Annotated in this window: 60 protein-coding genes, 1 tRNA gene and 2 pseudogenes (1 of these 63 only partly in view); 36 read left to right on the top strand and 27 right to left on the bottom strand. The window is 62.4% G+C overall.

Annotated elements, in window-relative coordinates; genetic code table 11:
* Positions 1 to 114: 114 nt before the first annotated feature.
* Positions 115 to 908: pseudogene (locus NXT3_RS17920) on the bottom strand (DUF899 domain-containing protein).
* A 224-nt stretch (positions 909 to 1132) separates the two neighbouring features.
* Between NXT3_RS17920 and NXT3_RS17915 the strand changes: the two are divergent.
* Positions 1133 to 1723, top strand: a complete 591-nt coding sequence (locus NXT3_RS17915; RefSeq protein ID WP_234828066.1) for a DUF1801 domain-containing protein — start codon at positions 1133 to 1135, stop codon at positions 1721 to 1723.
* 65 nt (positions 1724 to 1788) lie between these two features.
* Positions 1789 to 2199 carry a DUF1801 domain-containing protein gene (locus NXT3_RS17910; protein WP_097539678.1) on the top strand — a complete coding sequence of 137 codons (411 nt, stop codon included), beginning with the start codon at positions 1789 to 1791 and terminating at the stop codon, positions 2197 to 2199.
* 114 nt (positions 2200 to 2313) lie between these two features.
* Here NXT3_RS17910 and NXT3_RS17905 read toward each other — a convergent pair whose 3' ends face one another.
* Positions 2314 to 2565 (bottom strand): YMGG-like glycine zipper-containing protein, encoded by a 252-nt coding sequence (locus tag NXT3_RS17905; protein ID WP_014766143.1) that lies wholly within the window; start codon positions 2563 to 2565, stop codon positions 2314 to 2316.
* 426 nt (positions 2566 to 2991) lie between these two features.
* Here NXT3_RS17905 and NXT3_RS17900 point away from each other — a divergent pair, with 426 nt between their 5' ends.
* The 4 genes from NXT3_RS17900 to hemA all read left to right on the top strand — a co-directional run bounded on the left by NXT3_RS17900 (position 2992) and on the right by hemA (position 8123).
* Positions 2992 to 3480: a (2Fe-2S)-binding protein gene (locus NXT3_RS17900; RefSeq protein WP_097526186.1), complete on the top strand. Its 489-nt coding sequence runs from the start codon at positions 2992 to 2994 to the stop codon at positions 3478 to 3480.
* A 58-nt stretch (positions 3481 to 3538) separates the two neighbouring features.
* On the top strand, positions 3539 to 5884 hold the full coding sequence (locus tag NXT3_RS17895) for a xanthine dehydrogenase family protein molybdopterin-binding subunit (protein ID WP_104839799.1): 2346 nt from the start codon (positions 3539 to 3541) through the stop codon (positions 5882 to 5884).
* Between the two features lie 16 nt (positions 5885 to 5900).
* On the top strand, positions 5901 to 6698 hold the full coding sequence (locus NXT3_RS17890) for an FAD binding domain-containing protein (RefSeq protein WP_104839798.1): 798 nt from the start codon (positions 5901 to 5903) through the stop codon (positions 6696 to 6698).
* A gap of 210 nt (positions 6699 to 6908) precedes the next feature.
* Complete coding sequence (gene hemA / locus NXT3_RS17885; RefSeq protein ID WP_199773308.1) at positions 6909 to 8123, top strand: 5-aminolevulinate synthase; 1215 nt, start codon at positions 6909 to 6911, stop codon at positions 8121 to 8123.
* Positions 8124 to 8140: 17 nt separating this feature from the next.
* Here the strand turns inward: hemA and dxr are convergent, their stop codons facing one another.
* Positions 8141 to 9313 carry a 1-deoxy-D-xylulose-5-phosphate reductoisomerase gene (gene dxr, locus NXT3_RS17880; protein WP_104839797.1) on the bottom strand — a complete coding sequence of 391 codons (1173 nt, stop codon included), beginning with the start codon at positions 9311 to 9313 and terminating at the stop codon, positions 8141 to 8143.
* A gap of 160 nt (positions 9314 to 9473) precedes the next feature.
* Between dxr and NXT3_RS17875 the strand changes: the two genes are divergently transcribed.
* The gene (locus NXT3_RS17875) at positions 9474 to 9896 is read left to right on the top strand and encodes an META domain-containing protein (protein WP_104839796.1); all 423 of its coding nucleotides are present in this window, start codon (positions 9474 to 9476) and stop codon (positions 9894 to 9896) included.
* On the opposite strand, the gene NXT3_RS17870 is transcribed toward NXT3_RS17875, so the two are convergent.
* On the bottom strand, positions 9893 to 10447 hold the full coding sequence (locus NXT3_RS17870; RefSeq protein WP_104839795.1) for a DUF4142 domain-containing protein: 555 nt from the start codon (positions 10445 to 10447) through the stop codon (positions 9893 to 9895). The two genes, NXT3_RS17875 and NXT3_RS17870, sit on opposite strands and share 4 nt — an antisense overlap.
* A 322-nt stretch (positions 10448 to 10769) precedes the next feature.
* On the opposite strand from NXT3_RS17870, the gene NXT3_RS17865 reads away from it, so the two are divergent.
* Entirely contained in the window at positions 10770 to 11045 is a 276-nt protein-coding gene (locus NXT3_RS17865; RefSeq protein ID WP_037417583.1) for a hypothetical protein, read from the top strand.
* Positions 11046 to 11117: 72 nt separating this feature from the next.
* On the opposite strand, the gene NXT3_RS17860 is transcribed toward NXT3_RS17865, so the two are convergent.
* The gene (locus NXT3_RS17860; protein ID WP_037417580.1) at positions 11118 to 11309 is read right to left on the bottom strand and encodes a hypothetical protein; all 192 of its coding nucleotides are present in this window, start codon (positions 11307 to 11309) and stop codon (positions 11118 to 11120) included.
* A gap of 44 nt (positions 11310 to 11353) precedes the next feature.
* Complete coding sequence (locus tag NXT3_RS17855) at positions 11354 to 11701, bottom strand: hypothetical protein (protein ID WP_104839794.1); 348 nt, start codon at positions 11699 to 11701, stop codon at positions 11354 to 11356.
* 148 nt (positions 11702 to 11849) lie between these two features.
* Here NXT3_RS17855 and NXT3_RS17850 point away from each other — a divergent pair, with 148 nt between their 5' ends.
* On the top strand, positions 11850 to 12125 hold the full coding sequence (locus tag NXT3_RS17850) for a hypothetical protein (protein WP_104839793.1): 276 nt from the start codon (positions 11850 to 11852) through the stop codon (positions 12123 to 12125).
* Here NXT3_RS17850 and NXT3_RS32050 read toward each other — a convergent pair.
* The 5 genes and pseudogenes from NXT3_RS32050 to NXT3_RS17835 all read right to left on the bottom strand — a co-directional run bounded on the left by NXT3_RS32050 (position 12122) and on the right by NXT3_RS17835 (position 14843).
* Complete coding sequence (locus tag NXT3_RS32050) at positions 12122 to 12295, bottom strand: hypothetical protein (protein WP_086022744.1); 174 nt, start codon at positions 12293 to 12295, stop codon at positions 12122 to 12124. The genes NXT3_RS17850 and NXT3_RS32050 overlap by 4 nt on opposite strands.
* 37 nt (positions 12296 to 12332) lie before the next feature.
* Positions 12333 to 12587, bottom strand: a complete 255-nt coding sequence (locus tag NXT3_RS17845; RefSeq protein ID WP_104839792.1) for a hypothetical protein — start codon at positions 12585 to 12587, stop codon at positions 12333 to 12335.
* A gap of 87 nt (positions 12588 to 12674) precedes the next feature.
* Entirely contained in the window at positions 12675 to 13181 is a 507-nt protein-coding gene (locus NXT3_RS33280) for a ferritin-like domain-containing protein (RefSeq protein WP_037417568.1), read from the bottom strand.
* 57 nt (positions 13182 to 13238) lie between these two features.
* Positions 13239 to 13862: pseudogene (locus NXT3_RS33275) on the bottom strand (protein-L-isoaspartate(D-aspartate) O-methyltransferase); the annotation flags it as partial.
* Between the two features lie 123 nt (positions 13863 to 13985).
* Positions 13986 to 14843: an SDR family oxidoreductase gene (locus NXT3_RS17835; protein ID WP_037417562.1), complete on the bottom strand. Its 858-nt coding sequence runs from the start codon at positions 14841 to 14843 to the stop codon at positions 13986 to 13988.
* A gap of 170 nt (positions 14844 to 15013) precedes the next feature.
* On the opposite strand from NXT3_RS17835, the gene NXT3_RS17830 reads away from it, so the two are divergent.
* The 3 genes from NXT3_RS17830 (at position 15014) to NXT3_RS17820 (ending at position 16306) form a co-directional block, all read left to right on the top strand.
* Positions 15014 to 15259: a hypothetical protein gene (locus tag NXT3_RS17830; RefSeq protein ID WP_097526196.1), complete on the top strand. Its 246-nt coding sequence runs from the start codon at positions 15014 to 15016 to the stop codon at positions 15257 to 15259.
* A gap of 40 nt (positions 15260 to 15299) precedes the next feature.
* The gene (locus tag NXT3_RS17825) at positions 15300 to 15494 is read left to right on the top strand and encodes a hypothetical protein (protein ID WP_037417555.1); all 195 of its coding nucleotides are present in this window, start codon (positions 15300 to 15302) and stop codon (positions 15492 to 15494) included.
* Between the two features lie 119 nt (positions 15495 to 15613).
* A complete protein-coding gene (locus NXT3_RS17820) occupies positions 15614 to 16306 on the top strand; it encodes a BON domain-containing protein (RefSeq protein WP_104839790.1) in 693 nt (230 codons plus the stop codon).
* Between the two features lie 98 nt (positions 16307 to 16404).
* Here NXT3_RS17820 and NXT3_RS17815 read toward each other — a convergent pair whose 3' ends face one another.
* Complete coding sequence (locus NXT3_RS17815) at positions 16405 to 17529, bottom strand: DNA topoisomerase IB (protein WP_234819777.1); 1125 nt, start codon at positions 17527 to 17529, stop codon at positions 16405 to 16407.
* A 235-nt stretch (positions 17530 to 17764) separates the two neighbouring features.
* On the opposite strand from NXT3_RS17815, the gene NXT3_RS17810 reads away from it, so the two are divergent.
* On the top strand, positions 17765 to 18742 hold the full coding sequence (locus NXT3_RS17810; protein WP_097526197.1) for an SDR family oxidoreductase: 978 nt from the start codon (positions 17765 to 17767) through the stop codon (positions 18740 to 18742).
* 52 nt (positions 18743 to 18794) lie between these two features.
* Positions 18795 to 19964 carry a zinc-dependent alcohol dehydrogenase gene (locus tag NXT3_RS17805; protein ID WP_104839789.1) on the top strand — a complete coding sequence of 390 codons (1170 nt, stop codon included), beginning with the start codon at positions 18795 to 18797 and terminating at the stop codon, positions 19962 to 19964.
* Between the two features lie 14 nt (positions 19965 to 19978).
* On the opposite strand, the gene NXT3_RS17800 is transcribed toward NXT3_RS17805, so the two are convergent.
* The 4 genes from NXT3_RS17800 to NXT3_RS17780 all read right to left on the bottom strand — a co-directional run bounded on the left by NXT3_RS17800 (position 19979) and on the right by NXT3_RS17780 (position 22798).
* Positions 19979 to 20689: a metallophosphoesterase family protein gene (locus NXT3_RS17800; protein ID WP_037417544.1), complete on the bottom strand. Its 711-nt coding sequence runs from the start codon at positions 20687 to 20689 to the stop codon at positions 19979 to 19981.
* A 12-nt stretch (positions 20690 to 20701) separates the two neighbouring features.
* Positions 20702 to 21511 carry a hypothetical protein gene (locus NXT3_RS17795; RefSeq protein WP_037417541.1) on the bottom strand — a complete coding sequence of 270 codons (810 nt, stop codon included), beginning with the start codon at positions 21509 to 21511 and terminating at the stop codon, positions 20702 to 20704.
* Between the two features lie 305 nt (positions 21512 to 21816).
* Positions 21817 to 22422: a general stress protein gene (locus NXT3_RS17785; protein WP_037417538.1), complete on the bottom strand. Its 606-nt coding sequence runs from the start codon at positions 22420 to 22422 to the stop codon at positions 21817 to 21819.
* 64 nt (positions 22423 to 22486) lie between these two features.
* Complete coding sequence (locus NXT3_RS17780) at positions 22487 to 22798, bottom strand: PepSY domain-containing protein (protein WP_037417535.1); 312 nt, start codon at positions 22796 to 22798, stop codon at positions 22487 to 22489.
* A 186-nt stretch (positions 22799 to 22984) separates the two neighbouring features.
* Between NXT3_RS17780 and NXT3_RS17775 the strand changes: the two genes are divergently transcribed.
* Positions 22985 to 23146 (top strand): hypothetical protein, encoded by a 162-nt coding sequence (locus NXT3_RS17775; RefSeq protein WP_083853971.1) that lies wholly within the window; start codon positions 22985 to 22987, stop codon positions 23144 to 23146.
* Positions 23147 to 23556: 410 nt separating this feature from the next.
* On the opposite strand, the gene NXT3_RS17770 is transcribed toward NXT3_RS17775, so the two are convergent.
* Positions 23557 to 23904, bottom strand: a complete 348-nt coding sequence (locus tag NXT3_RS17770) for a hypothetical protein (RefSeq protein ID WP_097526200.1) — start codon at positions 23902 to 23904, stop codon at positions 23557 to 23559.
* A 301-nt stretch (positions 23905 to 24205) separates the two neighbouring features.
* Here NXT3_RS17770 and NXT3_RS17765 point away from each other — a divergent pair, with 301 nt between their 5' ends.
* From NXT3_RS17765 to NXT3_RS31710, 14 genes are all read left to right on the top strand, one after another.
* Entirely contained in the window at positions 24206 to 24877 is a 672-nt protein-coding gene (locus NXT3_RS17765) for a Crp/Fnr family transcriptional regulator (RefSeq protein WP_037389636.1), read from the top strand.
* Between the two features lie 150 nt (positions 24878 to 25027).
* Positions 25028 to 27811 (top strand): ATP-binding protein, encoded by a 2784-nt coding sequence (locus tag NXT3_RS17760; RefSeq protein ID WP_234819768.1) that lies wholly within the window; start codon positions 25028 to 25030, stop codon positions 27809 to 27811.
* Between the two features lie 135 nt (positions 27812 to 27946).
* The gene (locus NXT3_RS17755) at positions 27947 to 28315 is read left to right on the top strand and encodes a hypothetical protein (protein ID WP_234828065.1); all 369 of its coding nucleotides are present in this window, start codon (positions 27947 to 27949) and stop codon (positions 28313 to 28315) included.
* Positions 28316 to 28341: 26 nt separating this feature from the next.
* Complete coding sequence (locus NXT3_RS17750) at positions 28342 to 28890, top strand: c-type cytochrome (protein WP_234819769.1); 549 nt, start codon at positions 28342 to 28344, stop codon at positions 28888 to 28890.
* Between the two features lie 354 nt (positions 28891 to 29244).
* On the top strand, positions 29245 to 30486 hold the full coding sequence (locus NXT3_RS17745; protein ID WP_104839788.1) for a tyrosine-type recombinase/integrase: 1242 nt from the start codon (positions 29245 to 29247) through the stop codon (positions 30484 to 30486).
* Complete coding sequence (locus NXT3_RS17740; protein WP_104839787.1) at positions 30483 to 31085, top strand: hypothetical protein; 603 nt, start codon at positions 30483 to 30485, stop codon at positions 31083 to 31085. Before NXT3_RS17745 ends, NXT3_RS17740 begins: the two co-directional genes overlap by 4 nt.
* Positions 31086 to 31178: 93 nt before the next feature.
* Complete coding sequence (locus NXT3_RS31720) at positions 31179 to 31421, top strand: helix-turn-helix transcriptional regulator (protein WP_158665354.1); 243 nt, start codon at positions 31179 to 31181, stop codon at positions 31419 to 31421.
* 118 nt (positions 31422 to 31539) lie between these two features.
* Positions 31540 to 31713: a hypothetical protein gene (locus NXT3_RS31715; RefSeq protein ID WP_158665353.1), complete on the top strand. Its 174-nt coding sequence runs from the start codon at positions 31540 to 31542 to the stop codon at positions 31711 to 31713.
* Between the two features lie 42 nt (positions 31714 to 31755).
* Positions 31756 to 33684 carry a bifunctional DNA primase/polymerase gene (locus NXT3_RS17735; RefSeq protein ID WP_158665352.1) on the top strand — a complete coding sequence of 643 codons (1929 nt, stop codon included), beginning with the start codon at positions 31756 to 31758 and terminating at the stop codon, positions 33682 to 33684.
* Positions 33685 to 33920: 236 nt separating this feature from the next.
* Positions 33921 to 34223 (top strand): hypothetical protein, encoded by a 303-nt coding sequence (locus NXT3_RS17730; RefSeq protein ID WP_104839785.1) that lies wholly within the window; start codon positions 33921 to 33923, stop codon positions 34221 to 34223.
* Between the two features lie 80 nt (positions 34224 to 34303).
* A complete protein-coding gene (locus NXT3_RS17725; RefSeq protein WP_158665351.1) occupies positions 34304 to 34531 on the top strand; it encodes a hypothetical protein in 228 nt (75 codons plus the stop codon).
* Between the two features lie 54 nt (positions 34532 to 34585).
* Positions 34586 to 35323 (top strand): HK97 family phage prohead protease, encoded by a 738-nt coding sequence (locus tag NXT3_RS17720; protein WP_234828064.1) that lies wholly within the window; start codon positions 34586 to 34588, stop codon positions 35321 to 35323.
* Between the two features lies 1 nt (position 35324).
* Positions 35325 to 36515 carry a phage major capsid protein gene (locus NXT3_RS17715; RefSeq protein ID WP_104839782.1) on the top strand — a complete coding sequence of 397 codons (1191 nt, stop codon included), beginning with the start codon at positions 35325 to 35327 and terminating at the stop codon, positions 36513 to 36515.
* 181 nt (positions 36516 to 36696) lie between these two features.
* Positions 36697 to 37218 (top strand): hypothetical protein, encoded by a 522-nt coding sequence (locus NXT3_RS31710; RefSeq protein ID WP_158665350.1) that lies wholly within the window; start codon positions 36697 to 36699, stop codon positions 37216 to 37218.
* 143 nt (positions 37219 to 37361) lie between these two features.
* Here the strand turns inward: NXT3_RS31710 and NXT3_RS17710 are convergent, their stop codons facing one another.
* Positions 37362 to 37667, bottom strand: a complete 306-nt coding sequence (locus NXT3_RS17710) for a hypothetical protein (protein WP_104839781.1) — start codon at positions 37665 to 37667, stop codon at positions 37362 to 37364.
* Positions 37668 to 37901: 234 nt separating this feature from the next.
* Between NXT3_RS17710 and NXT3_RS17705 the strand changes: the two genes are divergently transcribed.
* Both NXT3_RS17705 and NXT3_RS17700 read left to right on the top strand, forming a co-directional pair.
* A complete protein-coding gene (locus NXT3_RS17705; protein WP_104839780.1) occupies positions 37902 to 38285 on the top strand; it encodes a hypothetical protein in 384 nt (127 codons plus the stop codon).
* Between the two features lies 1 nt (position 38286).
* Positions 38287 to 38604, top strand: coding sequence for an RNA polymerase subunit sigma-70 (locus NXT3_RS17700; RefSeq protein WP_234828063.1), 318 nt, complete (start codon positions 38287 to 38289; stop codon positions 38602 to 38604).
* Between the two features lie 38 nt (positions 38605 to 38642).
* Here NXT3_RS17700 and NXT3_RS17695 read toward each other — a convergent pair whose 3' ends face one another.
* From NXT3_RS17695 to NXT3_RS17685, 3 genes are all read right to left on the bottom strand, one after another.
* Positions 38643 to 39716, bottom strand: coding sequence for a KAP family P-loop NTPase fold protein (locus tag NXT3_RS17695; RefSeq protein ID WP_104839778.1), 1074 nt, complete (start codon positions 39714 to 39716; stop codon positions 38643 to 38645).
* A gap of 39 nt (positions 39717 to 39755) precedes the next feature.
* Complete coding sequence (locus NXT3_RS17690; protein ID WP_104839777.1) at positions 39756 to 40094, bottom strand: P-loop NTPase fold protein; 339 nt, start codon at positions 40092 to 40094, stop codon at positions 39756 to 39758.
* A 264-nt stretch (positions 40095 to 40358) separates the two neighbouring features.
* Positions 40359 to 40435, bottom strand: a tRNA-Arg gene (locus NXT3_RS17685).
* A 211-nt stretch (positions 40436 to 40646) separates the two neighbouring features.
* Here NXT3_RS17685 and NXT3_RS17680 point away from each other — a divergent pair.
* The 4 genes from NXT3_RS17680 (at position 40647) to metH (ending at position 47225) form a co-directional block, all read left to right on the top strand.
* Positions 40647 to 41543: an ROK family protein gene (locus NXT3_RS17680; RefSeq protein ID WP_104840028.1), complete on the top strand. Its 897-nt coding sequence runs from the start codon at positions 40647 to 40649 to the stop codon at positions 41541 to 41543.
* A 75-nt stretch (positions 41544 to 41618) separates the two neighbouring features.
* Positions 41619 to 42113, top strand: a complete 495-nt coding sequence (locus NXT3_RS17675; RefSeq protein WP_104840027.1) for a heme-degrading domain-containing protein — start codon at positions 41619 to 41621, stop codon at positions 42111 to 42113.
* An 11-nt stretch (positions 42114 to 42124) separates the two neighbouring features.
* Positions 42125 to 43282, top strand: a complete 1158-nt coding sequence (gene pmi / locus NXT3_RS17670) for a mannose-6-phosphate isomerase Pmi (protein ID WP_104840026.1) — start codon at positions 42125 to 42127, stop codon at positions 43280 to 43282.
* A 172-nt stretch (positions 43283 to 43454) separates the two neighbouring features.
* Positions 43455 to 47225 carry a methionine synthase gene (metH, locus tag NXT3_RS17665; protein WP_097526201.1) on the top strand — a complete coding sequence of 1257 codons (3771 nt, stop codon included), beginning with the start codon at positions 43455 to 43457 and terminating at the stop codon, positions 47223 to 47225.
* 4 nt (positions 47226 to 47229) lie between these two features.
* On the opposite strand, the gene NXT3_RS17660 is transcribed toward metH, so the two are convergent.
* Genes NXT3_RS17660 through NXT3_RS17635 form a run of 6 tightly spaced genes read right to left on the bottom strand, consistent with a single transcriptional unit; the run spans position 47230 to position 53440 of the window.
* Complete coding sequence (locus tag NXT3_RS17660; protein ID WP_097526202.1) at positions 47230 to 48825, bottom strand: GMC family oxidoreductase; 1596 nt, start codon at positions 48823 to 48825, stop codon at positions 47230 to 47232.
* A gap of 25 nt (positions 48826 to 48850) precedes the next feature.
* The gene (locus NXT3_RS17655) at positions 48851 to 49852 is read right to left on the bottom strand and encodes a branched-chain amino acid ABC transporter permease (protein WP_179864765.1); all 1002 of its coding nucleotides are present in this window, start codon (positions 49850 to 49852) and stop codon (positions 48851 to 48853) included.
* Positions 49845 to 50732 carry a branched-chain amino acid ABC transporter permease gene (locus NXT3_RS17650; protein WP_097526203.1) on the bottom strand — a complete coding sequence of 296 codons (888 nt, stop codon included), beginning with the start codon at positions 50730 to 50732 and terminating at the stop codon, positions 49845 to 49847. Before NXT3_RS17650 ends, NXT3_RS17655 begins: the two co-directional genes overlap by 8 nt.
* A gap of 3 nt (positions 50733 to 50735) precedes the next feature.
* Positions 50736 to 51437 carry an ABC transporter ATP-binding protein gene (locus tag NXT3_RS17645; RefSeq protein ID WP_037417375.1) on the bottom strand — a complete coding sequence of 234 codons (702 nt, stop codon included), beginning with the start codon at positions 51435 to 51437 and terminating at the stop codon, positions 50736 to 50738.
* A gap of 1 nt (position 51438) precedes the next feature.
* Positions 51439 to 52221: an ABC transporter ATP-binding protein gene (locus NXT3_RS17640; RefSeq protein WP_097526204.1), complete on the bottom strand. Its 783-nt coding sequence runs from the start codon at positions 52219 to 52221 to the stop codon at positions 51439 to 51441.
* A gap of 13 nt (positions 52222 to 52234) precedes the next feature.
* Positions 52235 to 53440 (bottom strand): beta-hydroxybutyrate-binding protein, encoded by a 1206-nt coding sequence (locus tag NXT3_RS17635; RefSeq protein WP_097526205.1) that lies wholly within the window; start codon positions 53438 to 53440, stop codon positions 52235 to 52237.
* A 241-nt stretch (positions 53441 to 53681) separates the two neighbouring features.
* On the opposite strand from NXT3_RS17635, the gene NXT3_RS17630 reads away from it, so the two are divergent.
* A protein-coding gene (locus NXT3_RS17630; protein ID WP_104839776.1) for a LysR family transcriptional regulator crosses the window boundary here: on the top strand, positions 53682 to 54556 show its 5' portion. The gene runs 70 nt beyond the window's last position; the window shows 875 of its 945 coding nt (coding positions 1-875); its start codon is at positions 53682 to 53684; the stop codon falls past the right edge of the window.

Below are 54556 nucleotides of genomic sequence, written 5' to 3'. Positions count from 1 at the left end.
TAGGCGGCTGGGGAGGATCGGGGCCGCAAGCGGCCGTCGCAGCGATCCTGACGACCTGAATGAACGGTGTGCGTTCGCTTCGCCGCCCGTCGTATCCGCCGGAACCGGCCCGCCTCATGGCTTCCTGCTCGCCTCCTGCTTCCGGAATGCCGCCTCTCCGTCGCTCGATGCTCGGTCTACTTCTTGTCTGGAGCCTCGCTTTCGACGTAGCTGTCGTGCCAGTTCCACCACTTGTAGGGCGGGGTCTGGGGATAGCCCTCGGGTGAATCCTCCCAGACCTCCTGCCGGCCGAGGGGCGTTAAGTCGAGATAGTTCCAGGTGCTCCCCATCTGCTCGTCGCCGCGGTTGTTGATGAAATAGGTGCGGAACAGGCGGTCTCCGTCACGATAGAACACGTTCGTGCCGTGCCATTCGTCAACGCCGAAACCGGCGTCGAAGCCGTCCGTAATCGTAAACCATGGGATCTCCCAGCCCATCCGCGCCTTCAGCCGCACGATGTCCGCCTGCGGCGCCCGTGATATAAAGACGAGGGTGGTGTTACGAGCATTGAGGTGGGCGAGGTGGGCGACCTGGTCGGCCACCATGGAACAGCCTACGCAGGCGTGGTTGGGCCAGCCTTCCACGCCGGGCTCGAAGAAGGCGCGGTAGACGATCAATTGGCGCCGGCCGTCGAACAGGTCGAGCAGGCTCACTTTGCCTGCTGGCCCCTCGAAGACATAGTCCTTCGTCACAGCCATCCAGGGCATCCGCCGGCGCTCGGCGGCGAGCCGGTCACGGGCGCGTGTCAGGGCCTTTTCTTTCACGAGCAGATCTTCGCGGGCCGCCTCCCAAGCCTCCGGCGCAACGACCGGTGGTGTGGGCATGGCAGGCTGTCCGCCCGTCGGTTGCTTCTCGGCTGATGTGGTCATGGCTTCCTCCTCGGTTGCCGCGCCTCATGGCTGAGCGCGCGTTCCGTTCGGTTCATCACAATTGCTTGTTACACAGTCTTGCACACAAGTGTGGCGGCAACCCGATGCAAGGCTGATTGGAGCCCGCGTCGTTCGGCGCCAATTGATCGGTATCCTCGCCAGTCGAGTTGACTGGAAGTTGAGGTATTCGTGACTATGTATTCGTCTTTCACGGGAGTGAGCGGATGGCCGACAAGGCGAGAATGGAGAAGAAGGCCGACACCAAGCGCATGTCTGCGAAAGCCAAGTCGCCCGAGCCGGCTGCCAAGTCACCCGCCCGCAAGCCTACTAAAGCCGCGGCGAAGGCATCTCCGGCGCGCTCCGCAATGCCTGAATCCACCGCAGAAAACAGCGAAAGCGCGGAAGCGGCGACGAAGCCGAAGCTTCTCTCAGGCGGCAATCCGCAGATCGCCAAGGGCTACGGCGACGCGCCGGTGCAGGCCTATATCGCCGCAATGCCCGGCTGGAAAAGCGATCTCGGACGCCGCCTCGACGCGCTGATCGAGCGGACCGTCCCCGATGTCCGCAAGGCGGTCAAATGGAACTCGCCGCTCTATGGAATGGAGGAGCAGAGCTGGTTCCTCGGCATTCACTGTTTCACGAAATACATCAAGGTGGCGTTCTTTCGCGGCACCTCGCTGCATCCGGTGCCGCCAGGCGAGTCCAAACAGAGGGAAGTGCGGTACCTGAACATCCATGAGGACGAGGAGCTGGACGAGGCTCAGTTTGCCGCCTGGGTGAAGAAAGCCAGCCAATTGCCCGGCGAACGCATGTGAGCGGAGAGGGCAAGGGCGTGCGCGACGGCAATCATGAAGAGAGTGAAACAACCATGGAGAAGAGGATGGAAGGGGAAAACTCTCCCTCGCAGCTGATCGATGCGAGGATAGAAGAGCTGGGCGACTGGCGGGGCGAGACGCTCGCCCGCGTGCGAAAGCTTATCAAGGATGCCGACCCGGACGTGGTCGAGGAGTGGAAGTGGCGGGGCGTTCCGGTTTGGTCGCATGCCGGAATCATCTGTACCGGCGAGACCTACAAGAGCGTCGTCAAGCTGACCTTCGCCAAGGGTGCTTCGTTGGAGGATCCTGCGAGCCTGTTCAACTCCAGCCTCGAAGGCAATACCAGGCGCGCCATCGATATCCATGAGGGCGAAAAGATCGACGAAGAGGCGTTGAAGGCGCTCATTCGGGCGGCCGTGGCACTGAACCTATCGTCAAAGGCTGGTCACCCCCAGAAAAGATCGAAGAGCGCCTGAGAATCATCGTGCAATCGGCCCAATGACGGCGCCGCAATCCCGCCAAATGACTCCACGCAAAAAGAAAGCCCCGGATTGCTCCGGGGCCGTTCGTTCGATGATTGCCGGTGGCGATCAGCAACGGTCGATATAGCGGCGGCCGTAGCGGTCGCGGTAGTAGCACTGGCCGGGCTGCTCGGTGACGTTGCCGATCACGGCGCCGGAAACGCCGCCGATGGCGGCGCCGACCGCCGCGCCGCGCACGTCGTTCGTGATGGCGCCGCCGATGATCGCGCCCGACGCCGCGCCGATGCCGGCACCCTTCTCCGTCTGCGTGCAGCTTGCAACCGACAGGGCGACCAGAACAAGTGCGATGGCTTTCTTCATGTTGTCCTCTCCGATCTCTACGGATGTCAGCCTGTCGCTTCGTCCGTCTCTTGGGTGGTGGCGGCGAGACGCGACCCGCGTCCCTCCACTTGAACTTGCAATGCGGAAAATACCCCGCCGCCCAGGAAAGTCCACTGGAGGCGGCGCGGTCGTCCGGCCGCAAGATAATGCGATCCTTCCTGAACAGAAGATGAAGGCGCTGTTTCCGCCGTTACATGCGTGACGGATTTTTTTGCCCTTCTGCGGCCGAGACGGTTGCGACATTCGGCAAAAAGACAAATGATACAACGTCGACAATGGTCCGGGAGGAGCGGACCACTGGCAAAGGGCATTGATATCAGGGCGCGTACTTTCAGTCGCGTGAACATATCTCACCCGATTCGAAGCCGCGCTCGCCCTGGTACGGACCGACCCCGGAGGAGCGAAATGGCGAAAGTAACAATGACGGTCAACGGCCGCCAGGTAAGCGGCGTCTGCGACGACCGGACGCTGCTGGTGCACTTTATCCGCGAAAATCTCGGACTGACCGGTACTCATGTCGGCTGCGACACGTCGCAATGCGGTGCCTGTGTCGTCCATATGAACGGCCAATCGGTGAAGAGCTGTTCCATCCTTGCGGCGCAAGCCGCAGGTTCGGCGATCACGACTATCGAGGGATTGGCGCAAAATGGCGAGCTCCACCCAGTGCAGGCAGCCTTCAAGGCGCATCACGGCCTGCAATGCGGCTTCTGCACGCCCGGCATGGTGATGACGGCGGTCGACATGATCAGGCGTCACGGCAGCGGTCTCGACGAGGCGACGGTCCGCTTCGAACTCGAAGGCAATATCTGTCGCTGCACCGGCTACCACAACATCGTCAAGGCGATCCTCGCCGCGGCCCAGGAAATGGGCGGCGTGCGTCAGGCAGCGGAATGAGCGGCACGCCGCTACCGGCAGAACCAATCCAGCTGAATGTCTCGGGAGGAGATAGGCAATGGGCGTTGATGGCATCGGCGCGCGCGTGGCGCGCAAGGAAGACAGGCGTTTCCTGACGGGCAAGGGGCGCTATACGGACGACATGTCGGTTCCCGGCATGAAATATGCGGTCTTCGTGCGCAGTCCGCATGCGCATGCGACGATCACCGGCATCGACGCGACCGCCGCCAGGGCGATGCCGGGCGTCATCGATGTGCTCGACGGGAAGCAATTGCTGGCCGACGGGATCGGCAACCTGATCTGCGGCTGGATGATCCACTCCAAGGACGGTTCGCCGATGAAGATGGGCGCCTGGCGGCCGCTGGCCGACAAGACGGTGCGTTATGTCGGCGACGCCGTGGCGATCGTGGTGGCCGACAGTGTCGCCGAGGCGCGCGATGCGGCCGAAGCGGTGGTCGTCGACTACGACCTCCTGCCGGTGGTCACCGATCCGCTGCAGGCGCTCGCCTACGGAGAGCCGCAGCTTCACCCCGAGGCGCCCAACAACCTGATCTTCGACTGGGAGCTGGGCGATGCCGCGGCCGTCGACCGGGCGCTTGCGGCCGCGGCCCATGTGACCGAGCTCAAAATTTACAACAACCGCCTGGCGCCCAATCCAATGGAGCCGCGCGCCACGCTCGGCATCTACGACGCCGGCGACGATCACTATACCTGCTACACGACCAGCCAGAACCCGCATCTGGCGCGGCTGGTAATGAGCGCCTTCTACAATGTCGCACCGGAAAACAAGCTCAGGGTGATCGCCCCCGACGTCGGCGGCGGCTTCGGCTCGAAGATCTATATCTATCCGGAGGAGATCGTCTGTCTCTGGGCCTCGAAGCGGACCGGCGTGCCGGTCAAGTGGACCTGCGACCGCACCGAAGCCTTTCTCACCGACGCCCATGGCCGCGACCACGTCTCGACCGTGAAGATGGCCTTCGATGCCGGCAACCGGATCATCGCGCTGAAAGTCGACACCATCGCCAATCTCGGCGCCTATATGTCGCTCTTCTCTTCCTGCGTACCGACCTATCTCTACGCGACGCTGCTTTCCGGTCAGTACGACATCCCGGCGATCCACGCCAATGTCCGCAGCGTCTATACCAACACGGTGCCGGTCGACGCCTATCGCGGCGCCGGACGACCGGAGGCGACCTACCTGCTCGAGCGGACGATGGAGACGGCGGCGCGCGAGCTCGGCATTTCGCCGGCGGAACTGCGTCGCACCAATTTCATCCGCTCTTTCCCGCACCAGACGCCGGTGATCATGAACTACGATGCCGGCGACTACGAAGCCTCGCTCAACGCGGCGATGACGACGGCAGACTGGAGCGGCTTTGCGGCCCGCAAGGCCGAGGCCGAAGGGCGCGGAATGAAACGCGGCATCGGCATGAGCTGTTACATCGAGGCCTGCGGGCTTGCGCCCTCGGCGGCGGTTGGTTCGCTCGGCGCCGGCGTCGGACTGTGGGAATCGGCCGAGGTCAAGGTCAACATGGCCGGCACAATCGAGGTAATGACCGGTTCGCACAGCCACGGCCAGGGGCATGAAACAACCTTCGCCCAGCTCGTCGCCGACCGGCTCGGCCTGCCGATCGACAGCATCAACATCGTCCATGGCGACACCGACAAGGTGCAGATGGGCATGGGCACCTACGGCTCACGCTCCGGCGCGGTCGGCATGTCGGCGCTGGCCAAGGCGCTCGACAAGGTCGAGGCCAAGGCGAAGAAGATCGCCGCGCATCTGATGGAGGCGGACGAGAGCGACATCGTCATCGAAGACGGGGCGCTGAAGGTCGCAGGCACCGACAGGTCGGTCCCCTGGTTCCAGATGGCGCTTGCCGCCTATACCGCCCATAACCTGCCGCCGGGACTCGAGCCGGGGCTGAAGGAGAGCGCCTTCTACGATCCGGCCAACTTCACCTTCCCGGCTGGCTGCTACATCTGCGAAGTGGAGGTCGATCCGGAGACTGGCCGCACGCATATCGTCCAGTTCGTCGCGGCGGACGATTTCGGCAACATCATCAATCCGATGATCGTCGAGGGCCAGGTGCATGGCGGGCTGGCGCAAGGCATCGGCCAGGCTCTGCTCGAGGGGGTCCGCTACAATGACAGCGGCCAACTGCTGACGGCGAGCTACCTGGACTACGCGATGCCGCGCGCCGACGACGTCCCGTCGTTCAACGTGTCGACCTCGAACACCCCCTGTCCGAACAATCCGCTCGGCGTCAAGGGCTGCGGCGAGGCTGGCGCGATCGGCTCACCGCCAGCGCTGATCAACGCGATCACCGACGCGATCGGCAACAATCAGCTGACGATGCCGGCGACGCCGGAAAAGGTCTGGGCAGCGGCTCAAGCCGCGCACTGATCGGGAGGAACTTAGGATGTATGAGACCAACTATCACAGACCCTCCTCGATCCAGGAAGCGGTGCAGATGATGGGCGCCGCGGCGGAGGGCAAATATCTCTCTGGCGGCATGACGCTCATCCCGACCATGCGCTTGCGGCTCGCCGCGCCGAGCGATCTTGTCGATCTGCGGCACATCACCGAGTTGAAAGGGATCGCCGTCGACGGCCGCTCCGTCCGGATCGGCGCTGCTGCGACGCATGAGGAGGTCGCCATCTCAGCCGAGCTCGGCGCGGTCTGCCCGGCCCTCTGCGACCTCGCCGGCCACATCGGCGACCCGGCGGTGCGCCACATGGGAACGATCGGCGGCTCGATCGCCAACAACGACCCGGCGGCGGACTACCCGGCCGCGATGCTGGGGCTCGATGCGGTGATCGTCACCGACCGGCGTGAGATCAAGGCGGACGACTTCTTTACCGACCTGTTCGAAACGGCGCTGGAGGAAGGAGAAATCATCACCGCCGTGCGCTTCGACGCGCCGGCCAAGGCTGCCTATCAGAAGTTCGCCAACCCAGCCTCGCGATACGCCATGACCGGCGTCTTTGTCGCCCGGCGCGACGACGGCAATGTCCGCGTCGCGGTGACGGGAGCCGGCTCCAACGGCGTCTTCCGCCATAACGGCCTGGAGGCGGCGCTTTCCGCCAACTGGTCGCCGGATGCGGTGGCGAATGTAGCGGTCGACGCATCGGATTTGCTGACAGACCTTCACGCCAGCGCCGCCTACCGCGCCAATCTCGTCAAGGTTATGACCAAGCGTGCCGTGGCGGCTGCCTGAGGACGCGAGAAGGAAAGAAAGGACGGCCGCGGCCGTCCTTTTTGCAATTGCTTGACTTCGATCAAAGTTAAGGGGATTGAGTTGCCTTAGCCGTTTTGGAATAGTTCAAAACTAGAGGCCTTTTGCCGCAGTCGCGTGGCCGGAGGCCGTTCCGGGGTTGACCCCTGGTCGCTTTGAATGAAGAAAGGCGGCAGGGCATCGGAGATGATGATGGATTTCGAGAGTTTCTTCAAAAACGAGCTGGACGGGCTGCATCACGAAGGCCGCTATCGGGTCTTCGCCGATCTCGCCCGCCACCGCGGTGATTTTCCGAAGGCGACGCGCTACACGGCCGACGGCACCCAGGAGGTCACGGTCTGGTGCTCGAATGATTATCTCGGCATGGGTCAGTCGCCGGTCGTCACCGAAGCGATGAAGCTGGCGATCGACGAATGCGGCGCCGGCGCCGGCGGAACGCGCAACATCTCCGGGACCAATCACTACCACGTTCTCCTCGAGCGCGAACTTGCCGACCTGCACGGCAAGGAATCGGCGCTGCTCTTCACCTCCGGCTATGTCTCCAACTGGGCCGCCCTCGGCACGCTCTGTTCCAAGATTCCCGGCGTCATCGTCTTCTCGGACGCCGGGAATCACGCTTCGATGATCGAGGGAATCCGGCATTCGAAATGCGAGCGCGTCATCTTCAAGCACAATTCGGTGGCCGATCTCGAGGCGAAACTGGCGGCTGCTGATCCGCGTGCACCGAAAATCATCGCCTTTGAATCCGTCTATTCGATGGATGGCGACATCGCGCCGATCAAGGAATTCTGCGATCTCGCCGACAAATATGGCGCGATGACCTATCTCGACGAGGTGCATGCGGTCGGCATGTACGGCCCGCGCGGCGGCGGCATTGCCGAGCGCGAGGGGCTGATGCACCGGTTGACGGTGATCGAGGGTACGCTCGGCAAGGCCTTCGGCGTCATGGGCGGTTACATCACCGGTTCGGCGGCGCTCTGCGATTTCATCCGCTCCTTCGCCTCCGGCTTCATCTTCACGACCGCTTTGCCGCCGGCGCTTGCCGCCGGCGCACTCGCCTCGATCCGGCATCTCAAGGAAAGCCAGCGCGAACGCTTCGCCCATCAGGAGCGTGTGCGCCGGCTGCGATCGCTGCTCGATCAGCGCGGCATTCCGCACATGGTTAATCCGAGCCATATCGTCCCGGTGATGGTCGGCGACGCCGCCAAGTGCAAGTGGATCTCCGACCTGCTGCTCGACAATTTCGGCGTCTATGTCCAGCCGATCAACTATCCGACGGTTCCGAAAAAGACCGAGCGACTGCGCATCACGCCGACGCCGCTGCATTCGGATGACGACATCGACCACCTGGTCGGCGCGCTGCATTCGCTGTGGTCGCGCTGCGCGCTGGCAAGGGCGGTCGCGTAAGCTACGGCGAACCTGGATCAGATCAGCCCGGCCGCCGCATGCCGGGCTTTTTCATCCGCCGCGAAGACGTCGTCCATGGTCATCGCGGCCGGCAGGTCTGAGAGCCGATCCATCACTTTTTCGACGACTTCCGCCATGGCGAGAAAGCCGATGCGGCCCTTGATGAAGGCTTCGAGGGCAGTTTCCTTGGCGCCGTTCAGCACCGCACCCTGAATCCCGCCGGCCTCCATGGCGCGTCGCGCCAAGCGGAGTGCCGGGAAGCGCACCTCGTCCGGCGCCTCGAAATCGAGCCGCGCGAGCTTGGCGAAGTCGAGCCGCTCGATCGGCAGGTCGCAGCGTTTCGGATAGGAAAGCGCATAGCCGATCGCCGTACGCATGTCGGGGCAGCCGAGCTGGGCGAGCACCGATCCGTCGCTGTAGCCGACCATCGAATGGACGATCGACTGTGGATGGACGATCACCTCTATCTGGTCTGGGCGCAGGCGGAAAAGATGGCGCGCCTCGATCATTTCGAGCGCCTTGTTGAACATCGAGGCGCTGTCGATCGAGATCTTCAGCCCCATCGACCAGTTCGGGTGGGCGCGGGCGATGTCGGCGGTCACATGCCGCATCTCTTCGAGCGTCTTCGTGCGGAACGGACCGCCCGAGGCCGTCAGGACGACCCGTTCGACGGCATGGCGCTGGTCGTTCTCCAGCACCTGGAAGATCGCATTGTGCTCGCTGTCGACGGGCAGCAGCCGGCCTCCGCCCTTGCTGACCGCCTCGATGAACAGGCTGCCAGCGGAGACGAGGCATTCCTTGTTGGCAAGCGCGATGTCGGCACCGCGCCGCGCCGCAGCAAGCGTCGGCGCAAGACCCGCATTGCCGACGATTGCCGCCATCAGCCAGCCGGAATCGCGTTCGGCCGCCTCGACCAGGCCGCTCCGCCCGGCGGCCACTTCGATGCCGCTGCCGGCGAGGGCATCCTTGAGTTCGTTGTAGCGGTGTTCGTCCGCGGTTACCGCCAGCTCTGCCCCCATGCGCCGCGCCTGCTCGGCGAGAAGGGGTATGTTGCCGTTGCCGGTCAGGGCCGCGATCTCGAAGCGATCCCGCCCGCCGAGCCGCTCGACGACGTCGAGCGTGTTGGTGCCGATCGAGCCGGTCGAGCCCAGTACCGTCAGGCGGCGCTTGCCTTCCTCGCCGGATGCCATTGCCAGATCCCGTTTTCTTCTTGTTGAAACGTTTTGGATAGGCTCTACAGCCGAAACCCGCCGGCAACAAGCGTAGAAGCGGCCGCTCTTCTTTATCCGGCGCTCCTGGGGTAGGAATCGATGCGGCGGCAATGCCGCAGCGATCGCATGAGGAGTTCCGATGCTCAACGTCCTGACAGCCGCATCCTGCGCCTGCGTGCTGATCGAGCTTGCCTCGCTGCGATCGGTCGGCGCCGAAAACGTGCCGCCGGAATTGATCGGTTCCTGGCGCGCCGAGACCATCAACTCCGGCGAAGCGGTCGACGATCCCGAGGTGGTTCTCGAAATCCGCGAGGACGGTACCTTTGGCGGCACGGGCGGCTGCAATTTCTTCACCGGCGCCTTCAGCCTCTCGGAAGGAACGATCACCTTCGGCCCGACCGAGGCGACGCATACCACCTGTTCCCCCGCCGTTATGGAGCAGGAGCAGAGGCTTCTCGACCTGCTGAAAGCCGCACTCGCCTGGAAGGTGAATGGCGCGATGCTTGCTCTGGCAGGACCGGACGGCGCGTCGGTCATGCGTCTTGTGAGTGTCAAGCGCTAGCCAAGTCTTATCCGCAGCATCTCCAGATGTTCGAGGTGTTCTTCGATCAGCAGGCGGGTAAGCCTTGCGACGTTCCGTCGCTCGCGGTCCCGGCCCGATCTCACATATTCCTCGTGGATCGCCAGAAGTTTCTTGTGCCCGTCAGACTGCAGCAACACATAGGCCTTGTCGAAGGCGGGCCCCTGCAAGCTTCTGAGCTTTTCAAGCGCGGTGCGGCCTTCTGCGTCCAACATCGTTTCCAATTGAGCGTCGGCGGGCGGGCCGGAACCGTCGCTTGTCCCGCCATAGGGTTCCATCGATCGAAGGACGTTGGAGACCGCCTCCTGCTCGGCGATTTCCCATTTGGCAAATTGCTTCAGGAGGGCGTCGCTCGTCGTGTTTTCGGCCGTACGGCTGGCGGCCAAGGAGAGGGCGCCGACCCGCATTGCCGATCGGGCGTGTTTCCGCTCGGCATCATCAGCCGCCATCTCTTGGGCGACAGCGCTTTCCAAGGGCGGCCAGATAGGCAAGGCGCCGGCGGCGGCCAGACAGAGAACATGACGGCGTCTCATGACGGATCCTCGCGAGCGCTAAGGGACGGTAGACACGCCCCGGCAGTGCCCGCAGATGCGGACACTGCCTACAGCGAAGGTGGGGGACTTGATTGTCGCTACCATCTCTGGAGCGATGCCCAATTAATTCGCGACGCGGAAAATTGTTCCAGAGCGCGGAAAGCGAAGCCGACTACCCCGCGTAAGCTGCTCCGCGGCCGGTGGTGCCGTTGCTCCGGAACGTCGGCCAATGGTCGCAATCGACGGCCGCAGGAACAATCGGCCAAATCCACCATTACTCCCTCCGTTGCAAGAAGATCCGGATCGAGCGAAGGAGACAGACATGGCGGACTCACATGCGATTTCCCGTCCGCAGCGGGATGCAGACTATCCGGGCCGGCAGGCAGACTGCGTCGCGGCTCTGAGACCGGCGGTGGCGGACCTCGCTGCAAAATCCCAGGACAGTATCGTGGCAGCCATCGGCGGGGAAATGACCGACGACCTGGCCGCTCTGGCTCACCAGGCCGAAGCGGCAGGCTGGAGCTACAAGGAAGCGTCTTCCGCCATCGAGACCCTGGCGCGCGAATATGAGGGCGCAAAAGGGGCGATCTTCGACTGAAGAGCTCTGCACCTTCGAGGAGGAACATTCGCTCTCGGACACCGGTACCCAGGGCGTTTGCGCGTGCAAAAATCAGCCAAAGCGCCTCAACTGCTCCGCTTCCTTCTCGAGCAGTTCGGCCACTTCGTCCAGCGACATGTGCGTGGCACAGAGGTGAATGGCGCATTCGAGAAAACGCGTCGACGACCGGCGCAGGTAGAGCGCCTCTTCCCGGGCGGACAATTCCGGAAGGGGGTTTCTTTTGTCGGGGCGAGGATCGGGCATTCGAAACTCCTTCGGTTCGCCACGTTGCGAGACGGCGTGCCCCATCACAGCCAGTCGGCGGCGACGGCGTAGATCAGAATGGTTGCGGCAAGCACAACGCCGAAGATCAGCAGCGACAGTCCCAGCCGCGGCCTCGAGGGGCGGTCATGTTGGGTGGCAAAGGGGCGCATGGCATCGCCGAACTCCGTGGAGACAGCCGGTTCGCCGTGATGCTGCGCTGCTCTCGCTTCTTGCGTCATCTGCGCATTGAGCGGAGTTCCCGCCGCCTCGCCGTCGGTCTCGAGCGGTGCCGCGGCCGGATCGAACCCCGGCCTCTTGTCGCCGGTCCTGCCGTGCTGGATGTCTCCGCGCAACTGTGCCGGGTTGTTTGCCGTCTTGGGCAGCTTGGACATGCTTTTCTCCCTTCTGCCGCCAGAACAACTGGCTTTTGCAGCGTTTGTTCCCGTTCGGGCCCGCCACCGATTCGCTCCGGAACCTCCAGGAGTGCCCGAGCGTTGGGTGCAGCGGGAAGCACCGGTGGGATTGACCGAGCCTCGAGCTATGGACAGAAAAGCGTTCTACGAAGAGTGTTCGCGTATCCTCGGCGCCTCCCACGCTTATGAGGCGCCGCGCTACCGCGAGATCAATCGCTGGAACAATCGGCGCCCCGGCAATGGACGGTTTCCTGGCTACGGTCTGATCCGAGCGTTCGGACCGCATCATATCCAGATCGCTTTGCGGCAGCCGGTCGAGCTCAATCTGTTGTGCCACTCGGAAGGGGAGGCGCTCGCGGCATTGGAACGCACGGCGAGGCAAGCGGGTCCTGAGGCGACTTAGCGAGCGTTGTTTTCCGGAGGACGCTCGTAGAGCCTATCGATCTCGCGCTTCTGGGCTTCCTTCGTCACGGGCGGGAGCGCTTTCTGCCGCATGATCGCATAGGCGATGGCCGCGCCGAGGAGGAAGGCACCGCCACCGGTCACCAATAGCCAGAAATAGTCCATCAACATGTTCGGTGCCTCCTTGCGATAGAGCCCCGGCCGCGGGTCAGTCAGGCTTCGGCGCCTTCACATCGCCGAAGCGCACCTCTTCGCGCGAGGGATTGTCGGCGATCGACTGCTCCTCTTCGTCACTTGGAAGCGCCTCGTCCGGATCGACGTTCTGCTCGTCTCTGCTGCGCACCGGGCGTACGCGGCCTTGGACGACCGGTCGGACTTTCATGCTTTCCGGCGTGCCCGGCACCTCTTCATCGGCGGGCGGAGCGGGGTTCCTGCGAGGGTCGTTTGGGCTGTTGCGTACCATCGTGTCTTCCTTCTTCTGAGAGGAGGAAAGCGGAGTTAAAGAGTTTGTTCCCCTGGTTGGGGCGTGCCACAGGGCTGGCGTCACCTATCAATGCTTGGCCGTCACGCCGCGCTGATCCCGCTCCAGGAAGGTGCGAGTGATTTCCGCCGCATGCTGGTCGAGCCACTCGGCCATCTCGACTTCCTGCTGTAGGATGGTTTCGCAGACCCGCTTCGTCTCCTCGTCGCCCGCATAGTCTGCGGCAGCGATCAGGATCTTGTAGCTGGCGATTTCCATATGTTCGAACGTGTAGCTGGCAAGCGAGCCCTTGACGACTTCGTCGCTGACGAAGAGCCCGCTCAAACCCTGGCCGATGGCTACGATCTTGCCGCTGATATCCTTGACTGCGGAGGTCCCGCCATGCAGTCGCTCCAGGCACCGCTTGAGCATCGCGGCCTGGTCGCGGGTCTCCTGCAGGTGGCGATCGATCCGGGCTTTGAGCTCAGGATAGTTTTCCAGCCGCCGGGATTGACTGGTGAGCATCGTGATCGCCTGCTCCTCCATGGCATGCGCATCCCGGAGCCAAGCCTGTAAGTGTTCGCTCGCCTTGTGCATCGCTTGTTCCTCCTGATTGGACGTGATCCAACCGGCCTTGCTGCGAAAGGTTCCGTGGGGAAGCGGCACGAACTTAACGCCGCCGAGATCCTGTTCCTCGAACGTAGTGGCATTGACGCGGGTGATCTTCATAAGGCGCTGCTCGTCGCGCGGGCCGATCGGGATTACCAAATGGCCTCCGAGATCCAACTGCTCCTTGAGGGCCTGCGGCACGTCCGGACCGCCCGCTGCCACGAGGATGGCATCGAACGGCCCGGCTTCCGGCCAGCCCGTCGTTCCATCGCCGACCCGCACGGAGATATTGTCGAAGCCCAGCTTGGTGAAGCGACTTTCGGCGGCCTCGGCCAAGCCGGCATGGCGCTCTACCGTGTAGACGTGGGCAGCAATGCGGCTCAAGATCGCCGCCGCATAGCCCGATCCCGTGCCGATCTCCAGAACGGTATCGCCCGGCTGCAGCTCCGCCCTTTCCGTCATTAGCGCGACGATGAAGGGCTGCGAAATGGTCTGGCCATGGCCGATCGACAGCGCCGAATCCTCATAGGCGAATTCCTCGAAGCCGGGGTCGACGAAGGCCTCGCGAGGGACGATCCGCATCGCTTCAAGAACGTTGGGATCCCGGATGCCGCGGCGCGAGAGGTGGGACAGGATCATTCTCTCGCGAGCATGGGAAAAATCGATCATGACGGACCCTCCTTGCAGCGATGCAACCGCCGGCCGACGCCGCTCAGTCCGACAGCCGCGAAACGCACCGATGTCCCATGCCCGCGAGGCGTGGCGCAGCCGCTGGCGGCGAGCGGGATGCCGCTACAGTATCGGCTTGCCACCGGTCACGGCGATCGTCGCGCCGGAGACGTAGCTGGACAGCGGATCCGCCAGCATGACGTAGGCCGAGGCGAGTTCCACCGGTTGCCCGGGCCTTTTCATCGGCACCTGCTTGCCGAAATTCATCACCGTATCCTCGGGAAGGGTCGAGGGGATGAGCGGCGTCCAGATCGGACCCGGCGCCACAGCGTTGGCGCGGATACCCTTGTCTGCAAGCATTTGCGCCAGGCCGGCGGTAAAGTTCTGGATGGCGCCCTTGGTGGTCGCATAGGCGAGCAGGATCGGGTTCGGGGCATCCGCATTGATCGAGGCGGTGTTGATGATCGAAGAGCCCGGCTTCATATGCGGCACCGCTGCGCGGGTGAGGAAGAACATCGCATGGATGTTCACGCGGAAGGTCAACTCCCATTCTTCGTCGGTGATGTCGGCGATATCCGGGAACGAGGCCTGGTGGGCCGCGTTGTTGACGAGAATGTCGATGCCGCCGAGTTCGTTCATCGCCGTCTCGACGATGCGCTTGCAGTGTTCCGAGGTCTGGATGTCTCCGGCGACGAGCACGCCCTTGCGTCCGGCCTCTTCGACGAGCGCCTTGGTCGATTTCGCATCCTCGTGCTCATTCAGATAGGAGATCAGGACATCGGCGCCCTCCCGCGCATAGGCGATCGCGACCGCCCGGCCGATGCCGCTATCTCCGCCGGTGATGATGGCTTTCTTGCCCTGCAGCCGGCCCGATCCCTTGTAGGTTTTCTCCCCGTGGTCCGGCAGAGGATTCATGCGGTCCGTGGTACCGGGCATGGGTTGGCTTTGACGCTCGAACGGCGGGCGCGGAAAATTCTCCATGGTCCAGGTCTCCTTGGTAATTCGATGCGATTGATTTCGGTCCGCCATCGGAGACGGCGGCAGCCCCCAAACTCGTGCTTGCCGGGCTTTGTTCCGATCGGAGAGCCGGGGTGATGGAACTTCGCCTTAGGGCTGGCGTTGACCAAGCGACAACCCGAGGAGGGCGAGAAATGGCAAAAGACGAGAACAGATCAAAGGGCGTGCCGGACGTCACGTCGGACAGCGCCCAGCCCGTGAAAACCGACAGCGATCCTCATCCGGAGGCCGGCGACCAGCCGCTCGAGCCGGACGAACTCGTCAGGAAGAGCGCCGCTCGCGAGGCGATGCACAGCAAGAGGGATGGCTATGTCGTCGAATCCGACCTCGAGGACGAAGACCAGCGGTTCCCGTTGCCGACGATGAAGGATCAGGACTGAGAAAGACCAGGAATGAAGGCGGCTCAACAGGAGAAAGACGATGAAGACCCCGAAGGACGGAGCGCCCGGCACCACGGAGCAATCGCCGCGGTGGGAAGGGCCGAAGGAGACGCGGCCAAGAGGCTATTTGCCGGCGAAGGACGACCCGGAGCATGACCGGGATGCGGCCGACGAAAACCTGAAGGATCCGCACCGAGGCAAGGTCTCGCACGCCCTTAAGACAAAGGACGACTGACCCGGCCCGCGATGGCGCCTCGGTTCCGTTGTGCATTGCGCGCAGCGGAACCGAGGCGCTTTTTGCTGGTTTGGAAGAGTGAACATCATGAAAGGAACCGAAAGGGAAAGGAGCTACCGATGGCCAGGAGAAAAGAGTGGAAGCGGGACGATCCCGATTGGCGTTCGCGCGAAGCCGGCAGGGATTGGTACGGTGAGGAAAGAGGCAGCCGGCGGCACTTCGCGCAGACAGTCGAACCTCGCGGCGCCGATTACGAGAACTCCGAGTATTTTCCGGATGCCGAGTCCACCGCCGGACCCTATCGCCGGATGGGCGAGGACTACGGCCGTTGGAACCGGGATCGTGGATATGGCGATTATGGTTCCGACTACGGCGACCGCAGCCGGTCCACCCACTCGCGCTCCGGCCGGGACTGGGACGAGGAGAGGGGCTTCTTCGAGCGGGCCGGCGACGAGGTGGCCTCCTGGTTCGGCGACGAAGATGCCGAGCGCCGGCGGCAGATGGACCAACATCGCGGCAAGGGGCCGAAGGGCTATACCCGTTCCGACAGCCGCATCCAGGAGGATGTCAGCGATCGGCTGAGCGATGACGGAGCGCTCGACGCTTCCGAGATCGAGGTTTCGGTCACGGGCGGCGAGGTTCAGCTCAGCGGCTTCGTCGAGTCCAAGTGGGCGAAACGCCGCGCCGAAGACCTGGCGGAAAACGTCTCCGGCGTCGGCCATGTCCAGAACAATATCCGTGTGCGAGGCGCTGGCGGAACCTCGGGTGGGACCTCCGGCTGGAATACCGGCGAAACCAACCGGAACCTCTAATCAGCCGGCGGCGGGGCTCACTGCACGATTCCTTAAATCGGAATCGAGTCAAGGGAATGACGATGCGGCCATTCGAAGTGCTGCCGCGACGCGTCTAATTAGACGCTCGGCGCTGTTAGGCCCGCCGCCACTCCGTTCATCGAGGCGTTGGCCTGCCGCTCCGCGCGTGCGGCGCGCACAAGGAAATTGAGCATGCGCGCTTCCTCGACCCGGAGTTCCGGGTTAGCCCGCCCGCGGCGGCTGAGCTTGCTGGCGGAGGCTGCACTGGCAGCGCCGGCGAGCGCAATGATGTCCGGATGGATGTAGCTTTTGCGGCAGATTGCCGGCGTGTTGCAGAGGGTCTCGGCGGCCGCCTCGCACATTTCTCTGACCGTTGGGCGCTTACCTTTATCCATCGCCTCGCGGGCGGCCGTGAAGGCGGCAACGCTGCCCGCCCAGGTTCGGAATGTCTTGGCCGAAACCGGAAAACCCGCCACCTCCGCCAGATAGCGGTTGAGACGACCCGAGTCGACGGGGCGCAGTATGTCGTTGTCGTCCCTCCACACGAAGAGCTGCCGTCCCGGCAGGTCGGCGATGTCCTCGAGCAGGCGTTGCAGCTTCGGGCGCCGCAGCCGCCTCTGCACGCGCTTGCCGCCCTTGGCGGTAAAGCGCAGTTCGATGCTGCCGTCGAGGAGCCGTAAATGGCGTTTCAAAAGCGTCGTCGCGCCATAGGTCGAATTCGCCTGGACATAGGCGGGACTTCCCGTCCGGAGATGCACTTCGTCGAGGAGCGCGACAAGCGCGGCGAGGACCGTTCGTGCGTCGCCGGTTCCGCCTTCCATGTGCCGGCGGACCGTGCGCCGGATCCTCGGCAGCGCCTTCCCGAACAGAAGGAGCTGGGCAAATTTGTCGCCGCTTCGCAGCGCCTGCCATTCCGTGTGGTAGCGGTATTGCTTCCGACCGCGTACGTCGTAGCCGGTCGCCTGCAGGTGGCCGTTCTCATCCAGGCAGATCCACACCTTTTCGTAGGCGGGTGGCAGGCCGAGCGAGGCGATACGGGCCTTCACGGCAGGATCGGTCAGGACGGAGCCGTCCGGCAGCCGATAGACGAAGCCCTTGCCGGCGCGTTGGCGTCTGATGCCCGGCTCCGAATCGCTGACATAGACGAGCCCGCTTTCCTTCGGCCGGGCCTCGCCTGGGGCCGGACCGCCGCTGTTGCGGCTGCGCCCGCCGCCGCGCCGCATGGCCGCGGCCTGGCGGGTCGGATTGGAAATGACTTGCAGCGGCATTGAGCGGCCCTTCCTTTGGCAGGTGTGGCAGGTGAAATTTCGATCGAGAACTAACGCGCCGCCATGCGGGTCCGGTTCCATGCCGGATGCGCCGCCGGACCGATTTAGGGGCGCCGAAGCCGGCACGGCCAGCGGAACATAATCGATCGCAGGCGGTTCCATCGGCACTTGCTCGAGCGGGAGACGCGCCATGCGGAAAGCACTCAGAGATGCAGTGGTGGTGATCACTGGAGCCTCGTCCGGAGTGGGACAGGCGGCGGCGGAGGAGTTTGCCCGGCGGGGATCGAAGCTCGTGCTCGCCGCGCGCGACGCGGTGGCGCTGCAACGGGTAGCGCGAACCTGCCGGGATCTCGGGGCGGCCGTGCTCGTCGTGCCGACCGATGTGACCGAAGCGGATGCGGTCAAGGAGCTGGCAGCCAAGGCCCTGTCCTTCGGCAGGATCGACGTCTGGTTCAGCAATGTCGGCGTCGGCGCGGTCGGCCGTTTCCAGGAAACGCCGATCGAGGCGCATGAGCAGGTCATCCGCACGAACCTGATCGGCCACGTCAACGATGCGCATGCAGCCATCCCGGTGTTCCTGAAGCAGGGCCACGGCACGTTCATCAACATGATATCGCTCGGCGGCTTTGCCTCGACGCCCTTTGCGGCGGCCTACAGCGCCAGCAAGTTCGGCCTTCGCGGCTTTTCCGAAGCGCTGCGCGCCGAACTCGCCGAAGAACCGGACATTCACATCTGCGACGTCTATCCGACCTTCCTCGACACGCCGGGAGTTGCCCATGGCGCGAATTACACCGGCCGCAGGCTGAGCGTTCCGCCTCCCGTCTACGATGCGCGGCGGGCCGCCCGCGCCATTGTTCGTCTGGCTGAACGGCCGCGCAGCTCCGTCACCGTCGGGGCCGTTGCCGACCTGGCGCGGCTTGCCCATTTTCTTGCCCCCAACACGACCTCCCGCGTCCTCGCCCGCCTGACCTCGTCCTATCTCCGGCGAGCGCCGCGCGCCGAAAGAAGCAATGGCAACCTGTTCCGGGCCCCGCCAAATGCCGGCGGTATCGAAGGCGGATGGCGTTCCGAGCGCAGGGTCCCGATCGCCGCCGTTGCAGCCGCGGCGCTCGTCGGCCTGGCTCTTGCGGCGGTGATCGTACCGCGAACCTCATACCGGCGGCGCTAAGGACTCTCCTTGGCGCGTGGCCCCGTTTTGACGACAGTGGAGGAATCCTGCAATGAAGGCTTTGACCTGGCACGGCAAAGGCGACATCCGATGCGAGAGCGTTCCCGATCCGGCGATCGAGGACGAGGGCGACGCCATCATCAAGGTCACCGCCTGCGCGATCTGCGGCTCCGACCTGCATATCTACAACGGCCTCATCCCGGCGATGGAGCACGGCGACGTCATCGGCCACGAGACCATGGGGGAGGTGGTTGCGCTCGGCAAGGCGGCGACGAAGCTGAAGGTCGGCGACCGTGTCGTGGTGCCCTTCACCATCGCCTGCGGCGAGTGCTTCTTCTGCCAGCGGGGCTTTCACTCCGCCTGCGAGCGAACCAATCCAGACCGGGAGAAGGCGGTGAAGATGTGGGGCAATTCGCCCGCCGGCCTGTTCGGCTATTCGCATCTCCTCGGCGGCTATAGCGGCGGCCAGGCAGAGTATCTGCGCGTGCCGCATGCGGATGTCGGGCCGGTCAAGATACCGGAGGAGCTCACAGACGAGCAGGTTCTGTTCCTCTCGGATATCTTCCCAACCGGGTACATGGCGGCCGAATTCTGCGACATCGAACCCGGCGATACGATCGCCGTCTGGGGCTGCGGGCCTGTCGGCCAGATGGCCATCCGTTCGGCCCTTCTACTCGGGGCGGAACGGGTGATCGCCGTCGATACCGTTCCCGAGCGGCTGCGGCTTGCCGAATCGGCGGGCGCGGCGACGCTCGACTACATGAAGGAGGATATTTACGAGCGCATCATGGAGATGACCCATGGGCGCGGCGCGGATGCCTGCATCGATGCGGTGGGGACGGAGGCCGACAGCCGGGCGAGCCTCGATTCGCTCGTCGACCGCGTCAAGGTTGCCGCCTATCTCGGCACCGACCGTCCGCATGTGCTGCGCGAGGCAATTCATTGCTGCCGGAATTTTGGCACGGTCTCCATCGTTGGCGTCTATGGCGGATATCTCGACAAGATACCCTTCGGGTCGGCGATCAATCGCGGGCTGACCTTCCGCATGGCGCAGACACCCGTTCAGCGCTACTTGCCCATCCTGCTCGATCGCATCTGCAAGGGCGAGATCGATCCCTCCTTCGTCATCACCCATCGAGGCTCGCTGGAGGAGGGGCCGGACCTTTACCAGACCTTCAACAAGCGGGCAGACGGCTGCGTCAAGGTCGTCCTGAGGCCTTGAGGGGAGGTGCTCCCTCAGAACTCCAGGATCGCATAGGGCCGGCCTGTCGGCTTCTCGACGTGAGCAGCGACGTTGAAGACCGGTGCGCCGCCCGGCGTCGTGCCTTTGTAGGTGCCCTTGTGGGCGTGGCCGTGGACGACGGCGCTGACGCGGAACCGGTCGATGGTTTCCGCGAACCGGGAGGAGCCGAGGAAGGGATAGATCTCTTCCGGTTCTCCCGCGACGGTCTCGGCGATCGGCGCGTAGTGAAGCACGACCACGGAATGCTCGGCGCTGGTCTTGCGCAGCGCGTTTTCGAGGCGCATCGCTTCATCGACGGTCGCCGATACCATGGTCTTCAGTGCAGCTTCGCCGAAGGAACCGAGCATATGCCGTCCGAAACCGCCGACGAAACCCTTCGTGCCGGCAAAGCCGATACCGGCGATCTCGACCGCCTGGCCATCCAGGAGATGGACACCTGCCCTCATGAAGATCGACGAGATCTCCTCGACCGCGTCACATTGGTGATCGTGATTGCCGAGAACCGCCACCACCGGAACCGTGCAATATTTCAGATCGGCGGCGAGCAGCTCCGCTTCGGCCGGCTTGCCGAGATCGGTCAGGTCGCCGGCGATCACCAGCACATCGGCGACTTTGGAGACCTCCGAAAACAGGTCCGTAAAGGAGACCGAACCATCCTCTTTCATGTGGAGGTCCGCAACCGCGGCGACTTTCACCTTGCCCATGGTGACAACTCCCTATTTTCCTGTCGGCATCTCGAGGTCGCCGCCAACATCGGCAAACCCCCATTCGGTCACGTCGATCTGGTAGTCGGTGCGCGAATACATCCGCCCGCGGCAGATTTTCGTCTGCGGCAGCGGCAGATCCCGCTGCGCCGCCAGCCGGCTCAAAAGCTCGTCCATCAGCCACAATGGAACCCTGTCGCGCTCCGAAGGGTAGATCCACCGGAAATTGAGGAGGTGGATCAGCAACACCTCCCAATGCGCTTCCATATATTCGAGCAGCCGGCGCCAATCGATGCGGTCGTGGGTCTTGAGGATGGTGTGGGCGACGTCGGCGCCGTCGTAGCGCTCGCGAAGCTGGATGAAGGATTTCGACCAGACCAGTTCGGTCGGAGAGACGATCGATACCGGCGAGGCGCTGAGTTCCACCGGAAGAGCGTGTTCGAACCAGGCATCGTTGACGAGCATGGTTCCGTTCGGCGAGGCGAAGATGACGTCGAAGAAGAACTTGCCCTTGTAGACCTTGCCGAGCCAGCGGTCGTCCTCAATCTCGACCGAGTAGCCGCGCGATTTGAAATGCTTGAGGATGCGGGTGTAGTCGCCGGCCTTGCAGAAGACGTCGAGATCCTTCGTCGGCCTCGAGATGCCGGTATAGGCGCTGACGGCGAAGGTGCCGGCGATCAGAAACGGGATCTTGGATTTGACCAGTTCCGCAATCGCAGTGGCGACGAAGGCTTCGGCCTTCTCATCGACAAGCTGCGGCAGCGCGAGTGGCCTGCGGGTCGTTCGCGGCGACTTCGACTTGGGTGGCGTTGCCGATGGCATGCTTTCTCTCCTGCGACGGAACACCTACGAGAACACGCGAGAACTCGGCTAGGTTCCGCAGCATCGACAGCGCCTAGTGACTGGGTCGTTTGTGCGGCAGCTCCTCTCCCTCATTTCTGTGCTTGTCACAGAAATCCAGCCAGCCAAGTCCTTGGCTGAGAGACTCTTCCGCACCGCGGACGCGACGCTGCTGTATCCCTGTGACAGGCACAGAGAAGAAGCCGGAGAAAGACCTCCGCCGGAAGCACGTGGCGAAGTCGGATTCATGGGCGCGGCCGCGTGCGGCTGCGCCCATGGGGCCAATGCTACAGCGCCGGTGGGCGGTAGCGCTCGCGCTCGCGCTGAACGTCATCGAGGCTCATCGGCGCCGACGCGGCGTCGAACGTGCTCCAGCCTTCCTCGACATAGGCGCGCCGGCGAACCGAGGCGTCGACGGCATGGCGGTTTCTTAAGATCGCATCGGCTTGCGGGACGAGGGCCTCGTCGACCTTTGCCACGACCAGCGTGCCGCCCCGCCGCACGCCCTCGGCGTAAAGATGGGCGTCCTCTTCGGGAACGCCGGAGTCCGTCAGCGAGCCGACAATGCCGCCGGTGGCGGCACCCGCCACGGCTCCGGCGACCGCGCCGGCCGCCGTCGAGGCGAGCCAACCAGCGGCGACGACTGGTCCGACGCCCGGAATGGCCATCAGCCCGAGCCCGGTCAAGAGACCGACGGCGCCGCCGCCGGCCGCACCGAGACCAGCACCGACGCCGGCTCCTTCAGCCGCCCCTGAACTCTCGCCCGAATAGCGATCGCCGACATTGTTGGCGACGATGCTGATATCCTCCGACGGAATGCCTGCCGCCTCTAGGTCGTTCACCGCCTGTCGGGCATCGTGATAGTCGTCGAAAAGCCCTGCCACAGTTCTCATCTTCTTCTCCCTTTCTGTAGCGTTGAAGGGGATCACCGCCTCGTTCCCGGCCGCAACCACGCAGCTAGAGTGCGGTAATGTTGCCCTGGTAATCGAGAGCGACGGTGACGGACTTGCCGTCCTTCATGGCGGTTGCACGCCAAATACCCTGATCGTCGAGCTTCAACCCCTTGACGTCGGCATATCCGGCTTGCTCGATCCGCTCGCGCGCCTGGTCTTCCGTAAAACTGTTCTTGCCGGCGACGGGGGCTTCGGGGTTCTCAGCGCCGGGAGTGGCGATCGCCGGTGTGCTTCCGCCGGAAGTTGCCGACTGCCCAAAGGCCGGCATTGCCGCAGCGCTCAAAAGCACTGCAACGCCAAAGATCGTGTTTTTCATAGCCTTTCCTCTCTCGGGGATTCTTTTCCCGGTTAACCAAACTGGCCGGGCATGGTTTGGTTCCGAGTTGCGCGCCGCGGAGGAGTGCGCCGGGTAAGCGGGCGCCAAGGAGAGGCGTTCTCCCGGAACTTTCCCGGGCTTCGACGGTTGGCGCTGCCGTCAATCGAAATCTCTGAGGAGAGCGCAATGGCTACAAATGTGAAGGACGGCAAGGCGCCGAAGGGCTCCAGCGGAACGCATGGCGGAAACCGCGCGGGCGACCAGGTCAAGAAGGGCGCGGCACAGAAAGGCGAGGCCAAGAAGAGCAGCCAAGCGACGGGCAAGGACCCGCAACGGGGCAAGGGCTGAGGCCTTCAAGCAAGGGCGCAAACAAAAGGCCGGGCTCAGCCCGACCTCTCATCGCCACCTCCCGCCACTGCCAGTACATCCGTGGTCAGCGACGAGAGGGACAGTAAAAGCAGTGTAGGCGCCGATTGTTACAGTGGCAAGACGCTCAAAAGGGGGTGTTTGGCTATGAGACGTCATGTTCTTTGACGTCGCGACTTTCGGATTCCGGCCGCAATCCGCCTGCCGTCGCGGTTGACACGGTCCCACAACGCCGCGCGTTTTTATCAGACGCGCAAAGTCGCTGTCGCACTTTGAAATGCTGCATGTCTCCGGGGGCGCCGACGAGATCTAGCCCGCGCACCTCGCCATCACGACGTTTGAGCGAAGTTTGTCTCCCGCAAAACATCGCGTTCGGGCGGGGCGAACCGAATCTATTTACCGGCATGTACCAGTTGGGGAGCGTGCTCGGCGCCTTCCACGAAGAGTTTGCCGCCGGTCCGGGAGATTTCGACGGCTTGGCTGGGCTCGTCCAACCGGCCTGGAATCGAAATCGTGAGGCCGCGGCCCTCGTCCAGTGTCACCTCGAAGCGCACGGGAGAACCCGCCTCTCCGTCCGCGATCGTGGTGACCACACGGAAATCGTCACCGGCTTCCGTGTAATAGACGACGCCATGGTAAGCGCCGAGGTCGATGCTTTCGCCTTGCAGGGCCTCAAGTTCACCCGCAAAGGCGCTGCTTGCCGTCACGCAAAGAGCCGCGAGAACTGTGTATCTGCACATCGTCGCCTCCCTGCTGCATAATTCCTTAGATCGGGAATCGATTTAAGGACAAAATCATGCAGCAATTCAAAGTGCTACAGCACCTTTGCGCGTCTTGTACGACGTGCGGCGCGGTAGCCGAGAAAGGTCCGAACAAGACCTGTGCCTGAGGTTACTAGGCGTGCATAACTTCGTCTGTGATTATTCGCACAGGGGCTGACAATCCAACTCAAACGGAGACCGTGCGCCGACGGCCAGGGCCCTATTTCCATTTGCTGCCGAAGCCAAAGGATGTAGATTTGGCCGAACGGAAGCACTGGCCATGACACGTTCGCCTGATTTCCTTTCGAGACTGGACAATAAGGCCGTTGCTGCGTTGTCGGAGCGCTGGATCGTTCGTAGTTACGCCCCCCAGGAGTTGATCATCGCCCATGGCGAAAGCGGGCGCGATGTGTTCTTCATACTTGAGGGACACGCCCGCGTGACCCTCTTTTCGACGAACGGTCGCGAGGTCCTTTACGGTGACCGCGGGCCCGGTGATATCGTCGGGGAACTGGCCGCTATCGATGGCAAGGCGCGATCGGCGACAGTCCTGGCCATCGACGCGACGCGTGCCGCAAGGTTGCCGGCGAAGGACTTCCGCAGCCTGATCGCGGACCACCCGGAGTTTTCGTGGGCTCTCCTCGAATACCTGTCGGCGGGCATAAGGCACATGACCGACCGGGTTTACGAGTTCAGTACTCTGGTCGTGCGTCGGCGTCTCATCCTCGAATTGCTTCGCCGCGCTGACGAAGCGCATGCAGACGACAGGCAGGCCGTCATAAACCCGGCGCCCACTCATTTCGAACTGGCCGCCTCCATCAGCACGCAGAGGGAAGCGGTTTCTCGGGAAATGAGCACTCTCTCGAAAAGGGGACTGATCGAGAGACGCGGCCGCAGGCTGTTGCTCTGCGACCTTGCGGCCCTTGAAATGCTCGCGGGAAAGGAAGGGTAGCGGGCCAAAGTGCTGCAGCGACCCTTACGCGTCTGATAGGACGCGCGGAGCTATGGGACCGATTTCCTTGTAGAAGAACTGCTCGGCCACTGCATTCGCGGCATGGTTTCGACGTAGCGCTGGAGCAACCACAAGAGGATTACTCGCCATTTGGAAGACAATACGAAAAGCCATACCGATTTATTTGTCGGAATGCGGCCTTCAACGCGCACAAACCTCATCGTTGTTTGCTATACTCCCGAAGGGGAATTCGCGATGCTGCTCGATCGAGAGGGTCCACTCGAGGCTTTGCTGGCCGCAATACGGAGTGCGGCGGTCGGTCGGGGCAGCACAGTGCTGCTGGAAGGCGAAGCCGGGATCGGCAAGAGTTCTCTCCTGCGCGAGTTCGCCGAGCAGGTGGATAAAGACTGCCGGGTGTTGTGGGGCTGGTGCGAGGCGCTTTTCACGCCGTGTCCGCTCGGACCTTTGCAGGACATGGGGCAATCGTTTGACCCGCGCGTGGCAGCACTGCTCGATCAGGCGGCTCCGCCAGAGCGCCTCTTTCCGGCGTTATTGAATGTGCTCCAGCACGCCAGTAGTGCGATCATACTCATCTTCGAGGATGTACACTGGGCCGACAACGCGACGCTGGACCTTGTGAGATATCTTGGTCGCCGCATCTCGTTGCTTCCCACCGTGCTGGTACTCAGTCTGCGCAGCGATGAAATCGGCGCCGATCATCCCCTGACGCACGTGCTCGGCGATCTTCCGTCCGCGTCAGTCACGCGCATAGTGCTTGAACCGCTGTCTCCCGCAGCAGTGGCCATACTGGCTGAGCAGGCGGGCCGCTGCGCCGCTGATCTCTATCGCATTACGGAGGGCAATCCCTTTTTCGTCACCGAACTTTTGGCAAGCGGCGCGACCGAGCCTGGGCGCGTACCGGATTCGATACGCGATGCGGTCTGGGCGCGCCTGTCGCGGCTGACAGCGGGTGAGCGTGAAGTACTTGAAGTGATCAGCATAGTGCCAGGCAGCGTGGAGCCTTCCCTTACCCGGGCTCTGCTCGGTGTCGAGGCCGAGGCACTGGTTGACCAGTGCGTGGCGCGCGGACTGTTGCGGCGAGACAACCAAGGGGACGTGACGTTTCGACATGAGCTTGCCCGGCAGGCGACGCTCGACCGGCTGGCACCGACCCTTCAGAGGTCACTCCATGCAAAGGTGGAGACAGCGCTGTCGCAAGTCCTCACGACACAAGCATCTACCCTGCTTTCACGCCGGGTACACCACGCGGCTGGAGCCGATGATGGGGCACGCGTTCTCGAACTCGCGCCGCAAGCCGCAGCGCATGCGGCGCGTCTGGGCGCCCACCGAGAGGCGGCCTCGCATTTGGCGATGGCTCTCAGATACGTTGCGCGGGCGGCACCGGAGCTGACCGCACGGCTTTACGAGGACTGGGCTTACGAGGCCGGACTGACGCTCCTCGTCTACGAACCGGTGATCGAGGCGCACCATCGTGCCATCGCGATCTGGCGCGAACTCGGACGCATCGACAGGATCGGTCCCAACCTGTGCAGGCTATCGCGGCTGCACTGGCGCCGCGGCGAAGGCCAGCCGGCAGAGGACTACGCAGAGCAGGCGGTGCGCGAAATGGAAAAGCTGCCGCCCGGCTCGGAACTGGCGATGGCCTATAGCACACGCTCTCAACTTCATATGCTCCACTATCGCTTCGACGAAGCGATAGATTGGGGGATGCGGGCGATCGCACTCGGCGACCGATTGGGTGAGATCGAAACGCGCGTTCACGCTTTGAACAATGTCGGCACCGCGCTCCTTTTCGCCGCCCGCCCGGGCGGCCGCGAGCGGCTTGAGGAAAGCCTGGCACTGGCGCTCGAGCACGAGTTCCACGACCATGCGGCGCGAGCCTACACCAACTTCGCGGAATGCGCGGTCGTGTCCAAGGACTTTGTCCTGGCCGAACGCCTGTTGGCCGAAGGCATCGCATTCGCCAGCAGGCACGATCTCGATTCGGCAGCGCAATACCTGCTCGGTCGACAAGCGCAGCTTCGGATGGAGCAGGGCCGTTTTCGCGAAGCTGAGACCATTGCGCAGGGCGTCATGAATCTGGTACGCCTGCCGATGGTCATGCACTTGCCGGCGCTTACCGTGCTCGGAACTGTGCGTGTGCGGCTGGGCGAGCCCGGTGGTTTGGCGCTTCTCCAGCAGGCCCTCCATGAGGGATTGGCGACGGGAGAGCCCCAGCGTATCGTGCCAGTCCGCCTGGCGCTGGCCGAAGCGGCCTGGCTTGCCGAAGATCACAGTGCTGGTCACGAGCAGTTGACTGCCGTCGCGGCAATGGATCTCGACAATTTCCGTAGCTGGGACTTCGGCGAACTGGCGGTCTGGTGGCAGCGATGCGGTATGGCCACGCCGCTGCCGGAGTCGAAGGTACAGATTCCCTTGCCGCGCTCTGCCGAACTCCGCGGCGATCCCTTGGCGGCGGCAGCCGAATGGGATCGCCTCGGGCTTCCCTATGAAGCGGCGCTCGCCCTGATGCAGGTTCGCGGAGGCGGTACTGGGCCGGCACTGGCTCGCGCCGTCACGATGTTCGAGTCGTTGGGGGCGCGTCCCGCTGCGGCGCTGGCGCGGAAGCAGGCGCAGCGCTTAGGTATTGCGGGCCAATTGCCGAAGAGCCGCAGGGGGCCATACGGGACCGCCCGCCGTCACCCGCTCGGGCTGACGCGGCACGAACAACAAGTGCTCGCCTTGATCGCGGCGGGCATGAGCAACAAGGAAGCCGCCCAGCGTCTGTCACGCTCTCCGCGCACGATCGAGCATCAGGTCTCGGCCGTGCTTGGCAAATTCAACGCCGCCAACCGGATGGAAGTGCTCCTGCGCCTGCGCGGCGAGCCATGGCTCCTGTCAACCGCCGACGCCCTGCAAACTGTCGAAAACTAGGCAAGCTCGCGAAATTTAGGGAACCGGCGCCCGGCAAATTGGGGGCCGGTACCGATGTGACTTGGCGGCTGCACGCATAGGCTCCGATGATGGGAAAAGACTGCCCAGACAGTCTATTGCGGAGGAGGAGAAACGATGACCAGATGTTCTACCGCATGCGCAATGGCCTTACTCGCCATGACAGGGGTTGCCGTCGCGTCAGAACTGGCGCCGGGAAATGGCCACAGCGTTCATCTCGGTCTCTTCGATGGTGCGGTGTATTACACGGTCGAGAAAGACGGCTATCGGGTGGTTGCGACTTTGGCCTCTGGAACGGAAGCGCAGCCGATACGCTTCGTGTCCACACTCGGACCGGGGGAGCGGCTGATGATCTCTGTGCCGCAAGCCATCGGCCAGCCGTCTGCCGACTTCGAGATCATACGCGAGGGCGAAATTCTCCACGTGCAGGAGCCCAGCGGCAATCTGATCGACAGCGTCGCAACCAGCGCCGTACTCAAGGAGTGACTCTTTTTGGGTCAAAGATATCTCGGGTGATTCGTGCGCGCTTCACTCAGGAGATGCCGGCCCAGCAGCCCGCCCCCTCACCACCGCAGGAATGCGAATTCGGGACGTCGACCATCGTACACGCGGCCGATCGCCTCCTAAACGCCTTCCTGTGGAAGAGGCGTCCATTGCAACCGCAGCACCTGGTTCTATTCGCCCTCGCCTGTGGCTTCGCGCTCGGTTCCGGGGGATTTTCGCAGGACGCCGCGGCCGACAAGCTCTATAAAGTTGTCGATGGCATGGCCGATGCGCGGACCTACAATGGTTACCGACGTTATCATGGCGGGTGCAACCATTGCCACGGCCCCGATGGAGTGGGCTCGACCATTGCGTCCTCTCTTGTCGACCGGCCGCTCGATATCGAGAACTTCAGGCGCGTTGTTCGCGACGGCCAGAGCAGCAGCGAAAACTCGTTCATGAAAGGGTTCGCCGACGACCCCAATTTCGCGCCTTATATCGACGACATTTACGCCTATCTGCAGGCCCGCGCCGACGGCGCACTCGGCCGGGGGCGGCCAAAGAGACTGGAGCCGTAGAGCCGCTTCGACAACGTAGAAGCTTGATTTCCGGAGGGCGAAGCGTTCTCAAGAGCGCTGGCGCAAAAGGACCTTCGGGAGTCACCCGATCAGACACGTTCTGCGCTTAGGTGATTATTGGGATTCAATTCAAATGGTGATCCCGGCGCGATTCGAACGCGCGACCCCCAGATTAGGAATCTGGAAATTTCGGCTTCCAGCCGCTAAAAACAGCGCAATTTTGGTATTTGCCAACCGAATGTTTTTCCTTAAAATTTAGCCGTGATAGCCCGACGTTAGCCGGTGTTTCCATCTAATCTTGATAGCCCAAAGTTAGCCACTGGCTAACGTCGGGCTAACGTCTCGGAGGCCAAATTGACACGGCGAAAAACCCTTTCGGACCTCGGCGTCCAAAACCTCAAACCCAAGGCGGCGCGTTACATTTTTCCCGATCCAGAGCTAGGCGGGCATTACGTCCGCGTGATGCCAACTGGCAGCAAGAGCTTCGTGGCGCTGGCCCGCGACCCAAACGGAAAACAAGTCTGGGCGACAATCGGTGCGACCGATCTTTACGACATCGAAAAGGCCCGCGAACTGGCCCGCGAGGCGATCAAGCGCATCAAGGCCGGCTTCCCCCCATTCGAGCAGAAGGAAAAGCCGGACACCTTCAAGGATGTAGCTGACGATTGGCTGAGGCGACATGTCCAGCAGAAGGGTTTGCGCTCAGAGGCGGAAGTGACGCGCCTGCTAAACGCCCATGTGCTCCCCCTCTGGAAGGACCGCTTGTTTCATACGATCCGGCGGAGCGACGTGACGGCGCTCCTCGATGAGGTGGAGGATGACCATGGCGCACGGCAGGCAGACTATGTACTCGCCATCGTGCGCGGGATCATGAACTGGTATGCGGCGCGGCATGACGATTACCACCCGCCAATCGCGCGCGGCATGCGGCGGACGGACCCAAAGAGCCGCAAGCGTGCCCGCATCCTCGATGACAAGGAAATCAGTGCTGTCTGGTCGCTGGCAGAGAAAAACGGCACCTTCGGCGCGATCATCCGGCTGGCGCTGTTGACGGCGCAACGGCGCGAGAAAATCGGCGCGATGAAATGGGACGATATCGCCGCCGACGGTGTTTGGAATATCCCGAGCGAGGCGCGCCAGAAAGGCGTGGGCGGCGCTCTGCAACTACCGGAAGCGGCGCGGAAGATCGTCGCAGGGCAAAACCGCATCGGGGAAAATCCATATGTATTTCCCGGACGCGGGAACGGTCATTTTCAGGGCTGGAGTCCGTGCAAGCGAGTTTTTGATGAAAAACTATTGACCGGCTTGCGCGAGGACATGGCCGAGCGAGGCGACTATCCCGATCTGGCAAAGCTTGAACCGTGGGTTATCCATGATCTACGCCGTACGGCACGCTCGCTCATGTCCCGCGCCGGAGTCCGATCCGATATCGCCGAGCGAGTCATGGGCCACGTTATCCCCGGCGTCGAGGGGGTTTACGACAGACACAGCTATTTCGAGGAAAAGAAAGACGCCCTGAATCGGCTGGCGGCGCTGATCGAAACAATCGTCAATCCGCCTGCGGCCAACGTCACGCCATTGAGGGCAGCTCTGTGAGCGGCGGGAAGGCGAGTCGCTGGATACCCGAGCCCGAAGCCGTTCAGCATATTTGCGAGATCACAGGCTTTGACGAGACGGATGCCAAGCGGGATTTACGCGGCCATATCATCGCTGGCGATGTCGAGGTTCGTGCCCGACGCGCTGAATTCAAACCAGCGGAGGGCGAAGACCCCGACTGGCTGCGGTCTAACGAATTACTGAGGGGCCACCTGAGCTATGGCCACGTCATCGAGTGGACCGACGACCACATTGTGATCTCGGAGGACTCCCAGAAAGAGGCGACCGGCAGGCCCACCGGTCGCATCGTCGCGACCGGCATTGAGTTGAGCCGCCTCGATTTGCTCCGGCTGTGGCCGGATGAAAGGGATAACGGACAAGCAACTCCATTGGCACGACCGCGCGGGGGACGGCCAACAAAGTATGATTGGGCCGCAGCTTCCGGCTTTCTAAGCAGATATGTCGTCGACAATGATCCGTCGAAGACAGAGGCGGCAAGGGCACTTAGAGACTGGTTTAGAAACAGAGAGCAAGCGCCGGACTTCCGTGATCTTGAGCGCATGGTGGACGAGGCGTTTAAAAGCGGGAAAACCGGCTGAAACGAGTTTTACCGGGGTTTTGCCGGGTTTTACCGGAGACAGACGGGGGCTTTCGCGGGTCAACTCCTAGGCACATCCAAGGAGTTAAGTCCGATGACCCGTTTGCTTCGCTTCGTCCATCTCAAAGAGCGTCAGATCGTGCAGAACTGGCCGCAACTGCGCCGCATGGTTGAGCGCTATGGCTTCCCGCCCGGTCTACTGCTGGGCCCCAATACTAGGGCGTGGCGTGAGGACGAGGTCGAGCAATGGCTTGCCAGCCGTCCCACTGCGCCAAAGCCAGAACCACGCAAATCCACGGCGCACAAATCCGCCATAGAAATTGCTGTCGAACGATGAAACCGCCGCGCTGAGAAACGCGGCGGCTCGAAAGGTCTTAGGGCACTTGGAACGGCCCAAATGTAGACTTATCGCGGCACATCCGCAACTCGCGGCGTCCACCGAAGAGGTGAACGTCATGAACGGATTTCGCAAATCACTCGAAACCTACCGCGCCTTGCTCGAAGTGCGCGAGCGTGACATCGACCGGCTGATTGCCCAGCGCGACGCCGACCGCTTGTTCCTGCTCGTGCTCCTTGAGCGCGGCCATATTGCCGCCGCTAAAGCGATTCTTCAGGAGCAGCTGTCATGACGCTGCGCGCCGTCGATGCCCGGATCGCGGGAGGTTGAGCGTATGGCCGTCGATCTGGTCTCAGCCGCCCTGCAATACGCCGCCCTCGGCTGGCCGGTCTTTCCGGTCAATCCAAGGAACAAGCGCCCGCTGGTCGAGCACGGCCTGAAGGCCGCCACGACCGACGCTGACACGATCACCGCATGGTGGCGGAAATTCCCCAAGGCGATGATCGGCCTCGTGACTGGCGCGCCGTCCGGGCTGGTCGTGCTCGACATCGATCAGGATGAAGCCAAGGGACTCGACGGCGGGGCGTCATTGGCCGCGCTGCTCAATGGCGCAGGTGTGACGGAAACCCTCACAGCGCGCACGCCGCGCGGTGGCCAGCACCTCTATTTTGCGCACCCGCATGATCGGGTCATCCGCAACAGCGCCAGCAAGCTCGGCCCCGGCCTCGATGTGCGTGGTGACGGCGGCTATGTCATCGCGCCACCTTCGATCAATGCCGCCGATGCCGCCTATCAGTGGGAACCATCGTGGCGACCAATCCAGCCTTGCCCGGCGTGGCTGCTGCCGAAGCCGGAAGCGAGGCGACCGAAGCCAAATGGTCACGACACGAGCGCGCACTTGGATGACGCGCGCCGCCGCGCCTATGGCGAAACCGCTTTGCGGGGCGAATGCGATAAGGTTGCTTGTGCACTTGAACCTCGTCGCAATGACACGCTCTTCAAAAGCGGCTGCCGTCTGTTCGAACTCGTCGCGAGCGGCATCCTAAGCGAAAGCGAGGTCCGCGACGCTCTATGGTCGGCATCCCGCGCCTGCGGCCTCGATGACGACGAGATCGGCGGAACGATCAACAGCGCCTATGAGCACGGTTCGCAACAGCCGCGAGGGCCGAGGCCGAACAGCGACTCCAATCGCAGCTATAGACCGCAGCAAGATAACGGCAGCGCCACGGGCACGGCGAATGGCCACGCTATCGAACACTCCGAAATCTACGATGCCGCCGATCTGCGCTTTCAGACCTTCGCGCCGCTGCGGCAGATCGCTGGCGAGATCATCGTCGAAGGTCTGACGGTACTCGCCGCCCGTCCGAAGGTCGGCAAGACCTGGTTAATGCTCGACATCGCGATTGCCGTCAGCGAGGGCGGCTATTGCCTCGGAAATCTTGAGTGCGAGCAGGGCGACGTGCTCTTTCTCGCCTTGGAAGACAATCCACGGCGGTTCCAGCGGCGCTTGACGAAACTGCTCGGCGTTCACAAGCGGGAATGGCCGCGCTTCAAGGTCGCGCATAAATGGCCGCGCGCCGATCAAGGCGGGCTCGACCAGCTTCGCAACTGGATAGCCAGCGCTGAAAACCCCCGGCTGATCGTCATCGATGTTTTCGCCCGCTTCCGAAAGCCGGTGCCAGCCGGAAAACAGAATTACGATACCGACTACGGCTCAATCAGCGAGCTGCAGAGCCTTGCCGCCGAGATCGGTGTGGCCATCGTGGTCGTGCATCACCTTCGCAAGTCCGAAGCCGATGATGATCCTCTCGATACGGTGAGCGGCACGCTCGGGCTGACCGCCGCCGCCGACAGCATTCTTGTCATCAATAAGACCGCGCAAGGCACGTCGATCTATGGGCGCGGGCGCGATACCGACGAGATCGACTTGGCGATGAAATTTGACCCGGAGACTGCGCGCTGGACCATCCTCGGCGAGCGCCCCGAGGTCGAGCGCAGCGACGAGCGGCGCGCCATCATCAGGGTTCTGGAAGAAGCCGGAGAACCAATGTCGCCAAAGGACATCGCGGCAGCGCTTGGCCGCAAGGATGTAAGTGTCCGGGCTTTGCTTTCGAAGATGCTCAAGAAGGGCGAGATCACCCAGCCGAAATACGGCGTCTATGCCATTTCTTCACCCCCCGGCAACAGTGGCAACACCGGCAACAGTAGCACCGAAGAAGGCTCGGAAACCCAGCAAAACCAGGGTTTCTGGTGGAACCGCTAATGTTGCCGGTCAAGGACGGGAACCGGCAACAGTTCGGAAGACCGGCAACAGTTGGATGCAACCTGAAGAGAGAAGAAATGAGACTCCAGCCGTCCCCTGAAACACCCACAACACTGCAACAGTTACAACAACCAAAGCGCGTGAGAGTTGCCGCTGTTGCCGGTGTTGCGGGGGGTAGCACGTAACCACGAACGGCAAGCCCGAGCCGATGATCTCGGCAATGAAGGAGAAGTGAAATGAGCAATCGGAACGATGTTGGATTGTTGTACATGAACGACCCGGCCCGTGTCGCGGAAACCGCTGCTTTCAAAGCGGATCAGATAAGGGCGGTCATAAAGTTCGTTGGTTTCGAAGACCCTAGCGAGCTGATCGCTCTCTTGAAGGCGCGCGGCCCGCATTACCGCACGATCAAGATTGGCGAAGACGCGCTTGCGACGATCCGGGCGCTGTCAATCGTCAGTCTCGAACTTCAGGAGCGGTTCACCGACTTGGGCTACGAGCCGGGTGACTTCGACGAAGAAGATGAAGAAGCGGCGTGATTTCCGAAAAAATGCTGCTCCGGTTTTCGCCGGAGCAGCCGCGCAAATTCCGCGCCCAGCGCGCCAAAGGAGAGACCACCATGCCGAAAGCATCCTTTTCCATGCAAGAGCAAGCCCAGTTCGCCGAGGCCGTGGCGCTATCGGTAGAGGCACTGAAGCGCAGCGGCATGCATGAGGCGAAGGCGCTCGTCGGCCTGCTGTCCCTCGCAGCAGTCGGCGGCATTAGCCTCGTAGGCGCGCAAAGGGTCGCCGAGACCCTGCGCGACTTGGCCGACGAGATCGAGGCGAGCGACCACGCCAAACATTGACCAAGCTTGGTAGCGTGGTATCCTAATACCGGCTCGATTGTGCGTATGAGGCCGATGGAGCCACGGCTACCAGACCGTTCCAACATAGAACGACAACCGCGCGTTCACGCGCCGTTTGGTAGCAGCCCTATGCAAAAATTCAATCCGCAAACCCGCTTTGCCGCCGCGCTCGATCTCGACGTAAAGGCCGATAACGAAGGCGTTTTGACCGGATACGCATCTCTTTTCGATGTGGTCGACCGGCAATCCGAAATCGTTCGCCCGGGCGCGTATCGCCGCACGCTTGCCGAGCACAAAATGCAAGGCACCAGCCCGGCGCTTCTGTGGAGCCACAAACTCGACCGCCCCATCGGGCGATGGGTCGAACTTCGGGAGGATCAGCGCGGCCTGTGGGCGAAGGGCAAGCTGTCGCTAAACACCGATGCCGGTAAGCAGGCCTACGCGCATCTGGTCAACGGCGATCTGGACGGCCTGAGTATCGGCTTTGTCGTGCCCGAGGACGGTCGCAAATACCTCGGCGATGGAACCTTCGAGCTGCTCGAAATCGAACTCGTGGAAATCTCTGTCGTGACCGCGCCTGCCAATCAAGGCGCGCGCATTTCATCGGTCAAGGCGCTCTCCACGAAGTCCGAATTCGTCGACCTGTTCCGAGCAAGCGGCCTATCCAAGGCTACCGCAAGACGTGCGGCGGCAGGTGCGTGGCGGGCGCTTCAGGATGACGACACGCACGAAAATGCAAAGGCGCTAATTTCGGCCATCGAGGCCGCCACAGCGCTCATCAGGAGCAAGTAGCATGATCTACCCTCAGAAGCATCTAACGCGCCAGGCACGCGCCCTGCTGGCCGCTGGCGCGTGTTTTCACCGCAAGGACGCAGGTAATGATGACGATCCGTTCGCGGCACTCACCAAGGCGTTCGGCACCCATACCGAAGAAGTCCTGCGACGCTTAGGTGGCACTGATCAGGATGTCGCAGCGATCAAGGAACAGCTTGCGGAAATCGAGCAGCGTGCCGCACGCGGTTCCTTCGGCGGCAGCAACCACCATTTCGAAAGCTGGGGCGCGCAGGTCGCTGATGCGCCCGAGATCAAGGCGCTTGCCGACGGGGGTGAGCGTGGCAAGGCACGCATTCTCGTCAAGGCCCTGACTTCAGACATGGCATCGGCTGGCGCGCTTGCTCCACCTGACCGGCAACGCAACATCACGCTGCTGCCCAAGCGTCGGCTCACCGTGCGCGATCTTCTCGGCATCGGTCAGACCAGCTCGAACAGCGTCGAATTTATGAAACAAAGCGGGTTCACCAACTCCGCAGCACCGGTTGCGGAAGGTGCCTTGAAGCCGGAATCGCAAATCACTTTCGAGCTGGCCGATGCGAAGGTAAAGACGATTGCCACTTGGATCAAAGCCAGTCGCCAAATCCTCGCCGATGCGCCTCTGCTGCGCTCGACGGTCGACGGCGAACTGACCTATGCGATTGCTTTTGTCGAGGAAGGGCAACTGTTGCATGGTGACGGGACCGGGCAGAACCTGCACGGCATCATCCCGCAAGCGACGGCATACGAGACGACGCGCAATCAGGCGGGCGATACGCGCTTCGACACGATCTTGCACGCGATAGAGCAGGCCGAGATTGCCGACCTGCCTGCTTCCGGCGTCATCCTTCCGACCAGCGATTGGTTCGCCATGGTCGGCACCAAGGGCGACGACGGACACTATTTGTCCGGCCTTGGCCCGCTGGCGAACGTGCCGCCCAGACTGTGGCAACTGCCCGTCGTTTGGACGAACTGCCTTGCAGCCGGTGACTTTGTGGTCGGCGCGTTCGAGAGCGCCGTGACCTTGTTCGACAGGCAGCAGACCACGATTGAGGTCGGGCATGTTAATGACGATTTCATTCGCAATTTGCTCACGATTTTGGCGGAGGAACGGGTCGCGCTGGCGGTCAAGCGGCCCGAGGCAATCATCCACGGATCGTTCCCGACGGCGTGACGGAACCGGCGAGCGCGAATACCGCGCGGCTCTACCGAGGCGGCGGGCGTGGAGGGAGGCAATATCTCCCGCCCGCTGGTTCGCTTTCGGCGGCAGGAGAAGGAAAGATTTCCGTGGACCAATCCCCCAGCCTTGCTGCAAATTGCAGTACGCTGAGATTCAACAGGAAACTTAACGACAAATGCGAAATAAGTATTTTTTTAGATTTGCCGCTATTTTTACAGTACTCTTCAGCGTCTTCCTATTCGATGCAGGGATTGGATATATTTCCTCTAAAAATTATCGCGCTTTGCTATTCGGCCTTACATGGAGGTCTGTTTTATTGCTGCTTTGGTGGGCTGCAATTTATAAGGCAATCGAATTTTACAATCTGATTTTAGGGCGAACGCCCAATGATTTAAGACTTAAAATCTTAATGGTGTCAGATATCATCTTTGTTCATTCATACATACTATTTTCGATGTACCTTTTCTACTATCATCCAAAAGTCTCTTCGGTGTCTACTGGAAATTCGCGAGGACCGCTGCTTGTGAAGGGCGAATACACCCTTCTGGGACTCCAAGAAGCCCTCTCCAACATAGGCTCTGCAACGTGTGCAGCAATAACGATTCACTTCATCTTTCTCATGCAGGTGCTAAAGACTAGCCGCAGCGGGACTTCGAGCGGAGAAACACGCATAGCGGCTAAAGGGGGGGATCGTTAAACTTGGAAGACATGCGGCCCCATGGACCCGCGCGAGGCTCACGCAGAAAATTTTTTTGGGGCCAAAGAACCGAGGTCGTTTGATCGTTGATGTTCGGGCGAGGGCTCCGACATATGACGATCTCAGGGCATATGCCGCAAAGATTAAGCCTGAGTCTTCTTTCTAAAAAGCCATCGGAAAAAGGCCCATACAGCGATCAAGGCGACGAAGGTGGCAACGGCGTTAACAGCAACAAAACTGCCATCCTGGTCTCCTAGCAGTTCGCGCTTGTACCGAACGATAGGCACCCGCACGAGCGTAAGCGCCATGGCCATGTACACGCCCCACTTAAATCTCACGTCACGGGAGGCCAAAATAAGAAAGGCAAATAGCCCGGCCATGAACAAGGCCGAAAACACACTCACGGGACCAAGCGTCAACTCATTCCAAATCGCAGTAAGCCTGTCCATCGATCGTCCTCTGGCTGTAATCGACCGATAACAGTGGCCGGTAAACGCCCTATGAACGCATTATGCCCGCCGAGGTAGCCTCGGGAATTCCGCTTGCAAATTCGAGAGAGGGAGTTTTTCCCGTCCGTCATGGAAAAAATCGCGGAGCCGAGGGCTGCGCGCCAAGGTTGAAATTCTGCGTCAATTGCTTTTTGATGGCAGAGGCGATCATTGCTCCATAGCCCGGAGACTTCAATGGATATGACCACCCCCGGCGGCCAGCTTTCTGCCCTGTCCTTCTTGGTGCTCTGGGTGTTGCTGGTAACCCTGCTCTTTAGCGGCGTACGTCATGGATTGAATGCAGAGCCAAAGGACGATGATCGGTCCAGCGCGCCGGATCGTTCTGTTGGACGCGTAGCTCGGTATTTGTTGGAATACGACAGAGAGCGTCGAGCCGCGGGTCTGGCTGTCGAGGCCAAAGCCAAATCCTATTTCGCGCGCCGCATTGGTAAAATCCATCTGGCAGCGCTGGCCTTCTTCGCCGTGACGACATTGTTTCTGATGATCTGGAATCTGCATGAGGCCAAGATGCAACGTGCACCTCAAATCCAAGTCACATCGCCGTCGCAAGCACGTTGAAATGACCTATTCGCGCCAGACAGGAGGTCGACCGCCCCATCAACCGGATGAAGAGCTGCGCATGGTCGTCGAACTGCTGGCCGGTGCCGCCGTCCCGCAAGCGGAAATTTGTGGTGTGCTTGAGATCGATCCGAAGACATTGCGACGTCATTATCGTCGGGAGCTTGATCGGGGTGCGGCCAAAGTCGAAGCCGCGCTGGTTATGCATCTTCACCGCATCGCGAGCGGCAGCGATGGCACAGCGCTACGGGCAATCCAGTTCGCGCTTCGTGCAAGATTCGGCTGGAGTGAATTCACGTCTCTGACGATTTGCCGTTGATCTGCTATTCGCCCGACACCTGAAGGCGACGGCCCAGATCAGACATTATCCGAGGTTTTGATCATCATTCGCCCTGCGTTTGCGACAATGCCCAAGATTTCGGTCTGAATGCTCGGCTTCTTAGGATCGACTTGGATTCCGTTGTGTTCCCCATCGAACACCGACGCTACATAGTCAGCTGCTATGCTGTCCCCAGATCGGCGTCGGTCGTTCCTAACTTCCTCAAGACTCCGGAAGATCGAAGTGGCGTGTGCATAGATTTCGCCAAACTTTATAGAGCGATCGACCGTTTTTCCCTCGAAGTTCCTGCGGACGAAGCGCTCGATAACCCAGCGCTTTAGAGCGGGCAGTGCCGTTTGGGGCCACTCCGCTTTTCCCGAAAGATAAAAATGAGCGCATGCGGGGAGGACGAGTGAGATGTCCGCTGGCAACTCATGGGGCCACGCCGTTGCAGTGGCGTCGATCATCTCGACCACTTGAACGACCGCACGTAAATCGAGGTCAAACGCCTTGCATCCCAAAGCGATCGCTTCTGATAGCCTATCTTCCGGCGCTTTTAGTTTTGCCTTTGGAAGATTTGCACAGAGGCTTTCGACCATATTCTCAATCGACGGCTTGTCGAAAACATAGGTACGGTCGAAGAACCTCTTGAGATACCGAAAACCATCGAAGCCAGGGCCATATGCGCCTGCTATGCTATGCTGCAGCTGATCGGAATTTGTAGCAAAGACGAAAATCACACCTTCAACGTCAAAGAGGTGTTTCACGCGCTCAAGGAGCTGGACTGCGTACGTGGGCCTGCACCTGTCTAGTTCATCTACCAGAACGAAGAACGGCGCATTTTTCTCAGCGGATAGTGCTGCTATCGATATCTGCAGTTTCTCACGGAAATCCGTCGTCGCCTGATTGGTCCGCTGAAAACCTTCGATCAAGGCCTCCAGAGAAGAGTCGAAAAGCTTTTCCAGTTCTCCGGATACGGCTTTTGAACCTTCGTCAACCGCGGTTTCGATAGCATCAGCAAGCGTACCTTCATCTGCAACGATATCGGTCAGCTCATCCAGTGAAACGCCTGTGTGCTTTTTCAGGAGCCCCTTTGCGATCGCGCCTGTCATTCGAAGCGCGATTGCGCCGCCGCTGGATTTTGTCGCGGATCACGCTTTGCGTACCCTTCCCGGGTCGCGAATGTAGGGGGCAAAAGCGTCGTCGATCGCGGCCATTATTGCCACATAGGGATCTTGGGCATGGTCATCGCGCCAAGCGTTTATCGAGGCAACCAAGTGACCGCGCGACTTGATATCCGCTGCCAATCCCTCAAGGAAAAATGTTTTGCCACCACCCCACTCCGAATCGACGTTCAAGACGTACGAGGCAGTGCGACCGTCGGCTAGCCGCTTCTGATACTGGCCTACAAGAAAATTGTAGAGGAATTCAGCGTCGTTCTTGCGTCCCAGACGATCATTTACCCAATGATCAGCTGTTGCGGTGCTCATGCCAGTTATCGCCCCTGCTGGTGGTCTACTTCGTCGAGGGTGGCAGATTGGCCGATTCGCAACAATAGGATGACAGCCGCTGTGGCAGCATGGGCGCGGCTGAAATATGGATTGGCAACTTGTGGGGCGAAGTCTCTATTTCGACGGCGCGGGCATAGCCGACAGGATGCCACGAACGCCGCCGTATTAGCCAATCGTTAGCCCAAACGCCTTTACGAAGGCATTTCCGGCTTTTTTTGATCCCACTAAGCGGTTGAAAATAAATGGTGATCCCGGCGCGATTCGAACGCGCGACCCCCAGATTAGGAATCTGATGCTCTATCCTGCTGAGCTACGGGACCACTCGGCATAGACCCATACAAAAGCGAGACCTGTTCGCCAAGTGTTTTTGCGCCTCGGCCGGCGATTTGCCCCGTGTGGAGGCCGATGCGCCGATGCGAAATCATGGGGCTAGCGTCATCGACGGGGTGGATGCTAAGCAGGGGCCGGCGGCGGCTGGAGGAGATGCCGCCCTTTCCCGCAGCTACATCCATCCTGGGACCTGATCCGCGCATGTTCATCGGAATCGATTGGGGCGGCACCAAAATGGAAGTCATCGCGCTTAGCCGCGATGGCGAGACGCGTGCCCGGCATCGCGTCGCAACCCCGACCAGCGGCTATGACGCGTGCATCCGTGCCGTGGTCGATCTCGTCGCTGCCGCCGAAGAGACGGCCGGCGAACGCGGGTCGATCGGCATCGGCATTCCCGGCAGTCCCAATCCGCGGACCGGGATCGTCCGCAACTCCAACGCCGTGCTCATCAACGGCAAGCCGCTCGGGCGCGACCTCGAGGCCGCGCTGGGACGCAAGGTGCGGCTTGCCAACGACGCCAATTGCCTGGCGGTCTCCGAGGCGGTCGACGGGGCCGGCAAGGAGGCGCATGTCGTCTTCGGCATCATCGTCGGCACCGGCCATGGCGGCGGGCTGGCGATCGGCAAGAAGGTGCATGCCGGCTATCAGGGCATCGCCGCGGAGATCGGCCATTATCCGCTGCCCTGGATGACCAGGGACGAATATCCCGGCCACAAATGCTGGTGCGGCAAGCTCGGCTGCCTCGACATGTATGCCTGCGGCACCGGGCTCGAACTCGATTATCGCCTGACGACCGGCACCGACCGCCGCGGCCGCGACATCATTGAGGCGAAGCGGTCCGGCGATCCGGTGGCGATCGGCGTCTACCAACGCTTCGTCGACCGGCTTGCCCGCAGCCTGGCGCTTCTGACCAATATCGTCGATCCGGACGTTTTCGTGCTCGGCGGCGGCATGTCGAATGTCGACGAGATCTACGGCGAAGTGCCTGGGTTGATCACCAACTACCTGTTCGGCGACAGTTTCGAGACGCCGATCCGCAAGGCGGTGCACGGCGACAGTTCCGGCGTGCGCGGCGCCGCCTGGCTGTGGAAGGAATAGGGCGTGCCGAGACTTGGCGGCGGCAGGCCAGAGGAGGCATCGCCCTCCAATTCGATCATGACAAGCGGAGGCATCATGAACATCGACAATGATCTGCGCCGGATTACGCGCCAGGAACAGGAGTTGCAGTTCGAGGGCTTCGATCTCGAAACGGCCTGGACGCTCGGATCGACGCTCCGCCGCATGGCGGCCGAGCGCAGGCTCGGCGTCGTCATCGACATCACGCTGTTCTCCATGCAGGTCTTCTATACGGCGCTCGACGGCGCGACGCCGGACAATCCGAACTGGGTGCGGCGCAAACGCAATACGGTCTTCCGCCTGTTCAAGAGCAGCTACTCCACCGGCCTCAGCCTCCTAAAGCAGCAGACCAACCTGCAAGCCAAGCTCGGCCTGCCGGATGCCGAATATGCCGCGCATGGCGGCAGCTTCCCGATCGTCGTGAAGGGAACCGGCTGCGTCGGCGCCGTCACCGTGTCGGGCTTGCCGCAGCGCGACGACCACAATCTGGTCGTCGAGGCGCTCGCCGAGCTCCTCGGCGCGAATCATGACGAGCTGAAACTCGAAACCTGATGAGCGGACCGATGGACATTTCATTGCAGGCGACGGAGCTCGGCCGCTGGCTCGCCGAAGCCGCTTTGCCGCTCTGGCGCGATAAGGGGTTCGATGCGGCCGGCGGCGGCTTCGTCGAGACGATCGACATGGCCGGCGAGCCGACGCGGGCCGATCGCCGCTCTCGCGTCCAGCCCCGCCAGGTCTATTGCTTCGCGGAGGCGGGGCGGCGCGGCTGGCACGGCGACTGGCGCTTGGCCGCCGAAGGTGGGCTATCTTATTTCGATCGGGTCTACCGGCAGCCGAGCGACTTCTATGGCGCGCTTGCCACTGCCGACGGGGAGATCGTCGATCCGTCCTTCGACCTCTACAACCAGGCCTTTGCCCTGCTTGCCTTCGCTTATCTCGCCGAGGTGATCCCGGAGCGGAAGGCCGAGATGGTGGGGCGCAGCAACGATCTGCGACAGAGGCTGGAGGCTCATTGCAAGCATCCGGTGGCGGGTTTCGAGGAGGATAATCCGCCACGCCTGCCGCTCGGCTCCAACCCGCATATGCACCTCTTCGAGGCCTGCCTCGCCAGCGAAGCGGTGGACGGATTCGATCGGGTCGCCTGGGCCAATCTCGCCGACGAGATCGCCCATCTGGCGATGGATTGCTTCATCGACGCCGAGACCGGTGTGCTGCGCGAGTTCTTCGATCACGACTGGACACCCTTTCCGGGCGAAAAGGGTCGCATCGTCGAACCCGGCCACCAATTCGAATGGGCTTGGCTGCTCCTGCGCTGGGCGGAACGGCGCGGCAATGCGGAAGCGATCGTCAAGGCGCGCCGGCTTTTCGAGATCGGCGAAGCCCACGGCATTTGCCCGAAGCGCGACGTGGCGGTCATGACCCTCTTCGACGACCTGTCGGTTGCCGATCCGGTGGCACGGCTCTGGCCACAGACGGAATGGCTGAAGGCGGCGATCCGCTTTGCCGCGCTCGGGGACGGCAGCGAACGGCAACGCTACCTCGCCTCAGCCTCGCGCGCGGCCGCGGCGCTGCAGCGCTTCCTGGAAACGCCGATCCGCGGTCTCTGGCGCGACAAGCAGAAGGCGGACGGCGGCTTCGTCGACGAGCCCGCGCCGGCCAGCAGCTTCTACCATATCCTCTGCGCGATCTATGAAGTGGAGGATTGCCTGAAGCGGATGTGAAGCATCGATTCCGGTTTTGCCTTTGATGGCCCGCCCCGCCCGCGGCGGGCTTTTTGTTGCGCCTCTGTTTGCCTCTGGCCAAAATTGTGATCGGATCGTATGTTGACATAAAGATATCTTTATGTGACTTAATCCACAAAGCTTTTGTCGTTTTCAGAACGGGAGACTTCCCATGTCCGCCGCGTCCCTCTTCGGAGATCTCTCGCCCAGGCCCGACGGCTCGGAAGTCTTCCGGGCCCTCAATCGGGCGGCAAGCGAACGCATCCTGATCATGGATGGGGCGATGGGGACCGAGATCCAGCAGCTCGGTTTCATCGAGGATCATTTTCGCGGCGAGCGCTTCGGCGGCTGCGCCTGCCACCAGCAGGGCAACAATGATCTGCTGACGCTGACGCAGCCGAAGGTGATTGAGGAGATCCATTACCGCTACGCTCTTGCCGGCGCCGACATCCTCGAAACCAACACCTTCTCCTCGACACGGATCGCCCAGGGCGATTACGGTATGGAGGACATGGTCTACGAGCTCAATCGCGACGGCGCGCGGCTCGCGCGCCGAGCGGCGAAGCGCGCCGAGGCGGAGGACGGACGGCGGCGCTTCGTCGCCGGTGCGCTCGGGCCGACCAACCGCACCACCTCGATCTCGCCCGACGTCAACAATCCCGGCTATCGTGCCGTCAGCTTCGACGATCTGACGCTTGCCTATGCCGAACAGGTCCGCGGCCTCATGGATGGCGGTGCCGATATCATCCTGATCGAGACGATCTTCGACACGCTGAACGCCAAGGCAGCGATCTTCGCGACGCAGGAAGTGTTTGCCGAGAAGGGGATCCACCTGCCGGTGATGATCTCCGGCACGATCACCGATCTCTCCGGCCGGACGCTATCCGGCCAGACGCCGACCGCGTTCTGGTATTCGGTGCGCCATGCGGCGCCCTTCACCATCGGCCTCAATTGCGCGCTTGGCGCCAGTGCGATGCGCGCCCATATCGACGAGCTTTCGACCGTCGCCGACACGCTCGTTTGCGCCTACCCGAATGCCGGCCTGCCGAACGAATTCGGCCGCTACGACGAGAGTCCCGAGGCGATGGCGGCGCAGATCGAGGAATTTGCCCGCGACGGCCTCGTCAACATTGTCGGCGGCTGCTGCGGCTCGACGCCGGCCCATATCCATGCCATCGCCGAGGCGGTCAAAAAATATCCGCCGCGCCAGGTGCCGGAGATCGAATGCCGCATGCGGCTCTCCGGCCTCGAACCCTTCACGCTCACAGACGAGATTCCCTTCGTCAATGTCGGCGAACGCACCAATGTCACCGGCTCGGCGAAGTTCCGTAAGCTGATCACCGCCGGCGACTATGCCGCCGCACTGGACGTAGCGCGCGACCAGGTGGCTAACGGCGCGCAGATCATCGACATCAACATGGACGAGGGACTGATCGATTCGACCCGCGCCATGGTCGAGTTCCTGAACCTCGTGGCTTCCGAGCCGGATATCGCCCGGGTACCGGTGATGATCGATTCCTCCAAATGGGAGGTGATCGAGGCTGGCCTCAAATGCGTCCAGGGCAAGGCGCTGGTGAACTCGATCTCGCTGAAAGAAGGCGAGGAGGCGTTTCTGCATCATGCGCGGCTGGTGCGCGCCTATGGCGCCGCGGTCGTCGTCATGGCCTTCGACGAGAAGGGCCAGGCCGACAGCAAGGTGCGAAAGGTCGAGATCTGCCGGCGCGCCTATCGGCTGCTGACCGAAGAGGCGGGCTTTCCGCCGGAGGACATCATCTTCGACCCGAACATTTTCGCGGTCGCTACCGGCATCGAGGAACACAACAATTACGGCGTCGACTTCATCGAGGCGACGCGGGAGATCATCGCGACGCTGCCGCATGTGCATGTCTCGGGCGGCGTGTCGAACCTGTCCTTCTCCTTCCGCGGCAACGAGCCGGTGCGCGAGGCGATGCACGCGGTATTCCTCTACCATGCGATCCAGGCCGGCATGGACATGGGCATCGTCAATGCCGGCCAGCTCGCCGTCTACGATGCGATCGATGCGGAGCTTCGCGAGGCCTGCGAGGACGTCGTGCTCAACCGTCGCGCCGATGCGACCGAGCGCCTCCTGGAACTCGCCGAGCGCTATCGCGGGCAGGGCGGTGCACAGGGCAAGGAGAAGGATCTCACCTGGCGCGAGTGGCCGGTCGGCAAGCGGCTCGAACATGCGCTCGTCAACGGCATCACCGAATTCATCGAGGCCGACACGGAAGAGGCGCGGCTTGCCGCCGAGCGTCCGCTGCACGTCATTGAGGGTCCGCTGATGGCCGGAATGAACGTGGTCGGCGACCTCTTCGGCGCGGGCAAGATGTTCCTGCCGCAGGTGGTCAAGTCGGCGCGCGTGATGAAGCAGGCGGTGGCCGTTCTGCTGCCTTACATGGAGGCTGAGAAGCTTGCCAATGGCGGCGGGGGAACGCGCGAGAGCGCCGGCAAGATCCTGATGGCGACCGTCAAGGGCGACGTGCACGATATCGGCAAGAACATCGTCGGCGTCGTGCTTGCCTGCAACAATTACGAGATCATCGACCTCGGCGTCATGGTGCCCTCGGCAAAAATCCTCGAAGTGGCAAGGCAGGAGAAGGTCGACGCGATCGGGCTTTCCGGGCTCATCACCCCGTCGCTCGACGAGATGGTGCATGTCGCCTCCGAACTGGAGCGCGAAGGCTTTGACATTCCGCTCTTGATCGGCGGCGCGACGACCAGCCGCGTGCACACGGCGGTCAAGATCAATCCGCGCTACAGCCTCGGCCAGACCGTCTATGTCACCGATGCCAGCCGCGCCGTCGGCGTCGTATCGAGCCTGCTTTCGCCGGAGGCAAGCGACGCCTACAAGCAGACGATCCGCGCCGAGTATCTGAAGGTCGCCGACACCCATGCGCGCAACGAGGCGGAAAAACGCCGCCTGCCGCTGTCGCAGGCTCGCGCCAATGCTCAGAAGCTCGACTGGAATGCGCATCAGCCGAAGACGCCCGCCTTCCTCGGCACGCGCGTCTTCGAGAGCTGGGACCTGGCGGAGCTTGCCCGCTATATCGACTGGACGCCTTTCTTCCAGACCTGGGAGCTGAAGGGCGTCTATCCGCGCATTCTCGACGACGAGCACCAGGGGCCGGCGGCGCGGCAGCTCTTTGCCGACGCGCAGGCGATGCTCGAGAAGATCATTGCGGAAAAATGGTTCAGGCCGAAGGCGGTGGTGGGCTTCTGGCCGGCAGGCAGCGCCGGCGACGACATCCGCCTCTTCACCGACGAGACGCGCAAGCGGGAGCTTGCCACTTTCTTCACGCTCCGGCAGCAATTGACGAAGCGCGATGGGAGACCGAACGTTGCCCTCGCCGATTTCGTCGCTCCGGTCGACAGCGGCAGGCACGACTATCTCGGCGGTTTCGTGGTGACCGCCGGCATCGAGGAAGTGGCGATCGCCGAGCGCTTCGAGCGCGCCAATGACGATTATTCCTCGATCCTGGTCAAGGCGCTGGCCGACCGCTTCGCCGAGGCCTTTGCCGAGCGCATGCACGAATGTGTCCGCAAGGAGCTCTGGGGTTACGCTCCGGACGAATCCTTCGCGCCGCAGGAACTGATCGGCGAGCCCTATCAGGGCATTCGCCCGGCGCCCGGCTATCCGGCACAGCCGGACCATACCGAGAAGGAGACGCTCTTCCGTCTGCTCGACGCCGAGGCGGCAATCGGCGTCAGCCTGACGGAAAGCTACGCGATGTGGCCGGGTTCGTCCGTTTCCGGTCTCTATATCGGCCATCCGGACGCCTATTATTTCGGCGTCGCCAAGATCGAGCGCGATCAGGTCGAGGATTACGCGACACGCAAGCGCATGAATGTGCGCGAGGTCGAGCGCTGGCTATCACCGATCCTCAACTATGTGCCGATGCCGGAGGCCGAGGCCGCCGAGTAGGCGGCTACCCGTTTACCGCGAGGATCATCCCAGCCGCCTTCTCGGCGATCATGATGGTCGGCGAATTGGTGTTGCCGGAGGTGATGGTCGGCATGATCGAGGCGTCGGCGATGCGCAGGCCTTCAACGCCGCGCAGGCGCAGTTCAGGATCGACGACGCTCTCCGGATCAGCCCCCATGCGGCAGGTTCCGACCGGGTGGAAGATCGTCGTGCCGATATCGCCGGCGGCTTGCTTTAGCTCATCATCGGTCTCGTAGCTCGGTCCGGGCTTGAATTCGACCGGCCGGTAGCGGGCGAAGGAAGGCTGCGAAACGATGCGGCGGGTGAGGCGGATCGCCTTCACGGCGACGTCCCGGTCGGTTTCGGCCGTTAAATAGCGTGGGCGGATGTCGGGCGCGGCGGCAAAATCGGGCCCCTTCAGGTGCACCGAGCCGCGGCTTTCCGGCCTCAGGTTGCAGACGCTGGCGGTGATCGCCGGGAAGGGGTGCACCGGCTCGCCGAATTTTTCGAGCGTCACCGGCTGGACATGATACTGCAGGTCCGGCGTCTCCTTCTCGGGGCCCGAGCGCGTGAAGATGCCGAGCTGGCTCGGCGCCATGGCCATCGGCCCGGAACGGCGGACGAGATATTCGAGGCCGATCGCCGCCTTGCCGAGGACCGAGCTCGCCTTCTCGTTCAGAGTCGGAACGCCGGTGACCCTGTAGGCAAGACGCAGTTGCAGATGATCCTGCAAATTCTCGCCGACGCCGTGCAACGCGTGATGCACTTCGATCCCGTTGGCGCGGAGGATTTTCGGATTGCCGATGCCGGAAAGCTCGAGAATATGCGGCGAGCCGATCGCACCGGCGCAAAGCACCGTCTCGCGGCGAGCGTGCGCGCGCTTGGTCGTGCCGTCGTGCTGGAACTCGACGCCGGCGACACGCCTCGCTTCGAGGATCAGCTTGCGGACATGCGCCTTGGTCAGGATCGTCAGATTGCGCCGGTGCCTGGCAGGTTTCAAAAACGCTTTGGCGGTGTTCCAGCGGATGCCGGAGCGCTGGTTGACGTCGAAATAGCCGGAGCCTTCGTTGCTGCCGCGGTTGAAATCGTCTGTTTCGGGAATACCCGCCTCGGCTGCTGCCTTCTGGAAGGCGTCGAGTACCGCCCAGCGAACGCGGGCCTTTTCGACCCGCCATTCGCCGCCGGCGCCATGCATGTCGTCGGCGCCGCGATAGTGATCCTCGGATTTCCTGAAGAACGGCAGCACCTCGTCCCAGCTCCAGCCGGCGCAGCCAAGCTGACGCCAGAGGTCGTAGTCGCGCGCCTGGCCGCGCATGTAGATCATGCCGTTGATCGAAGAGCAGCCGCCGAGCACCTTGCCGCGCGGATAGAAAAGCGACCGGCCGTTGAGGCCATCCTCAGCGGCCGTGGTGAAACACCAGTCGGTGCGCGGATTGTTGATGCAATAGAGGTAGCCGACAGGAATGTGGATCCAGTGATAATTGTCGCTGCCGCCCGCTTCGAGCAGCAGCACGCGATGCGCCGGATTTTCCGACAGGCGGTTGGCGAGGACGCAGCCGGCGCTCCCCGCTCCGACGACGATGTAGTCGAACGTTTCCATGGGCTTTCTCTTGTCGGACCGCGCGTCAGTGCTTGTGCCGGTGCTCGAAGCCGAGCCGGCGGCCCAGGCGGGAATTATAGAACTCGCCGACGATGCCGCGGCGGAAAACGAGCACGCAGACCATGAAGACGACGCCGGTGATGATCGTCACCGGAAATTCCGAGGTCGCCAGATAGTTCTGCAGCGTCACCACCAGTGCGGCGCCGAAAAGCGGTCCGATCAGCGTTCCGATGCCGCCGAGCAAGGTCATCAGAATGACCTCGCCAGACATCTGCCAGCCGACATCGGTCAGCGTCGCGAACTGGAAGACCAGCGCCTTCAGGCCGCCGGCGAGACCGGTCAGTGCAGCCGACATGACGAAGGCGGCGAGCTTGTAGTTCCGCACCGAATAGCCGAGCGAGATGGCCCGCGTCTCGTTTTCGCGGATCGATTTCAGGATCATGCCGAAGGGCGAATTGATGATCCGCCAGATGATGGCGATGCCGATGACGAAGACGGCGAGTACGAAATAGTACATGTTCGAGGACTGCGAGAGGTCGACGAAGCCGAACAGATGGCCGCGCGGCACCGACTGGATACCGTCCTCGCCATGGGTGAACCCGGCCTGCAGGCAGAAGAAATAGAACATCTGCGCCAGCGCCAGCGTGATCATCGCGAAATAGATGCCCTGGCGGCGAATGGCGAAGAAACCGATGACCACGCCGAGAAGGGCGGCGCCGACAACGCCGACGAGGATGCCGAGTTCGGGCGGCACGCCCCATTCCTTGACCGCATGCGCGGTGAAATAGGCCGCACCGCCGAAGAAGGCAGCATGGCCGAAGGAGAGCAGCCCCGTATAGCCGAGCAGCAGATTGAAGGCGCAGGCGAAGAGCGCGAAACACAGGATCTTCATCAGGAAGACGGGGTAGAAGAACAGCGGCGCGAGCAGGAGAAGCGCGAGGCCGAGCCCGAGAAACACCGTCTGGGCGACGATGGGGGTGCGTTCCTTCTGCTTCTGAAGTTCGAGTGTCAGCGTCATGTCAAGCATCCCGGCCGAAGAGGCCCGCGGGTCTCAGGAGTAGAACGATGGCCATGATCACGAAGATCACGATATTGGAGGCCTCCGGATAGAACACCTTGGTCAGCCCCTCGGCGACGCCGAGCAGGTAGCCGGTGACGATCGCCCCCATGATCGAGCCCATGCCGCCGACGACCACCACCGCGAAGACGACGATGATGATGTTCGAGCCCATCAGCGGCGACACCTGATAGATCGGCGCGGCGAGCACGCCGGCGAGAGCGGCGAGCGCCGCGCCGAGGCCATAGGTCAGCGTCAGCAGGAAGGGCACGTTGATCCCGAAGGATTGCACCAGCACCGGATTTTCCGTCGCCGCGCGCAGATACGAGCCGAGCTTCGTCTTCTCGATGACGAGCCAGGTGCCGATGCAGACGACGAGCGAGAAAACGATCGCCCAGCCGCGATAGACGGGCAGGAACATGAAGCCGAGATTGGCGCCGCCGGTCAAAAGCGCCGGTGTCGCATAGGGCTGACCGGAGGCGCCGTAGAGATAGCGGAACGTGCCTTCGACCGTCAGCGCCAGGCCGAAGGTGAAGAGCAGGCCGTAGAGGGGATCAAGCGAATAGAGCCTTCTCAGCATGGTGCGTTCGATGGCGGCGCCGAGGAGACCGACGAGAAGCGGTGCGAGGATCAGCGCCGGCCAATAGCCGATGCCGAAATGCGCGAGCAGCAGCCAGGCGACGAAGGCCCCGAGCATGTATTGGGCGCCGTGGGCGAAGTTGATGACGCGCAGCAGGCCGAAGATGATGGCGAGGCCGAGACTCAGAAGCGCATAGAAGGAGCCGTTGATGAGGCCGATCAGCAGCTGACCGAGAAACGCCTGAAGCGGGATACCGAAGATCATCGTCATCACTTACACCCCGAGGATGTCGTGCAGCATGTCCATGCGCGCGGAAAGCTCCGAGATCGGAAACTCGCCCGCCACCTTGCCGTGGTCCATCAGATAGAAACGGTCGGCGACCTTGCTGGCGAAACGGAAATTCTGCTCGACGAGGAGAACCGTCATGCCGCGCTCCTTGAGTTTCTTCAGCACCTCGCCGATGCGCTGGACGATGACCGGGGCGAGGCCTTCGGTCGGCTCGTCGAGCAGCATCATCCTGACCCCGGTGCGCAAAATCCGGGCGATCGCCAGCATCTGCTGCTCGCCGCCGGAAAGTTTTGTGCCCTGGCTGTTGCGGCGTTCGTGGAGATTGGGAAAGAGCTCGAAGATCTCGTCGATCGTCATGCCGCCTTCGGCGACGGCCGGCGGCAGCAAGAGGTTCTCGTAGACGGAGAGGGTCGAGAAGATGCCGCGCTCCTCGGGAACGAAGCCGATGCCGCGGTGGGCGACGCGATGGAGCGGCACGCGGATCAGGTCCTCGCCGGCAAAGGTAATCTCGCCCTTGCGCTCGCGCACGATGCCCATGATGGCGCGCAGCGTCGTTGTCTTGCCGACGCCGTTGCGGCCGAGCAGCGTCACCATCTCGCCCTCGCCGACGGTCATGTCGACGCCGTGGAGGATGTGGCTCTCGCCGTACCAGGCGTTGAGGCCGGAGACCTTGAGAAGCGGTTTCATCTCAGGCCTCCTCCGTGCCCATATAGGCGGTGCGCACGCGCGGGTCCTCCGACACCGTCGCATAATCGCCTTCTGCAAGAATCTCGCCGCGCTGCAGCACGGTGACGTGGTGGCAGAGCGTGGCGACGACGGAGAGATTGTGCTCGACCATCAGCACGGCGCGCTCGCGCGCCACCTCGCGGATGATTTCGGCCACCATGCCGACATCCTCGTGGCCCATGCCGGCCATCGGCTCGTCGAGCAGCAGGACCTTCGGGTCGAGCGCCAGCGTCGTGGCGATCTCGAGGACGCGCTTGCGGCCATAGGAAAGATCGGCGGCCACCGCATTGCGCTCCTTTTCGAGCCCAACGGCGCGGATCAATTGATCGGCCTTGCCGTTCAGGGTGTCGAGCGCCGAAAGCGGTTTCCAGAACTGGGTCGCCAGCCGGTTCGGCCGCTGCAGGGCGACGCGGACATTGTCGAGGACCGTCAGGTGCGGAAACACAGCCGAGATCTGGAACGACCGCACCAGGCCCATGCGGGCGACCTTGTCCGGCGCGGTGTTGGTGATGTCCTCGCCGAGCAGCGTGATGGTGCCGTCGGTCGGCTGCAGGAACTTTGTCAGCAGGTTGAAGACGGTGGTCTTGCCGGCCCCGTTCGGGCCGATCAGCGCATGCACGCGGGCATGATGAACGTCAAGGTCGACGTCCTTGACGGCGGTGAAGCCGCCGAAGTCGCGGCGGAGACCGCGGGCGGACAGAACCACCCGCGGCCTTCCATTCTCAAGAGGCGCGTCGACGCTCATCGCTCGGCGCCGGTCAGGATTTCACGAGGTCGCAGCCGCTCTGGGCCGGATCGATGAAGGCCTCCTTGCCGGGGATGGTCGCCAGAACCTTGAAGTAGTCCCAGGGCTCCTTGCTCTCGTCCGGCTTCTTGACCTCGAGCAGGTACATGTCGTGGATCATCCGACCGTTCGGCGCCACGGTGCCGTTCTGTGCGAAGACGTCGTTCACCGGCATTGCATGCAGTTCCTTGGCGACCGCGTCGGCATCGTCGCTGCCGGCCTTTTCGATCGCCTTCAGATATTGCGTCACGGCGGAATAGGTGCCGGCATGGACCATATTCGGCATCTTGCCGGTGCGCTCCATGAAGCGCTTGCCGAACTTGGCGCTTTCGGCGTCGCGGTTCCAATAGAAGCCCTCCGTGAGCGTCAACCCTTGCGCCGCCTCGAGCCCGAGGCCGTGGACCTCGGCAAGCGTGAAGAGCAGCGCCGCCAGGCGCTGACCGCCCTGGACGATGCCGAACTCGGCCGCCTGCTTGATGGCGTTCGAGGTGTCGAGACCGGCATTGGCAAGCCCGATCACCTTGGCACCGGAGGATTGCGCCTGCAGCAGGAAGGACGAGAAGTCGGTGGTGGCCAGCGGATGGCGCACCGCTCCGACGACCTTGCCGCCGTTTTCCTTGACGTAGTTGCCGGTGTTTTCCTCGAGCGAATAACCGAAGGCGTAGTCGGCGGTCAGGAAGAACCAGCTATCGCCGCCCTGCTTGACGAGCGCGCCGCCCGTGCCGACGGCCAGCGAGTGGGTGTCATAGGCCCAGTGGAAGCCATAGGGACTACATTGCTTGCCGGTAAGCTCCGTCGTCGCCGCGCCGGTGACGATGTCGATCTTCTTCTTCTCCTTCGAGATCGCCTGTACCGCGAGCGCCACCGATGAGGTGGTGAGTTCCATGATGCTGTCGACCTGCTCGGTGTCATACCATTGCCGGGCAATGTTGGAGGCGATATCGGGCTTGTTCTGGTGGTCGGCGGTCACGACTTCGATAGGGACGCCCAACACCTTGCCGCCGTAATCCTCGACCGCCATCAGCGCCGCCTCATAAGAAGATTTGCCACCGAAATCGGCATAGACGCCGGACTGGTCGTTCAGAATGCCGATCCTGACCTTGCCGTCGGACGCGTCGGCAAGAGCGGCGGTGCTGCTGGCGAGCAGCATTGCAAGCGTGGCGATCACTTTCTTGTTCATCTGTCCTCCTCCCGAGGATGTCCAGGGTGATGCTGGCCGTCATGCGCAAACACATAGGGCCCGGCGGTGACCTTTCGAGGCCCCGACCGTTTCTCGTATCGCTCTGTTCAAATTTGGCCAGACATGCTCCTCAACAGCTGGCCTCGAAGTTTAACATCCAGAAAATTCTACTTGGAAGCAAGCAGGTCAAACCGTAAATTGCAAACAGCATCTGTTCATTTTTGAACAGAAGGGAGGCGGAATGAATCCGAATTTCACCTGGGACGACCTGCAGTTCTTCCTTGCGGTGGCGCGCACCGGCCAGCTTTCGACCGCGGCGCGGCGTTTGAGAACCAGCCATGCGACGGTCTCGCGCCGTATCGACCGGCTGGAATTTGCCCTCAAGGTCAAGCTCTTTGAACGCAATCCGCGTGGCTACGTGCTGACCGGCATGGGCCAGCGCTTCGTCGAGACGGCCGAACGGATCGAGCGGGAAACGGAGCAGCTGCAGCTCGACATCAGCGACGGCATGACCGCCCAGCGCGGCGTCGTGCGGCTGAGCACGCTCGAGGGCTTCGGCAATTTCTTCCTTTCCGACCGGCTTGCCGACTTCGCCGGCCGCTATCCGAATATTTCGCTGGAGCTTGTGGCGATTCAGCAGATCATGTCCTTGTCGCGCAAGGAGGCCGATATTGCCGTGGCGCTCGCCGCGCCCAAGGCGGGCCCCTATCATTCCGAGGTGCTGACGCCCTATACGCTGCATGTCTATGGAGCGCGAAGCTATCTCGCCCGGCATCCGATGATCCGGACGCGCAATGACCTGAGTTCGCACCGCTTCGTCGGCTATATTGAGGATATGATCTTCACGCCCGGGCTCGACTATCTCGGCGAGATCCAGCCGGGCCTGCGCGCCCATTTCCAGAGCTCGAGCATCCTGACGCAGCTGAAGGCGGCGCGTCAGGGCCTCGGCCTCTGCGTCTTGCCCTATTTCATGGCCAAGAACGAAGCCAATCTCGAGATCGTGCTGCCGGACGAGATCGAGCTGAAACGCACCTATTGGCTGATCTGCCATCGCGACCTGATGGCGATGCCGCGGGTGAGGGCCGTACGCGATTTTCTGGTCGAAGCGGCGAGGGA

It is taken from the genome of Sinorhizobium fredii (genome assembly GCF_002944405.1).
Taxonomy (GTDB): Bacteria; Pseudomonadota; Alphaproteobacteria; order Rhizobiales; family Rhizobiaceae; genus Sinorhizobium; species Sinorhizobium fredii_C.
This window is presented reverse-complemented; position numbering and strand designations above follow the sequence as displayed.

Coding starts and splice junctions, on each gene's coding strand:
- NXT3_RS17910 (WP_097539678.1), top strand. CDS start 1,789: ATGGAAGGGGAAAACTCTCCCTCGCAGCTGATCGATGCGAGGATAGAA.
- NXT3_RS17835 (WP_037417562.1), bottom strand. CDS start 14,843: ATGGAGAATTTTCCGCGCCCGCCGTTCGAGCGTCAAAGCCAACCCATG.
- NXT3_RS17705 (WP_104839780.1), top strand. CDS start 37,902: ATGGATATGACCACCCCCGGCGGCCAGCTTTCTGCCCTGTCCTTCTTG.
- NXT3_RS17845 (WP_104839792.1), bottom strand. CDS start 12,587: ATGGTACGCAACAGCCCAAACGACCCTCGCAGGAACCCCGCTCCGCCC.
- NXT3_RS17775 (WP_083853971.1), top strand. CDS start 22,985: ATGGCTACAAATGTGAAGGACGGCAAGGCGCCGAAGGGCTCCAGCGGA.
- NXT3_RS17795 (WP_037417541.1), bottom strand. CDS start 21,511: ATGCCATCGGCAACGCCACCCAAGTCGAAGTCGCCGCGAACGACCCGC.
- dxr (WP_104839797.1), bottom strand. CDS start 9,313: ATGGCATCCGGCGAGGAAGGCAAGCGCCGCCTGACGGTACTGGGCTCG.
- NXT3_RS17805 (WP_104839789.1), top strand. CDS start 18,795: ATGAAGGCTTTGACCTGGCACGGCAAAGGCGACATCCGATGCGAGAGC.
- NXT3_RS17770 (WP_097526200.1), bottom strand. CDS start 23,904: ATGTGCAGATACACAGTTCTCGCGGCTCTTTGCGTGACGGCAAGCAGC.
- NXT3_RS17860 (WP_037417580.1), bottom strand. CDS start 11,309: ATGCCCGATCCTCGCCCCGACAAAAGAAACCCCCTTCCGGAATTGTCC.
- NXT3_RS17870 (WP_104839795.1), bottom strand. CDS start 10,447: ATGAGACGCCGTCATGTTCTCTGTCTGGCCGCCGCCGGCGCCTTGCCT.
- NXT3_RS17895 (WP_104839799.1), top strand. CDS start 3,539: ATGGGCGTTGATGGCATCGGCGCGCGCGTGGCGCGCAAGGAAGACAGG.
- NXT3_RS17780 (WP_037417535.1), bottom strand. CDS start 22,798: ATGAAAAACACGATCTTTGGCGTTGCAGTGCTTTTGAGCGCTGCGGCA.
- NXT3_RS17755 (WP_234828065.1), top strand. CDS start 27,947: ATGACCAGATGTTCTACCGCATGCGCAATGGCCTTACTCGCCATGACA.
- NXT3_RS33280 (WP_037417568.1), bottom strand. CDS start 13,181: ATGCACAAGGCGAGCGAACACTTACAGGCTTGGCTCCGGGATGCGCAT.
- NXT3_RS17675 (WP_104840027.1), top strand. CDS start 41,619: ATGAACATCGACAATGATCTGCGCCGGATTACGCGCCAGGAACAGGAG.
- NXT3_RS17645 (WP_037417375.1), bottom strand. CDS start 51,437: ATGAAACCGCTTCTCAAGGTCTCCGGCCTCAACGCCTGGTACGGCGAG.
- NXT3_RS17690 (WP_104839777.1), bottom strand. CDS start 40,094: ATGAGCACCGCAACAGCTGATCATTGGGTAAATGATCGTCTGGGACGC.
- NXT3_RS17890 (WP_104839798.1), top strand. CDS start 5,901: ATGTATGAGACCAACTATCACAGACCCTCCTCGATCCAGGAAGCGGTG.
- NXT3_RS17830 (WP_097526196.1), top strand. CDS start 15,014: ATGGCAAAAGACGAGAACAGATCAAAGGGCGTGCCGGACGTCACGTCG.
- NXT3_RS17905 (WP_014766143.1), bottom strand. CDS start 2,565: ATGAAGAAAGCCATCGCACTTGTTCTGGTCGCCCTGTCGGTTGCAAGC.
- NXT3_RS17785 (WP_037417538.1), bottom strand. CDS start 22,422: ATGAGAACTGTGGCAGGGCTTTTCGACGACTATCACGATGCCCGACAG.
- NXT3_RS17725 (WP_158665351.1), top strand. CDS start 34,304: ATGCCGAAAGCATCCTTTTCCATGCAAGAGCAAGCCCAGTTCGCCGAG.
- NXT3_RS17865 (WP_037417583.1), top strand. CDS start 10,770: ATGGCGGACTCACATGCGATTTCCCGTCCGCAGCGGGATGCAGACTAT.
- NXT3_RS17875 (WP_104839796.1), top strand. CDS start 9,474: ATGCTCAACGTCCTGACAGCCGCATCCTGCGCCTGCGTGCTGATCGAG.
- NXT3_RS17820 (WP_104839790.1), top strand. CDS start 15,614: ATGGCCAGGAGAAAAGAGTGGAAGCGGGACGATCCCGATTGGCGTTCG.
- NXT3_RS17640 (WP_097526204.1), bottom strand. CDS start 52,221: ATGAGCGTCGACGCGCCTCTTGAGAATGGAAGGCCGCGGGTGGTTCTG.
- NXT3_RS17715 (WP_104839782.1), top strand. CDS start 35,325: ATGATCTACCCTCAGAAGCATCTAACGCGCCAGGCACGCGCCCTGCTG.
- NXT3_RS17810 (WP_097526197.1), top strand. CDS start 17,765: ATGCGGAAAGCACTCAGAGATGCAGTGGTGGTGATCACTGGAGCCTCG.
- NXT3_RS31720 (WP_158665354.1), top strand. CDS start 31,179: ATGACCCGTTTGCTTCGCTTCGTCCATCTCAAAGAGCGTCAGATCGTG.
- NXT3_RS32050 (WP_086022744.1), bottom strand. CDS start 12,295: ATGTTGATGGACTATTTCTGGCTATTGGTGACCGGTGGCGGTGCCTTC.
- NXT3_RS17695 (WP_104839778.1), bottom strand. CDS start 39,716: ATGACAGGCGCGATCGCAAAGGGGCTCCTGAAAAAGCACACAGGCGTT.
- pmi (WP_104840026.1), top strand. CDS start 42,125: ATGGACATTTCATTGCAGGCGACGGAGCTCGGCCGCTGGCTCGCCGAA.
- NXT3_RS17850 (WP_104839793.1), top strand. CDS start 11,850: ATGGACAGAAAAGCGTTCTACGAAGAGTGTTCGCGTATCCTCGGCGCC.
- NXT3_RS17650 (WP_097526203.1), bottom strand. CDS start 50,732: ATGACGATGATCTTCGGTATCCCGCTTCAGGCGTTTCTCGGTCAGCTG.
- NXT3_RS31715 (WP_158665353.1), top strand. CDS start 31,540: ATGAACGGATTTCGCAAATCACTCGAAACCTACCGCGCCTTGCTCGAA.
- NXT3_RS17855 (WP_104839794.1), bottom strand. CDS start 11,701: ATGTCCAAGCTGCCCAAGACGGCAAACAACCCGGCACAGTTGCGCGGA.
- NXT3_RS17710 (WP_104839781.1), bottom strand. CDS start 37,667: ATGGACAGGCTTACTGCGATTTGGAATGAGTTGACGCTTGGTCCCGTG.
- NXT3_RS17730 (WP_104839785.1), top strand. CDS start 33,921: ATGAGCAATCGGAACGATGTTGGATTGTTGTACATGAACGACCCGGCC.
- hemA (WP_199773308.1), top strand. CDS start 6,909: ATGGATTTCGAGAGTTTCTTCAAAAACGAGCTGGACGGGCTGCATCAC.
- NXT3_RS17680 (WP_104840028.1), top strand. CDS start 40,647: ATGTTCATCGGAATCGATTGGGGCGGCACCAAAATGGAAGTCATCGCG.
- NXT3_RS17900 (WP_097526186.1), top strand. CDS start 2,992: ATGGCGAAAGTAACAATGACGGTCAACGGCCGCCAGGTAAGCGGCGTC.
- metH (WP_097526201.1), top strand. CDS start 43,455: ATGTCCGCCGCGTCCCTCTTCGGAGATCTCTCGCCCAGGCCCGACGGC.
- NXT3_RS17825 (WP_037417555.1), top strand. CDS start 15,300: ATGAAGACCCCGAAGGACGGAGCGCCCGGCACCACGGAGCAATCGCCG.
- NXT3_RS17800 (WP_037417544.1), bottom strand. CDS start 20,689: ATGGGCAAGGTGAAAGTCGCCGCGGTTGCGGACCTCCACATGAAAGAG.
- NXT3_RS17700 (WP_234828063.1), top strand. CDS start 38,287: ATGACCTATTCGCGCCAGACAGGAGGTCGACCGCCCCATCAACCGGAT.
- NXT3_RS31710 (WP_158665350.1), top strand. CDS start 36,697: ATGCGAAATAAGTATTTTTTTAGATTTGCCGCTATTTTTACAGTACTC.
- NXT3_RS17735 (WP_158665352.1), top strand. CDS start 31,756: ATGGCCGTCGATCTGGTCTCAGCCGCCCTGCAATACGCCGCCCTCGGC.
- NXT3_RS17655 (WP_179864765.1), bottom strand. CDS start 49,852: ATGCTTGACATGACGCTGACACTCGAACTTCAGAAGCAGAAGGAACGC.
- NXT3_RS17635 (WP_097526205.1), bottom strand. CDS start 53,440: ATGAACAAGAAAGTGATCGCCACGCTTGCAATGCTGCTCGCCAGCAGC.
- NXT3_RS17915 (WP_234828066.1), top strand. CDS start 1,133: ATGGCCGACAAGGCGAGAATGGAGAAGAAGGCCGACACCAAGCGCATG.
- NXT3_RS17720 (WP_234828064.1), top strand. CDS start 34,586: ATGGAGCCACGGCTACCAGACCGTTCCAACATAGAACGACAACCGCGC.
- NXT3_RS17660 (WP_097526202.1), bottom strand. CDS start 48,825: ATGGAAACGTTCGACTACATCGTCGTCGGAGCGGGGAGCGCCGGCTGC.
- NXT3_RS17765 (WP_037389636.1), top strand. CDS start 24,206: ATGACACGTTCGCCTGATTTCCTTTCGAGACTGGACAATAAGGCCGTT.
- NXT3_RS17815 (WP_234819777.1), bottom strand. CDS start 17,529: ATGCGGCGCGGCGGCGGGCGCAGCCGCAACAGCGGCGGTCCGGCCCCA.